The following is a 57671-nucleotide window of genomic DNA, read 5'->3' on the forward strand; positions in this document are numbered from 1 at the left end:
AAGCTGATCATAGGATGATAATGTATTTTTTGATCTAATTTCTGTAACTGTTTCGTTTTTAGGAATTTCTAATTCCTCATTTCGGTTACAGAGAACCTGAATCTTTTCATTAGATATCTCATTTGGTGAAATATGATCTAGGGAATCAATAGCCTTTTTGACTTTGTCCCAGCCTTTTTCACCGATGATTTCTATTAACTGTATGAAGTCTTTTGATTTTGAGGTATAATATTAATGGTATATTCTTTTTTAGTTCCGGTTATGCTTGCTTTAGGGCTAAGCTTCCTGCAAGTGCACCGGGCTTTTTTTTGAGTGTTTTTTGGTAGTGTTGAATTTGTATACTCCACTGTTTGTAACCGTGTTTTTCTCATGCTCTGCTATTAACCGGCTATTATAGTAGCACTTAATGTGTTTAGGATAAATTTTGGCAAAAATAAATTCCTCCACATACCGATCAGGTACAGAATAGTGACAATTATCAATACAGACAGTAGAGTATTTGTCTACTCTAAGTTCAGCAGTCCGTGCTGAATCATACGGAGGGAGGTGAGGGAGTAAAAACGCTCTTTCTTCCTCTAGTATTTCTAGAGCACTTTTATTATTGTTTGCCGCCTGGGGCTTAGAGTTTAGATGTTCACAAACTTGGGCCAAGTATTCTTGAGCTTTTAGAATAAAGTCAAATTCATCTTGAAAGCTAAAAGCTTTTCTTCTGACATACTCCACACTTCTCTCTACATGGCCCTTCTCCCATCCAGATTTAGCGTTACAGAATCTAAAGTCAAAGCCATAGTATAGGGATAATTTTAATAGTGATTCAGTCGGTTCTTTTTCTGAAGGGCCAACAAATTTTTTAACTGCTACTCTAGTGTTATCGTATACTAACTGATGGTAACTCCCTATAAGGTGTTCAAAGAAAACTGCATGAGCTTGTAGAAAGCTTTCTGTTTTTTGATTGTAAAACAGTACGGCATACCTGTAATTACCAAGGGCACCTGTGAACACTGCTAGCTGTAATGTTATAGGCTTGCCATCGATGGTTAGTTTTACATCTCCCCAGTCAAATTCAACTTGGCCGGGGGAATAACTTTGCTTTATGTAAGACTTTCTATATTTTTTTTCTAATGATCGTACAGCATTACATACTGTGGTGTAGCCAATGCTAAATCCATCATCTAATAGCGCTTCGTAAATATCTATCTTTTTCTTTTGCTGTTTTTTGCGGCCACTATTACGTTTTTTCTCATTTTCTTGAAGATGGTACTTAATTTGATCTAATACTTCATCGGTTAATTTTACTTTACTGCGGTTGCTAGTATCATATCTTGGTTTTTCCTCTATACTTTGAACTAATTCCTCACTTTGGTCTTTCCCATTTGAAAGTTCAGCTCTATTTGCCTGTATTCTTTAATGTATTTCCTGACTGTTTTTCTATCAATACCAGTCTCTCGATGAATTGCACTTTGTGATTTTCCATCATGGTAATGTTTTAAAATTATTGCTTGTTTATCTTTCAATGTTATCATTCTCCCCCGAACCCCCGAACCCCCGAACCCCTTTAGATTAAATACATACAAGGGGATTCTATTCTAAAGTGGGGGATTTTTCAACTGAAATGGTGGGGTACTTTTAAGTTAACATGTATAGAAAATAAGGATGCATTTCAAAAGAGCCTGAGAAGTGCGAGATACAAACCTCAGCCAGTCAGACAAGTGGAAATACCCAAACCTGATGGTGGGGTAAGGCTTCTTGGGGTCCCAACAGTCATGGACCACATGGTTCAACAGGCACTAGTGCAAGTACTGCAGCCAATATTTGAACCGAAATTTTCTAATAATAGCTTTGGGTTTAGACCAAACCGCAATGCCCAGCAAGCGATCAAAAGAGCAAAAGAATACTACGAACAAGGCTACAAATATGCAGTTGACATAGACCTAACAAAATATTTTGATACCGTGAACCATGACTTGTTAATAGGTATGGTAAGGGAATAGGTAAAGGATGAAACCATCATACGACTCATACGCTCATTCTTAAAGAGTGGGGTTATGACAAATGGGCTTTTAAAACCTACTACCAAAGGCACTCCGCAAGGTGGAAACCTGTCCCCATTACTTAGTAACATTTATCTCACTAGTTTTGATCGCCTACTTGAGGGTAGAGGACATAAATTTGTGAGGTAGGCCGATGATTGTGTTATCTACGTTAAGAGTAAAAGAGCCGTTGAAAGAGTAATGAACAGCTGTATAAAGTACCTTGAAGAGAAATTAAAACTTAAGGTAAACCGAGAAAGAGCAACACTGGGAGCCCACTTAAGCTTAAGTTTCTTGGCTTCTCCCTCTACAAAGTTAGAGGCAAGGCTGGAAGACGACCACACCAAAAGTCCATAAAACGGTTCAAGGACAGGGTACGGCAGATAACAAGTCGTAAGCGTGGCAGGTCGATTCAACAGATACTTAAAGAACTTAAAAAATTCATTACAGGCTGGTTGGGTTATTTTGCTATTGCAGATATGAAGAAAAGAATTACTGCTCTTAACGAATGGATTAGGTGTAGAATTCGAATGTACTTGTGGAAGCAGTGGAAGAAAATAAGTGCGAGGTTCAAGAACTTCAGACGACTTGGAATAACTAAAGGTAAAGCCTGGGAATGGGCAAACACTCGGAAAGGCTATTGGAGGATAGCCAATAGCTGGATATTATCAAGGTCATTAACAAATGAATACCTCGCATCAATTGGATATGATGACATATCCAAAAGATACGAGGTACTGCACTTAAATCATTGAACCGCCAAGTACCGGACGGTACGCTTGAGTGGTGTGAGAGGTCGGTAGATAAATTAATTATCTACCTGCTACTCGATTATGTAGATAAAAAATTTTTAAAGCTAAATTGCAATATTAAATTGAACATGTTTCTAACTGTAATATATGTCACTTGATTAGAGCGCTACAGTGTTCAAAGAATGGCTCATCTGGAGATAAATAACCAAGTATCCGTCTGGGCAAAGTGTTGCACCAGGCTTGAACTTTAGCTATCGAATCTAATGAGTAATCCAATAGGCTCTTGCCCTTGGGAATGAATCGTCTAATAAGTCCATTATGACGTTCATTAGTGCCTCTTTCTTCAGAAGAGTAAGGATGGGCGAAATAAACCTTGATTTCGTTATTTGCTTCTAATGTAGCTAGTTCAGCAAACTCTAAGCCATTGTCAGCTGTAAAACTTTTAAATACCTTTGAAAAGTTATCACCCATTTCAATAGCTATGTTTTTAGACACTCTTGCACAGCTTCTGTTGTTTTTGCTGGAATCTTACGTATGATTTCTTTACGAGTTACTCTTTCAGTAATGGTAAGTAAAACTGGTTCATTTTTTGTTTTCTTACCAATCAAAGTATCAATTTCCCAGTGACCAAGACTTGGCGGTTATCTACCTCTTTAGGGCGTTCACTAATACTAGTACCTAAATTCTTTTTGTGTTTCCTTACCCGTTTAGATTTGGTAGAACGTCTAGTCTTTAGGGGCAGATCAATATTTTTGCTGTTTAGTAGACCTGCATCAACGTAATTGTACAGCGTTTTAGTTGATACCATGGTTTCTTTTGCAAATTCTTTATTCTTTTTGGCAGAGCCACAGATGGCATCAAGAGAAAAGTTAGAATTCCAAAATAAGTCAGCAGCATAGGCTATAAACTCTTCACATTGTAAAAACTTAAACTTGGGTCCACAGTTCTTTCTATTTTAGTTATATACTCTTCGGCCTACATCAGGGTAATAGATCTCACAGACTTTATTCTGCTTGATCTGAGTAACAGTGCCTCTTTTCAATTCATTTCGAATGGTGTTAGGTGATCTGTTCAAGAATTTTGCTATATAGTTGGGATTGTACCCTTGTCTATTTAGTAGCTCAATTTGTCCCCGCTCAAAGTCATTTAAGTGTTTATTCTTGCGGGATGTTGGTGTATTATTAAGGTAATCCATAGTGTGCATCCTTCCTGTAATTGGTTATTTTGTGGTGATTTAATCATATTACAGTTGGGTCCACTATGGAGTTTTTATTTAGTTCAAATTGATTTTACAATTAAGCAAAAATTTTTAAACTTAAGTATTGCCGTAATTCTGCTTATTTACCATTTAAAACTATAAAAGGATTGAGACGTACACCACAGGAACTCAATCCTTTTTATAGTTATAGTAGTTTAGACTTTATGATTAATTATCTATCTTAAACCCTCTTACTAATACAATTGGAGTACCTGCATCTGCAGAACCTGTAATTAAGTCAGCCATCGATCCTAATATGCTCGTTACACTTCTTGGGGTAGTACCTAAATCTTCATTTGTACTTTCATTAGTATTAAGCAGTATGTCTTTGATTTCTTCTTTTTTATGACCTTGTCTGTGTAGTGTGTCGACTTGTAATTTTAATTTAGAGCCCTCACGTAATGAGGCTCCACGTAAGCCAGTGCTAGCTCCAATAGCGGGGTGAGGATCAGCTAATTCATATATGCCTGTATCAGGATCTTTATAAGCACCGTCTCCAAAAATTAAAACCTCTACATTCTTACTAGTGAGATCTTTAATTTTCTCTTTAATTTCATCAGCTGTTTCATGAGGGTTATCAGGTAATAGTTTTAGTATACCTGAATCCATATCTGATACATTAGAACCTACTAATCCCCATGGAGAATCTCCTATGTCTTTTATAGTAATAACAGGCACTTTTGCCCCAAAGGAACTAAAAAGTTCCTTTAATTTATTTCTTTCGTGTACAGCGCCTATACATATACCATTTATATAACCCATTTCGTAAACTTTTAGTGGATTATTAGTGAAAATTACGTTGCCTTGCGCCCCTGTAGACCGAATTATATCTAAATATAGTTCTCGGTAGTCTTGATTAGTAATAGGATGTGGGAATGTTCGATCTCCTAATTCTTCGGTGTAAATAGCCTCTGGATCATAATAACAGTTAATTTGATCTCCGTAATTTATTGTTTGTACTTCATAGTTTTGGTTGGAAAGATATTCACTAGCATTTACAATAGTAATAGTGTTATGTTCAAGACTGACAGCTATGGCAAGAGCAATTTGTGCACCAGGGACATCATTTTGTACTCCTATTGCCTTACGAGAAGTTTTTTCAAGTCCTTCAAAAGTAACTTCAGCAACAGCTAAGGTTCCGTCTGGAGTTCGTAAAGTTAAATCAGCGATACCGTTACCAGTTATTTTTCTTATACTTTCAATAGTGTATCCTAATTCTTGAAGTTTGAGAGCTGCAATAATTTCTCGAATCAATACATTTAACTGAGGTGTACTACCTCTAGTCTCTCTTAAGCTTTGAAGTGTTTTTTTCAAACGAAGACGAGTTTGTGCGAAATTTTCATCCATAACTTGATTTCCAACTTCATCAAAAGGAATAGGGAACTGAACAACAACTTTGCCACCTTCAGTAGCTAAAGATAAAGCTTTTAAGATCAATGCGAATCTATTTCTACTAGCTATTGGACTGATAACCCCAATAGTACTTTTAGGTGACAGACTCAAATTTCCTTTAATTTCATCAGCTAATTCTTTGCAGGAAACATATTGATTCTGAGACCTAGCTACAACGGCTTCAGTTACACAAACTATATCGTTATCAATAGCTATGTTTTTTACCGTATTAGCAGTTATTTCAGAAATGTCATCATTAGGTAAAATCAAATCTGTTGTCAATCCTACAGCAGCAACACCAGAATTTTCAGGTAGAGAGAAATTGCTCATTTGATCACGCTCCTTAAACTAAGTAAATTTACATACTTTAATTATAACATTTTTAGTAAAACCTTGCCTATTAGCAGGAAAATTTTAATTAAGAGCTAATTAAATATAATAAATAAAAAATTACATGGAGGTTTCATTATGGTGGAACAGAATATTTTAGTTTTAGATGATGATAAAGATTTATGCAATATGGTTAAGATGACCCTAGAACATGAAGGTTTTGTTGTTGATACAGCTTATGATGGAAATACGGGATTATCCTTAGTAGAAAAAAAATCATATCTAACAATTATACTTGATATTATGTTGCCGGAAATGGATGGTTGGGAAGTATGTTATAAAATAAGAAACTTAACAAATAATAATAAAGTTCCTATTGTTATGTTAACAGCAAAAGTAGATGAAGATGACAAAATTATGGGATTGAAGTTAGGAGCTGATGATTATATCACCAAACCATTTAGTCCGCGTGAACTAGTCGCTAGAGTACGTGCACTAATTAGGCGCGAACAAGATTTTAAAAAAGCTGATGAAACGCTAGAAAAAGGAGAACTAATAGTTGACTCACAAAGCTATAAAGTATATGTTAAAAACCAAGAACTTGACTTACCTCCAAAAGAATTTGAACTTATTTATTTACTTGTTAAAAACGCAGGAAGAGTTTTTACACGGGAAGATATCTTAGAGAAAATCTGGGGTTTTTCTTTCGCTGGTGGTACAAGGACTGTTGATGAGCATATTAAAAGATTAAGAAGAAAACTCGAAAATCATAGTGATTATAACTATATACAAACTGTTTGGGGTGTAGGATATAAATTAGAGGTAAAAAAAGATGTTGAATAAGTTAAAACCTCAAACTTTATTCTCAAAACTAATATTAAGCTATCTAGTTGTCATATTAGTCACATTATTAGTTTTGAGTGGGATTATGTCATATTTAGTTGAAGAGTATTTTTATGGTGCACGTGAGTGGGAAGTCAATACGCAAGCACGAAAGATCGCAGATATGTTAGAAGAACCTTTAATTGAAAATAATGTAAAAGAAGTTATTGAGAAAGCGCAAACCCTGTCAAGGTCTATGGAAGCGGAAATAGGGGTCTTTGATGAACAGGGAGAAAATATTGTTGTTGTAGATTATTTATCAGATGAAAATGATGAGGCGACAGTTGAATTTGAAGATCAAGAAATTGAACATGTTTTAATGGGAAACTCTTTAACCAAGAAAGTTGTAGGTCCTCAAACAGAGAGATTATTAATAGCGATTCCAATATATAAAGATTTAAATGAGTATGAAGATGATGATTTAGACTTAGAGAATTATATTAATAATCCTGACGAAGAATTTAATGATAATGACGAAAAAAAAGTTGTTGTTGGATTAGTAAGTGTGAGTGTTCAATTAGCGGGTATAGAAGACACAATCGCAAATATAAGTAGAATTACAATAACATCTGGTGGTATAGCGGTTTTAATAGCCATTATTTTTGCACTTACGTTGTCAAAAAATATTACTAGACCTTTAAGTTCAATTAATAAGTCGGCCCAAGCGTTAGCAAAAGGGGATTTTACTAAAAATGGCGATGATGAGATATCGCAAACGGATGATGAGCTAGGGAAAATATCACAAACTTTTAACTTAGCTGCACAAGAAATAGAAAACAATATAAAAGAGCAAAAAAGGTTGGCTATATCTAGAAAAAATCTAGTTGACAATGCTTCTCATGAATTTCGAGGGCCTTTAAGTTCAATACGAGGATATAGCGAGTTAATGTTAGATGGTATTGTTTCTAAGGATGATTACGATTATTACATACAACTTATATGGAAAAATGCAGTCGAATTAAATAAAATGGTAGATAAGTTGTTAGACTTGTCTACTATGGAAAGTGGAAAATTAAACTTAGAAAAAGAACTCTTGTACTCTCGAGAGGTTATTGAAAGTTCAATAGAAACTGTTACACCTATGGCAGAAAAAAAGAAACAACAAATAAAAACTGATAAAATTGAAAATGATCATTCATTCTTTGGGGATAGACATAGAGTCAAACAAATCATTGTTAATTTATTAAATAATGCAATACAGTACACGCCTGAAAAAGGGCAAATTATAGTGAGAAGCTTTAAACAAGATACATGGTGTGCAATCCAGGTTGAAGATAATGGTCAGGGTATCCCTGAAGATGAAAAGCCTAATATATTTCAGAGATTTTACAAAGTTGATAAATCACGTGAAAGAAGTAGTGAAAATAAAAGCTCCGGTTTGGGACTTGCTATTGTAAATGAATTAGTAAAACTACATAATGCTAAAATTGAAGTAAAAAGTGAGCAAGGTCAAGGAAGTGTTTTTACAGTTTATTTTCCGCTATACAAATAAATAGGTGCCCTAAACCAGAATTTTAACTCTTCTGGTTCTAGGGCCATCAAATTCACAAAAGAAGACACCTTGCCATGTTCCTAAGTCTAATTTATTGTTCTTCACTGGTAAAGTTATACTACATCCTACTAAAGAACTTAATAAATGAGCTGGACTGTTACCTTCCATATGACTAAAAGCAATGCTTGGTACTAGCTTTTTAAATGCAGTTTCTAAGTCATTTACTACATCACTATCACAGTTTTCATTAACTGTGATTGCAGCAGTTGTATGTGGCACGAATATTGTAATAGTTTCACTATCCATTTTACTAGAATCAATGAAATTTTCTATTTCTTGTGATATATCTATTAACTCGATATGTTTAGATGTAGTTAATGTTATATCCAAAGCGGATACCTCCCTAGTTAACAAAATATTTCTACAGGTGCAGTAAAAAGATCAGAAATTTTTTGTAGCTTATTTGAAGCTACAGGAAAAGCTCCTGGTAGTGTTGTGGTTCGACTGATAGTATTTAACTGTACTTTATCTACTAGTATATAGTTGTTAACAAATTTTGAAAGTTGTGTTAGTTCTTCATATGAATCATTTACACCGGACACTAATAAAATTTCTAGCCAGATCTGACCAAGGAATTTATGACTGAACTTCTCTAAACCATTTTTAATATTATGTATCTTTATTTCAGGATGAGGCCTATTGACTTGATGTAGAGTTTTTTGTGTAATAGCGTCTAAGGAAGGTATGACTAAGTCTGCATATATTAAGTCTTCTTGAACTTCTTCAAGATGTATTAAAGTTGAGTTGGTGATGACAGCGATGGGAATATTTAGAGCTTTTATTTTTTTAATCATGGTACCTAGTTTGTTATGTAATGTAGGCTCTCCAGAACCTGAGAAAGTGATATAATCTAAGCTGGTTGGTAAAGATTCGACTTTATTATAAATTTGATCTATGATATTGTCAGTTATTGTGTATTCTTTTCGAGAAAGAGTTAAATTTTGAGTTGGGAGTCCTTCTTCACAATAAATGCAGTCTAAGCTACAATCTCTATCAGGAGTAATATTTATACCAAGAGAAGTCCCTAATCTACGAGAATTGATAGGGCCATAAACATAATTCATTATTATCCCTCCCTTAGGAATATATTACAACAAATTTGGGTTTGATGCAAAATATTAAGAAGAGGTGATTAATATGACTAGCGGATTAGAAACTAAGAGAATGATAACTGATGGAAAAAAATTTAAAAAAGTAGTTGATCTGAAAGCAGACCAAATACAATTACCTACTGGAATTATGACAGGAAAAGAAATTAATGATATGACACCTGGTTCTTCTTTTTATGTTAATAAAAAAAAGTATTTTTTATTTGAATGTACACTAGCAGATTTTTTAGATAAAAAGCTAGAAAGAAAGACACAAATAATGTATCCAAAAGAAATAGGTTATTTGATCTATAATTTAGATATTTCCCCAGGAGATGTAGTTGGCGAAGCAGGGACTGGATCTGGAGCTATGACTTTATCTCTTTCTAGAACTGTAGGGACTGATGGGAAAGTTTATACATATGAAGAGAGAGATGACTTTATTAAAAATATTACTAAAAACATTTCAAAAGGAACTAAATTTGATAACATTAATTTAAAAAATCGGTCTATAGATAATGGAATAGACGAAAGAGACCTAGATGCTTTTATAATAGATTTACCAGAACCATGTAATGTAATTAAACAAGTAAGAGAAGCCCTAAAACCTTCAGGAAATCTTGGTATATTAGTGCCGACGTATAATCAAGTGAGTGATGTAATTCCAGTGCTGAAAGAAAACGAGTTTTTTCTAATTGAGATTGTTGAGTTAATGGCAAGAAGATTAAAGCATAATCCAAACAGACTTCGACCAGAAGATACGATGATAGGACATACAGGATATTTGATTTTAGCTAGAAAGTTAGTTAGTGAGAAATGATATTTAAAACAAAAGCTAATTGCAATATTAAGTTGAACTAGTTTCCAACTGTAATATAAAAAGTGTTACTTAAGTAGAACACTACACTGTTCTAAGAACGCCTCGTCTGGAGATAAGTAGCCAAGGATCCGTCTGGGTAAGGTATTACACCAAGGTTTAGACTTTAATAATTGTTGTGATGAAAAATCAGAGAGACTCTTCCCTTTTGGGATGCAACGTTTAATCAAGCCGATATGTTGTTCGTCAGTTTCTCTTTCTCTAGAAGAGTAAGGATGTGTAAAGTAAACTTTGGTGTTGCTAGTTTTCTTTAATTATGCTAGATCTGCAAACGTTTTCCTCTCAGTAATAGTTAGCAACACAGATTCAGTTTTTGTTTTCTTAAAAATCACGGTGTCAATTTCCCAGTGACCGAATACTTGACGAGTATTTATTTAGATCGTTCTCTAATACTCGTCCTAAGATCTTGTTATGTTTTCTAATTCGTTTAGGTTTATTCCTGTGTCTAGTCTTTAGCGGTAGATCGATGTTTTTAATATTGAGTAAACCTGCATCAACGTAATTTTGAGAGACCCATAAATAGAATCCAAAGAAAATTTGGAATTTCAAAATAAATTTGTAGTATGATTGATGAAGTCTTCACATTATACATTATAAAACTTAAATTGAGGTCCGTAGTTCTTTCGGTTTTTTTCTAGGTCACTGTACCTCTTTTTGGTTCATTATGAATTGTGTTTGATGCTCTATTTAAAATTTTACCGATAGCGTTTAGGCTGTAGCCTTGTTTATGCAGTAACTCGATTTTTCCTAGCTCGAAATCATTTAGATGTTTATTCTTGCGAGAAGTTGGTGCATCATTAAAGTAATCCATAGTGGGCACCCTTCCTATAATTAGTTATTTTGTGGTGATTTAATTATATTACAGTTGGGTCCACTATGGAGTTTTTATTTAGTTCAATTTGATTTTACAATTAAGCAAAGAAAATTTATTAGAAATTGTAGTTGACAGATAACAAATTTTACTGTAAAATTATATTTGTTCAGTTGAGAGGGCGGATAGCTCAGCTGGGAGAGCACCTGCCTTACAAGCAGGGGGTCACAGGTTCGAGCCCTGTTCCGCCCACCAACAATTTCGACATTGAAAAAGTGAAATTATCATATGGGCGGATAGCTCAGCTGGGAGAGCACCTGCCTTACAAGCAGGGGGTCACAGGTTCGAGCCCTGTTCCGCCCACCAACAATTTCAACATTGAAAAAGTGAAATATTATATGGGCGGATAGCTCAGCTGGGAGAGCACCTGCCTTACAAGCAGGGGGTCACAGGTTCGAGCCCTGTTCCGCCCACCATTTAGACATAACGGGCATTCAAGTGGTTGACCAAAAAAGTATTCAAACTAAAATTTACCTTAAAATATGAAGATCACTTTCTTGTGGTTCAATAATACTTGGACAAAGGGAGTGATTTTTTTATGCTATTTTACAGTTAACTGTTATAATTCTAATTCAATATTTACTTGATACCAACGCTCTCGAGATTTGCACAGATTATAAAATTCCAATGTTCACTTATGGTACCACAACACCTAAAATATAGAGATCCAAGGAATATAACAGAGCCTAATTTTAAACATAAAAGCCATAAACCCTGTTATAATCGTATTAAGAACAGCATCAAGTTGTCCACAGTTTCGTAATAATGCCACTCAGTCAAGTGTTTTAAAATTTCAGTTCAAAAATGTTAAAATTATAAATTTATAGAAGTTACTTTTCTCTGAAAAATCAATTATATAAGGGTGGAAAAAAATTGGTTTGTATATTATAATTATATTAGTATAGTTGTTACATTTAACTTACAATAAGGGGGGGTATTTCACCTTTATTTTTTTATGAAGAAGCAGAAGTTGTTTTGTGAAAATTAAAACGAATGGAGGGGTGATCAATTGTATAAAATTGTTCGCAAAGAAGTGCTATCACCTGTTATTAAATTGTTCGAAATCGAAGCATCTCATGTTTCAGAAAATGCAAAGCCTGGTCAGTTCGTGGTTCTGCGTACGGATGAAAAGGGCGAGAGAATACCTTTAACTATTGCAGACTTTAATCGTGAGGATGGGACTGTAACTATTATAATTCAAGAGGTTGGGCGTTCTACTAAAGAATTAGGCAAATTAGAAGAAGGCGATTATGTTGTTGATTTTGTAGGTCCTTTAGGCAAGGCCACAGAGATTGAAAAATTAGGTCGGGTTGTTTGTGTAGGTGGTGGAGTAGGTATTGCACCAGTCTTTCCCATTGCTAGGGCTCTAAAAGAAGCAGGGAATGAGGTAATTTCTGTCATTGGTGCTCGAACTAAAGAATTATTATTCTGGGAAGAGAAAATGGCTGATGTAAGTGATCAATTATATGTTTGTACAGATGATGGCAGTTATGGTCATAAGGGTTTTGTGACTGATGTTATAAAACAAGTTGCAGAGGATGTGGAAGTAGAACATGTATGGGCAATTGGACCTATGCCAATGATGAAAGCAGTGGCTGCCACCACTAAACCATTAGAATTAAAAACAACTGTTAGTTTAAACCCTATTATGCTTGATGGCACAGGTATGTGTGGTGCTTGTAGAGTGAGTGTTGGGGGCGAAACAAAGTTTGCATGTGTTGATGGTCCTGAATTTGATGCACATGAAGTTGATTTTGAACTGGCTGCCCGTCGTTTAGCGTACTATCAAGATGATGAGCACAGGGTAGAAGCTGCCACAAATCACAGCGATGGAGGTGCTTGTAAATGTCACGAAAAGTAAAGACTAAACATGAAATGCCAGTTCAAGATTCGAAAGAAAGAATTACTAATTTTGATGAGGTTGCTTTAGGATACAATGAAGAGAAGGCTTTAGCGGAAGCAAATCGTTGTCTCGAATGCAAAGTTCCTAATTGCATGAAGGGTTGTCCAGTTGAGATAAATATTCCTAAATTCATTGGTGCGATAAAACAAAAGGATTACAAGGAAGCTATCAGAGAGATTAAAACAAAGAATAGTCTTCCAGCTGTATGTGGCCGTGTTTGTCCTCAAGAGGCTCAATGTGAGAAGTATTGTGTTATTGGTAAAAAAGGTGACCCAGTAGGAATTGGGCGTTTAGAGCGCTTTGTTGCTGATTGGGAATTTGCTAATGAAAACAGCTCATCTTCTATGGAAGTAGGGGAACCCACAGGTAAAAAAGTTGCCATAGTTGGATCTGGACCAGCTGGGTTAACTGCGGCTGGAGATTTAGCTAAAATGGGACATTCTGTAACAATCTTTGAAGCACTTCATGTACCCGGTGGTGTGTTAATGTATGGTATCCCTGAATTTAGATTACCAAAGGATATTGTTCAAAAGGAAATTGATAAAATTAAAGAATTGGGTGTAGATATAAAGGTGAACTATGTAGTTGGTAAAGCAGGGTCTGTAAAAGATTTTCTTGAAAATGGATATGATGCTGTATTCGTTGGAACAGGAGCAGGCCTACCGTATTTCATGAATATTCCAGGCGAGAACCTTAATGGGGTATATTCCGCTAATGAGTTTTTAACTAGAACTAATTTAATGAAAGCATATCAATTCCCAGATTATTTAACACCTGTAAAAGTTGGCAAACGTTTTGCAGTTATTGGTGCAGGTAATGTAGCCATGGATGCAGCAAGATGTGCATTGCGATTAGGTGCAGAAGAATCTTATATCGTATATCGTCGTTCAGAAGAAGAAATACCGGCACGGGCTGAAGAGATAGAGCATGCTCGAGAAGAAGGGGTTAAGTTTCTGTTGTTAACAAGCCCGGTTGAATTTCATGGTGATGAAAACTATAATTTAAATAGTATGACATGTATTGAATATGAATTAGGTGAACCGGATGATTCTGGACGTCGTCGACCTATACCAATTGAGGGCTCTGAATACAAGATGGACGTTGAAAACGTAGTACTTGCCCTGGGTCAAGGACCAAATCCATTAGTGCCTAGTACTACTCCTGGGTTAGACTTGACCAAAAAGGGTAATATCTTGACAAATGATGAAACTGGTGTTACATCTATTCAAGGTGTATTCGCTGGAGGAGATATAGTAACTGGAGCAGCTACTGTAATTGAAGCAATGGGGGCAGGAAAAAAAGCTGCTCGCGCAATTGATGAGTATATAAAAAGTACTAACTAGAAACAATTTTATAGTATCTAAGTAGTAGAGCCCCTCACCGGTAGATATGTTAAATTTCTACAAGAGGGTTTCTTAATGCTTCCATTTGTTTTGGATGGTTTTGCAAATCCCGAAGTGTTAGCATTAAGTGAACTGCTATTTAAATAATCTACATCTAACTTTAACAAGGTCTACTAGGAAAAGAACCACACAAGACTTCTTTTACAATATAATGTATATGGGCGGTATTATATATTACTCAATTAAAACAAACTTATTATAATAGATGTATTCTGTTTGGTGAATAGAGGAATAGATACAATAACACTACCTCAACTACATCTTCATAATGACCTCTAGAAGAACAAGAGGTAAGTCTGTAATCAATGTGTTTCTGCATGTTCAACTTGAGCTATAACAACTAGGTTGGGGTATACTCAACAGGAACCTAGAAGACAGAAAAAGTTAAAATGAATGAAAATGGAACTTTAAAAGTTATAGGCGATAATAAAGACTTTAAGTATATTGTTAAACAGTTTAGTATTAGTCATAACAATGTGAAATTACAGTATTATATCATCAAAGTTAAATACTGAAGCAGAAAGTAATGTTAAATCTATGGTTAATAGTAAACTTAAAGATGTATCTGTAAGTACCACTAATCGATAAATTATCATAATATGAAGACAGTTAACAATGAAATTATTTTCAAAATACGGTGGTAACTATAGTGATACTGATGCAGCGGACTTTTCCTAATGTATAATATATTTCTGGAAAATTATTCGGTTATTAAGAGCTAGGATAAATAAAGAGAGGGTTGCACAAGCAGCAATAGTTAACACGATAAAAATAGTGCTATAAAATTGAACATCAGCGAGAATAAATATTACAAGCATTATTTAGTGCTAGGATTATTAATGAACAAATTGGGAGTTTTACAAAGAGGAAACTCTACTTAAGCAAGGGTAATTATTACAATTAAGAAGAAGAAAGCAACAAATACCCCCTATAAGAAGATTCTATAACTATCAAAACTCACAATTAGTTGACTTGTTTTAGAGTAAAAAAGGCTTCAAGTTGATAAATAAGTTTAAAGCGGCTAAAGCTCGATAATCTTGCGAGTGAAGCCGCTTTATCTTTATTGTATTTATAACCATCTCATTTGAAACTCATTTATATAAAATATATTTGTTGTGCTAATCTTTTAGATATAAAATAATCCCCTTTGGTGACATTTTCTTGTTTAATACTAAGAGGAATATTTTAGAGATTTAACTATTTTTTTAAAGGACACTTTCGATTATTGGTTAGAAAAATATTCAGAAAGAGGTGGGACGACCTGTTTTTTTCTACTCACAACATTTTCTAGATATAGACTATCTAGATCTAGCGGTTTTTGAAAGACAGCTTCTAATGAAGCTTTCTCAGGTCCTTCTGCTAGAATTAAGGAATCTTGTTTTTGAATATCTGTGATCATAAATAGCAATAGATGGTAATCGTTTTCGTTTACTAAAGAAGTCATAGCCTTTCTTATATTCGTAATAAAGGCGAGAACGTCGTCCTTATCAACTGCATTCATTTGACCAATCGCTACTTTTTTTTCACCAAAAGAAAATTCTTTGAAGTCTTTAGTAATCATTGAATTCGGGTTTTCTTTGAGGATGCCTGCACCTTCTTGAAACATTCTCTTTCCAAATTCCTGGATATTTAATTCACTGATTTTTTCTAATTCATGTGCAAACTGCTTATCTAAATTAGTACATGTTGGTGATTTTAGCATCACTGTATCTGACAAAATTGCAGCTAGCATTAACCCTGCAATATGTTTAGGTGGACTTATACAATATTCTTTATATAGTTGATATACTATAGTTGCAGTTGAACCAACAGGCTCATTTCTAATTAATATTGGTTCATTAGAAGATAAATCTCCTAACCTATGGTGATCAATTATTTCTTTTATCTTTGCTTCATCGATTCCAGTTACTGCTTGACTTTTTTCATTATGATCAACAAGAATAACTTCTTTACCTTTTAAAGTTAATAGATCTTTACGTGATACCATCCCAATTAATTTATGGTCATGATCGATAACTGGGTAACTTCTAAATCTAGTTGATAGCATCTCTTTTTTTGCTTCTTCAATAAGATCATCGTCGTAAAAATGGATGATATCTTCACTTTTAAGAAAAGATTTAACTGGAGTAGCCATTATAAGAAAGCGAGCAGTTTTAAAACTATCAAAAGGTACTGTAATAATAGCACTATCATTTTGAGATGCTTTTGAAATAATTTCTTCATTAGGTTCTGTATTACAAGTTAAGATAAGACATTTAGCTCCAGCTTTTATACAATCTAATTGAGCCTTCGGTCTATCACCTAATATAACTATATCATTTTTGGAAATATATTTAGATAGAGTTTTTTGACTCATAGCACCTACCAAAACTTTTCCTGATAGATTAGTATCATGATTTTTTACTATGACCCTACCATTCAAAATTTTTGATAAACAGTCTAATTCTAGTTTTGTTGGACCAAGAAAATCTCTTTCTAAATCCGTCATTACTTTTGCTGCTAAGTCTCCCATGGTGACGAGACCTTGAAGTTTAAACTCATTATCAACTACTGGTAGAGATTTTATTTGTTTAGTCTTTCTAATATCGTTGATCTCTTTAATTGTGGTTTCTGGAGAGATTGTGATTGGTCGGTTTGTTAACATATCAATCACACGAGATTTTACATCTTCAACTAATTGAGGTTTCTCTACCTCTAAAAAGGATAATACGTATTCAGTTTCTTTATTAATGTTTCCAATTCTACCAGCCTGGTATTTATCAGTTCCTTCTACCTTATTTTTCAAATAAGTATAGGCAATAGCAGAACAGATTGAATCTGTATCGGGTTTTTTATGACCTAGTATATAAATTGGTTTATTATTCATTCAATTACCTCCTATATGTATTTTGAATTATAGGAACATATCTGTTTAATTTTAACATATAAGTAGCAGAATAAAAGAGTGAACTTTAAAAAATTATATACAGTGAACTAAAAATTTATAATTTCTTGTTGAAGAAGCCAAGATACGGTATAATGATTTTGACTGTATACGAAAAAATTAACGAAGTGGGTGATATATAATGGAAGAATTTCGACAAAAGATAGCAGATTTATTAATTGACAGATTACCAGAATTATCAAAAGGAGACATTCTTGATGATATTGAAATTCCTCCTGATAAGTCGCTAGGAGATTTTGCGTTTCCGTGTTTCAAACTTGCAAAGATTTATAAACAAAACCCAGCTCAAATAGCTACTAATGTAGTTGATGAGATTAATGAAAATGAATTTTTTGAGAAAATTGAAGCTACTGGCCCTTACATAAATTTTAAAAGTAATTTAACTTTATTAAGTTCAAAGACCCTTCAAAAGATACAGAAACAGAAAGAACAATATGGGTATGATGATGAAGGGAACGGTAAGACGGTAGTCATCGACTTCTCATCCCCAAATATTGCTAAACCATTTGGTTTTGGACATTTACGTTCAACAGTAATAGGTAATGCATTGTCAAATATATACGATAGGTTAGGGTATAATGTTGAAAGAATTAACCACTTAGGGGATTGGGGTACTCAATTTGGTAATTTAATTGCAGCGTACACTAAATGGGGAGAGAAAGAAAAACTACGAGAAGATCCCATTGATTATTTATATGAGCTCTATGTTAAGTTTCATGAAGAAACAGAGAATGATTTAGAACTAAAAGATGAAGGTCGCAAATGGTTTAGAAAACTAGAAGAAAGCGATGAGACCGCTGTAAAACTATGGAAGTGGTTTAAAGACTTAAGCTTACAGGAGTTTGAACGTATCTATAAGAAATTAGGAGTATCTTTTGATAGCTATAAAGGAGAAGCTTTTTATGATGACAAATTAGAGGATACAGTTGAAAGAATACAACAATCTGGTATTACATCGTATAGTGAAGGTGCTTTGATAGTTGATCTATCAGCTGAAAATTTACCACCTTGTTTAATTAAGAAAAAAGATGGTGCAACTTTGTATGTTACAAGAGATTTAAGTGCTGCTATGTATAGATTTGAAAAATACAAGTTCCATAAAGCACTTTATGTAGTTGGTGTTGATCAAGAGCTCCATTTTAAACAAATGTTTAAGGTTTTAGATAAGATGGGTTATGAATGGGCAAATAATTTAGAACATATACAATTTGGTTTAATTAAATTTCAAGATGGAAAAATGTCTACCCGTAGAGGAAACTTGGTATTTCTTGAAGATGTGTTGAAAAAAGCTCAATCGCTTGCACTAGATATTATAAAAGAAAAAAATCCTGATCTTGAAAATAAAGAAGAAGTAGCGGAGATGGTTGGTGTAGGTGCTATAATTTTTGGGGATTTAAGTAACGATAGAATTAAAGAGGTAACATTTGATTGGGAAAGAATTCTAGATTTTAATGGAGAAACTGCACCATATCTTCAATATACTCATGCTAGAATTTGTAGTATATTACAAAAAGCAGGAATTGCGCTAGAATACAATGAAAAGCACATAGAGCAAATCCAATCTGAATATGAAAAAAATGTTATCCAATTGTTAGCTTCTTATCCTGATGCATTAAAAAGAGCAAGAAATGTAAATAAGCCTCATATAGTGGCTAGATATTTACTAGAATTAGCTAGAGAGTTTAATAGGTTTTATAACAATTGTCCTATTTTAAATGAAAATGAAGAAGTGAAAAATGCTCGTTTAATTATAATTGATTCAGTTAGACAGGTAATAGTGAACGGCTTAGCTATTATGGGGATTAAAGCACCTAAGCAAATGTAATATATACAAATTTCATTTGGGAGGGCTTATTATGATAACCTTTGAGAACCCGGGGGAGGGTAATACAAAAGAAGCTGTAGAACTTGCAGTGAAACATAGTAAAGATTTAGGTATCACAGATTATGTTGTAGCTTCTAACACTGGGAAAACAATTTATGAGTTATTAGAGCTTGTCGACCCTCAGAAAATTAATATTGTATGTGTTAAACATCATGTAGGATATAAGGAACCTGGCCTAGATGAGATGTCAAAAGAAGTTTCTAGAGACTTAGAAGATCGAGGAGTAAAATTGTTAACCACAACTCATTTATTTGCAAATGTTGAACGCGCTATAACGAATAATTTCGGAGGTTTATACCCAGGTGGAATTGTTTCAGCAACCCTTAGATGTTTTGGCCAAGGAGTAAAAGTATGTTTTGAAATTAGTACAATGGCTCAAGATGCTGGTATGATTCCATATGGGAAAGATGTAATAGCTATTGGTGGAACAGCAAGAGGAGCTGACTCAGCAGTTGTAATTAACCCTGCTCATGCTAAAGATTTCTTTAAAACTAATCTTAAAGAAATTATTTGCAAACCACGTAATTAGAAAATGCATATTCAGTGCGGATTAAGTAAAACCTGCTATTTAGGATGTAATTCCTAAATAGCAGGTTTTTTTATTGGAGGGTTTATTATGAGAAAAGATATAGTAATGAACTTTATATTTAAAGCTATACCTTTAACTGACAAGGAATTAAAATATTGGTCTTTTAGAATTAATAATGCACCGTGTTCTTTTTTGAGCTCTCAAGGATTAGTAAGTATTAGAGCTAAAAAATTTCATTGTCAAGGTGGAAGTGTGTATTCATTACGCCAAAAGAAGTTTAATATAAAATTACTACGTTTTATAGTTGCTTTTCAGACAATAAGTGATTACTTAGATAATTTATGTGATAGATCTGGAGTTTTAGATGAAAAAAGTTTTAGGTGTCTACACCAATCAATGATGGATATATTTGATAACAGCAGAATAAATTCAATCTCAAAAAACTGTGAAAGCTACTATGAACTATACCCCTATAAAAAAGATGGTGGGTATTTAGAAGAGCTTGTAAATACAAGTAAAAAACAATTATCTTCTATATCAGGGGTTCGTTACTTAAATGAAGACCTAATTTTTTATACCAAATTGTACTGCGAACTACAAGTATATAAACATCTAAATATAGATATTAGAGTGAGTAAATTGAAAGAATGGTTTAAGGACTATGAAAAAAAGTACCCAAATCTCTATTGGTGGGAATTTTCTTGTGCATCAGGATCAACACTATTGATATTCTCTTTACTCTCATTAGCGTTTGAATATGAAAATCCACCCTTCAATTATCGTGATAAATTGATAAATAGTTACTTCCCATGGGTATGTGGTTTACATATTTTGTTGGATTATTTAATTGATCAAAAGGAAGATTTAGAAGAAAATGACTTGAATTTTGTTTCTTTTTACTCTAATTATAACCATTTGCGAGAAAGGTTAAAACTTTTCACACGCATGTCTTTGAATAAGGTTAAAGAATTACCTGATTGTGAATTTCACAAAACAATCGTAAAAGGTCTACTATGTTTATATCTATCAGATTCTAAAACTGATGAATTAAATCTGAATTCTTTAAGAAAAGAGTTGTTAGAATTAGCAGGAAAAGATACTATTTACTTATATTATGTTATTCGATCATTACGGAAAACGAAAATTATCTAATAACTGTATTTATTAACTTGCTTTAATATTTTGTTTGATATTTCGAATAAGGAGTCTTGATACTTGTTGTGCGGTAATTGTTTGATGGCTTGTTGGGCATACAAAACTTCATTTTTTGCAGTATTTAAAGTTTTTTTTATACTGTTAGAATAGGTTATTTGCTCAAGGATACTCATATAACATTCTTTGTCTCGGTTATTCCAATAATTTTTAAATTCATAACCTAAATCTTGTTTCTCTTGTAAAGTATAAATGGCAGGTAATGTGATATTACCTTCACTCAAATCTTTTCCTCGTGGTTTTTCATCTTTATCGTTTGCTAGATAATCTAGTAAATCGTCGATTATTTGGTACGCTCTACCTAAATGAATGCCAAATAGATATAATGAATTAATCTGATAGTCAGGAGCATTTGATATTAATCCACCTGATTTACAACAAGCTGCTAATAAACTGGCAGTTTTATATTCGATGATCTTAAAATAAGTATCTAACGATTTTTGAGGATTAAAAGCGTGCTTAAGTTGTATAATTTCACCCTGACACATCTTACTTATAGCTTGTGTGAAGGTGAACAGAATCTCTTTTTTTTCATATGGAGTTAATAATGTAAAAGCATCAGCAAATAAATTGTCTCCGATTAAGATACCAATTTTGTTTCCCCAGTTACTATTAATAGTTGGTAGTCCTCTTCTTATTTCAGAGTTATCTATAATATCGTCATGGACCAAAGAAGCTATATGAATCATTTCTGAAGCTGTTGCAACTTCTAATGCATCATCTATGTTCCCAGATGTGATTTTGGTAGATAGATATAAAAGTGAAGGTCTGAACATTTTACCCTTTCTTTTCAGTAAATGATCAAATATATTTTGTACTTCTGTGTGCTCACTTTTTAGATTTTTTATTAGATTTTGTGCTACTTGATTTACAAATCCATCCAAATCAATTTCTTGGTTGATTACTGTCATATACTCACCCCTTGTGAATTGAGTTCTTTTTTATAGTATTAACAGTAATTATATATTTTATCTTAAAAAAATAACCTTGGTTTGTAACCAAGGTTGGCTAAATAAATGATATTGTAGTAGTAGACAAAACAAGGACGATTAGACCTGAGGTGAAAACACCTGCACTTATTATCCAGAGAGAGTCTTTAATTGGTATTTGAAAGATATAAGAAGCTAATGAGGCAGTCCAAGCACCTGTTGTTGGAAAAGGTATTGCTACAAAGAAAAACAAAGCATATTTACCATATTTTAAGTATTTGTCTCTTTTTGATATAACACGATCAATAGCTTTATGGTAAATTAACTTAATACCAGGAATTTTCCTAAAATAAGGGTCAAGTAGATTAAGAGTAACAATTAATGGGAATATTACTGCTATATTTCCTATAGCGCTTATTACAAAAGCTTCAACTGGGGAAAAATTTAAAGATAATCCTAGTGGAATACCACCTCTAATTTCAACGATAGGTAGCATTGAAAAAATTAATACCTTTAATATGTCAATCATCGTATTCCTCCCGACTTTTTTATAATATCCTAATTTTGTTCACAATAAACTACAATTCGTTATAACATTGATTTTTCCTCTAAATTAAGCTGAAAATTATAGATTTTCTTTAGAAGGAAAATAGCTAAGAATAAAGAAATATAATATAATTGATTAATTTGGTTCTAAAGATAACTTAGTATGCTTATGGTAATATTAGGAGGTATAATCATGACAAGCAATAAACTTTCTATAGCGTTTGGTGTTACAGGTGCGTATCATCAGTTAGAAACTGCATTACAAAAATGTAGAGAGATTGAAAAACAAGGGCATGAGGTTACTCCTGTACTATCACCTTCTGTATCAAATATTTCAACTAAATTCGGATCCGGCAATTATTGGTACACAAATTTTCAAAAAGTTACTAAAAGGCCTCCAATAACGGATATCGTAGGTGCAGAACCTTTTGGTCCTCACGATTTGTCTGATTTAATGGTGATCTTACCATGTACAGGAGCTACACTGGCACGAATAGCTAATGGTTTAAATGAACATAGTGTTTCACTTGCAGCAAAAGCACATCTTAGAACACAAAAACCAATAATTATTGCTGTCTCAACTAATGATGGTCTGAGTTTAAATTCAACCAATATAGCAAAACTGTTAAATATGTCTAATGTATATTTTGTACCATTTGGACAAGATAATCCAGTTAATAAACCTGATTCTTTAATGTCTGATTTTCGGTTACTTTGGGACTCTGTAGAATGTGCTTTAAAAGGAGAACAGTTACAACCAGTGTTAAAAGAGTTTAGTAATTAGGAGGAAAATTGATGACTCTATATCAAAAATTGGCTCAACACTATGACAGTTTATTTCCTGTTTCAGATAAAAAGATATCATGGATACAAAAAGCTTTAGAATTAAGAAAGAGTGACAAAGTATTGGATCTTGGTTGTGGAACAGGAAGTTATGTAGTCTCTTTTGCTGAAAGAGGGCATGAGGCATATGGTATTGATAGTGACTATGGCATGATTGACAAGGCTATAAAAACTATTGAAAAAAGAAATCTAAACAAAGCTCATGTAGCAGTTGGAGACATTTTAGAGCAATATCCCTTTGAATCTACTTATAATGGGATTATGTGTATAGGAAATACCTTACCTCATTTACAAAGCGTTGATGAAGTCGCAAACAGTCTTGAGTTAGCCAAAAATCATCTATCAGATGATGGAGTATTAATAATTCAAACTGTCAATTATGATTTAAATGGAATAGAAAACAAAACATTCCCGACTCTTACAGCAAAGGAAGGGCGTGTAAGATTCAACAGGCACTACAGTCCTAAAAGTGAGATTAAAGTTAATTTTCATACTGAGTTAGAAATTGATCAAGCTAATTGTGACAATAATGATACTGAAGTTTATCATAGTACAATTGAATTATTATGTTTAAGAAAACATAATCTAGAAAAAATTCTATTAGATTTGGACTTTAGGAATATAGATTTTTATTGTGGTTTTACAGATAAACTTTGGGATTATGATGGTTCAGGTACAGTTGCAATAGCAAAAAAATGATCAGGAAAAGAAGGATTTTATAAAAATAGAACGAATATAAATAATAGTTACTAATTTAAATTAAGAGGTGAGCTAAAATGTGGAAATGTCAAGTTTGTAATTTTATTATTGAAGCTGAAGAAGCTCCTGAAAAATGTCCTAAATGTGGGGCACCAAAAGAAAAGTTCAGTGAATTAACTGGGGAAGCAAAAGAACTTGTCACAAAGTCAAGAGAAACAAATTCATTGTTAATGGAATTAGCAGATTTAATGGAAGAAATCGAACATATTTCTCAAGAAGGTATAGATATAAATTTAGATCCTGGTTGTCTATCTCTATTTGAAAAGGCTAAAGAGCAGTCAACATTAATAAAGCAATCAGCAAAAGCAGAAATAGAAACACATATTGAAAAAGGGAAATGGGGATAATCAAAAAAAGCGGCCTTTACGAAGGTCGCTTTTTAAATATAATTATAATGAGGTGATCACTCTTGGAAGTTGGTGTTGCCGAAGTTGATCTTAATATAGAAGGAGTAAGGTCTTTAAAGGAAAAAAGAAAAATTTTAAAAAGTATAATAACAAGAATACAAAACAAGTTCAATTTATCTATAGCTGAAATAGATTATCAAGATAAATGGCAAAGATCACTAATTGGTCTTGCAGGAATAAGTAATGATAAAAAGTATATTAATAAAGTTTTAGAAAAAGCTGTCACTCTAATCGAATCTGATGGAAATATGATCATAATTGATTATCACATTTATTTTTTATGAAAAGCTTGCATGTAAAATTAGAGTTTTAGAAAAACTAGGAATAGCAAAACTAATTCCTAGGGGGTAATTAAATATGAAGGATGAAAACAAAGAGAAATTAAAAGAATACTTAAAATGGAAAACTGCCATTAAAATGGGGCTTGGTGGGAAAGTACTAAAGTATGGGTGGTCAAATTTAACAGCTGAAGAATCTGGGAAAATTGGTGGGATAGTATCACGTAAATTGAGAGAAAGAGATTCGAAAAATAATGTAAAAAATAACTAATCATTTCATAGATTATTAGCTCTTATTCTTATTATCTGTTAAACTATAAGGAGACGATCTAGCTAGAATAAAGGAGGACTTTGGGGGATGAGATCTACAGCTATTGTTTTAGCTGGTGGTGAGAGTAAGAGAATGGGAACAGATAAAATTTTTTTAGAACTTAACAAAAAACGAATAATAGATTTTGTTTTAGAAATAACTACAAAAATCTTTAAAGAAACTATCATTGTGTCAAATAATTGTGAAAACTTCAATGGGTATTCAGTTAAAACTATTAAAGATAAAATGAATCATTTAAAAAAAAGTTCTTTAAGAGGAATTTATTCTGGGCTTAGCGAAATAGATAGTGAATACGGTTTTGTTATTGGCGGGGACATGCCTTTTATTAATTCAAACTTAATCGAAGCAATGGTTGGTCAGATTGAGGAAAATGCTTGGGATGTGGTAATCCCTAAGTTCGGTAAGTTTTATGAACCATTATTTGCAATTTACCATAAGAGTTGTCTTTCAAATATAAAACAACAATTACTGTCTGAAAACCATCGCATTGTTAGTTTTTTTTCAACAAAAAAGGTATTAACATTATCAAAAAATTATTGTAAACAATATGATCCAGATTTAATATCTTTTTTTAATGTTAACACACCTTCCCAACTTGAAATAGCTAGAAGATATTTAGACAATTAAATACTGATTCTCCGAGCTGAAGTACCTAAGGGATCTTAATCCTATGGTGTTCAGCCGGTAGGAATACGGGGAAACCCGTTTTCCTCCCGTGCTTGGAAAGGAGAATATAAACATCAACTGCTTTTCAAGTAGTTGATGTTTATTTTAGGAGGGAGTGTATGTATTTGGATAATCATGGTAGAAAAATTGATTACATGAGAATTTCTGTAACTGATCGCTGCAATTTAAGATGTTTTTATTGTATGCCACACCAAGGTATTTCAAAAGTGAGTTATACTAGCATTATGAAGTACGAAGATATTCGAAAAGTCATTGAAGCTGCAGTACAACTTGGCATAACAAAATTTAGATTCACAGGCGGAGAGCCTCTTGTTAGAAAAGATTTTCATAAGTTAATAGAATTAGTAAATCACTTTGATAATATTCAAGATATTTCTCTAACCACAAATGGAATATTATTAAAAAATCAAGCTGCTAAACTTAAGGAAGCTGGAGTGAATAGATTAAATGTCAGTCTTGATACTTTGAATGAAGAAAAATTTAATAACATCACAAGGGGTGGGAATTTAAGTGATGTCCTTTATGGGATTGAAGAAGCTACTAATCAAGGGTTAACCCCTATTAAAATAAATGTAGTTGTAATTAGAGGTACTAATGATGACGAGATTTTAGATTTTGCTCGTATGTCTATTAAACAAGATGTAGAGATACGTTTTATCGAATATATGCCCATAGGGAATAATGATAATTGGAAGAGTAGATTTATAGGTGTTGATAGTATCAAACAAATTTGTGAAAAGCTAGGGAAATTAATACCTGCTGAAACAGTAAAAGGGGAAGGTCCTGCTAGTTATTATAGATTTAAAAATTCAAATGGAAAGCTAGGTTTTATATCACCTGTAAGTGATCATTTTTGTAGTGATTGTAATCGAATTCGACTTACTTCTGATGGGAAGCTTAAAACGTGCTTGTTTTCTGATGAAGAATTGGATTTAAAACCTGCTTTAAAATCGCAAGAGGATCTCATGAAAGTACTTAACAAAGCAATAAAGATGAAACCAGAAAAACATAATATTTCGTCAGATAAGTCTTGGACTTTTGGGAATGAATATAGGTCTAAAAGAAATATGAGTCAAATAGGAGGATAACTAAAGGGGGAAATATAAATGGAATTTATAGGAGAACTAATGGCAGTTTGTGTAAGTGAAACAACTGGCCAAAAAAAACAAAATGTAGGGAAAGGTTTATTAATAGAAAACTATGGACTTAAAAATGATGCACACGCTGGGGGTTGGCACAGGCAAGTAAGTCTTCTATCAGAAGAGAGTATAGAAAAAATGCAAAATCAAGGTTTAGATGTTTCTGCAGGAGATTTTGCTGAAAACTTAACTACTAAAAATATTAAGTTGTACGAACTTCCGATAGGTACACGTATATATATTGGAGAAGATGTTAAATTAGAAGTAACACAAATTGGTAAGCAATGTCATGATAGATGTGCTATTTATCACCAAGCCGGAGACTGTGTTATGCCAAAAGAAGGAATTTTTGCCCGTGTATTAAAAGGAGGTAAAGTCAGCTTAGGAGATAAAATTCAGGTGATTATAGATGAAGATGGGTTCAATAGAAAAAGATAAAAACGAAAGATGCTGTCGGATTAGGATGTATCTGGAGAGTGATTAGCAAACCCACAAAGATACCTGATAAATTTGCCCTAGCTATAGAAGAAAAATTAAAGAATAAAACTTTGAAATAAACGATATTATTTACCAGAGGATAAAGATAAAATACAGCAAGAGATTATCAATTTAGATTAGACAGGACATTGATTTAGTGGTGGTTACTGGTGGAAGTAAGTTGATCCTGTGGCAATATTCTAGAAGCTATTAGAAGTACTAGAGCAAAAATTATCACCTATGGAAACCGACTCTACTTTGTGCTATGCTACTATTAGCTTATCTGAATGATAACCTGTTTTGGTTTGCCAGTATGTGTGTATACAAAGACTACAGCCTTTGACCTATTACTACCCTAGAGTTTTAGCGATAAAACGATCACTTAAGAAGATATAGCAAAACTAGGTCATGGAGGATTATATTATAAATGTGTATCCTGTAACTGTCCAAACTGTAGCTTTGAATAGGAAGTGGTAAGGAGGTTTTTTTTGAGTAAACTTTATCCTATCTTTTTAAATCTAAAGGCAAAAGCTTGTTTAATTGTTGGAGGGGGAAAAGTAGCTACTAGAAAAGTAAAATCACTTTTAGAAAGTGAGGCCAATATTACAGTTATTTCCCCTGAAGTAACGGATCAATTACTGAATTGGTATAATAAAAACTTAATTATTTGGAAATCTAAACAATTTGATCTAGATGATGTAAAGAAATATAATTTGATTTATGCTTGTACAAATGATGATGATTTAAATAAGGAAATTGCCAAGTTTGCAAAAAGGTATGATAAATTTGTGAATATAGCTACAAGTCTCGAAGATTCAAACTTTATAGTTCCTTCAAAACTAGAACGAGGTGACCTTTCCTTAGCTATTTCTACTCAAGGAAAGTGCCCTGTTTTAGCTAAAAAAGTTAGAAAAGATTTAGAGGCTCAATTTGATAACCAATGGGATAAATATCTATACTTTATCACTAATTTCAGGAGTAGACTTAAAAACCAAATAAGCTGTGTAAATAAAAGAAAACGAATATTAAATGAGGTAGTTAGAAAAGTATCTCCAGATGATATGATTGAAGATCTAGATAGGCATGATCTAGAAGTGTGGGTAGACGATATTATTAAAAAGTTAAGTGAAGGAAAGAAGTTATAGTTACTAATAGTTAGGAGGTATATTATATGGAATGGAGTACTTCTCAAAAAATGTATTCAAAAGCAAAAGAACTAATGCCAGGAGGAGTTAATAGCCCTGCTAGAGCTTTTAACTCTGTGAATGAGGACCCATTATTTATTAAAAAAGGTACAGGTAGTAAAGTGTATGACGAAGATGATAATGAGTATATAGATTATGTTGCATCTTATGGTCCATTAATATTAGGCCATAATCACCAAAGAGTAATAAATGCTATTAGAGATCAATTAGACTCAGGGACCGGTTATGGATCACCAACTGAAATAGAGAATCTAATGGCCAAACAAGTTATTGAAGCAGTACCATCAATTGAAAAGGTTAGAATGGTTAACTCAGGTACTGAAGCTACTATGAGTGCATTGAGACTTGCACGTGGGTATACTGGTAAAAATAAGATAATTAAACTTGCAGGTTGCTATCATGGACACTCAGATAGTTTGTTGATTAAAGCAGGTTCTGGAGTTACAACTTTGGGTTTACCTGATAGTCCAGGAATTCCTACAAGTATTGCTGAAAATACTATCATAGCTCCTTATAATGATTTGCAAACAATGGAAAATATATTTAAAGAATTTGGTGATGATATTGCTGGTATTATTCTAGAGCCAGTAGCAGGCAATATGGGGGTTGTGCCTCCCCTAGAAGGATACTTGGCAGGGCTTAAAGAGATAACTGAACAATATGGAGCATTACTAATTTTTGATGAGGTGATGACAGGTTTTCGGGTATCTTATGGTGGTGCCCAAGAATACTATGGTGTTACACCAGACCTAACTTGTTTAGGTAAGGTAATAGGTGGTGGAATGCCTGTGGGTGCATATGGTGGTAAAAAAGAAATTATGGAAAAAATAGCTCCAGATGGACCAATATATCAAGCTGGTACTCTTTCAGGAAATCCAATAGCGATGCGGGCAGGTTATGAAACTTTAAAAGTTCTAAAACAAGCTGAAACATACCAAAAAATAAGTAAACAAAGTGATAAACTTGCTAATGGTCTGAAGGATATAAAAGAAAAGACTAATGCTAGAGTTACAATTAATCAAGTAGAATCTATGGTTGGTCTATACTTTACAAACGAACAAGTTTATAATTTTGAAACTGCTGCAAACGCTGATAATGATATGTTTGCTAAATTCTTTAGAGAAATGTTAAAAGCAGGAATATATTTAGCTCCAAGTCAGTATGAAGCGATGTTTGTTTCTCTAGCTCATTCCGATGAAGATATGGAAAATACACTTGATGCTGTAGAAACTGCTTTTAAGAAGCTGTTTTAAACAGACTCTAGTCCTCATAACAATACTAATTTATTCAAACAGGAAAGTAGCTAAAAGCACTCGTTAGATGTTTAAGTTGTTTTATCATAACACTCAAATTAGAAGAAAACTCATAATCGTTAAAAACGTTGATCTACCGCATTTTGGGCGGAGAAGGATATTTTCAAGGCTTAATTGAGAACTAATTTGGGAGGTCTAGCATGAATTATAGTGATATTAGTTGGAAGAAGCCAAGAGTAATTGCTAAGGCTTTAAGTGAGGCTGAGAATGGTGGAAAAGAAATGACTTCCTTAATGGATCAAATTTTCCCTCATACGGGAGAGGCTCATGTTGTAGGAGTAACTGGTGCACCAGGAGCGGGAAAAAGTTCGCTGACTAATACTTTAATTAGAGAGTTACGTAAACAAGATTTAAAAGTTGGTATAATTGCTGTCGACCCTTCTAGCCCTTTCAGTGGGGGAGCTATATTGGGTGATCGTATAAGAATGCAGGATCATTCTTTAGATTCGGGTGTTTTTATTAGAAGTATGGCTAGTCGAGGTAGTTTAGGAGGGGTTAGTGTTTCAACCCGTGAGGCAATTTCTATACTAGATGCAGCTGGTTTTGATATAATAATATTAGAAACTGTTGGAGTAGGACAAAGCGAGATAGATGTGGTCAAAATAGCAGACTCTGTTCTTGTTGTGTTAACTCCTAATTCAGGTGATAGTATACAAACTATGAAAGCTGGTATAATGGAGATTGGGAATATTTTTGTTATCAACAAATCAGATCTTTCCGGGACAGAAAAATTACTTCGTGAAATTGAAGTTATGTTAGATTTTTATTATCATGAACAAGAAAATCGTCCTTCTGTTGTTTCAACCTCTGTTATGTCAGGTGCTGGCGTAGAAGAACTATCATCAAAAATTGATGATCACAAAAAACAGTTGAAAACCTCAGGTAAATGGGATGAATTAAGGGAACAACGAGCTAGAGAACAAGTGATGGATTTACTACGACATGAAATTGGAAAAAGAGTTGAAAAATTAATTTCACATGATAATAAGAACAATACTATTAATAGTGTTTTAGAGTATAAAATCAGTCCGCATAGAGCAGCTGAAAAACTTATAGATGAAATCATAATATAATAGGAGGATAAAAATGTCACAATCAGAAGGCCAAATAGGCGAAGTAATTCAAGAAAAAGATGGATATGTTACTGTTAAAGTTCAAAGACACTCTGCTTGTAAAAAATGTGGTGCGTGTGACTTTGGGTTAAGTAAAAATAAGGCTTCAACCTTTGAACTTAAGAATTCAATTAATGCTAAGATCGGTGATAAAGTTATGATTGATCTTGAAGGTAAAGATATCGTACAAGCTTCAATATTAATTTATATGGTTCCTTTACTTGCATTAGTTACAGGAATAATTTTTGGAAGTAACTTTTTTTCTGATCTAGATATAAATGAGGATATTTTAGGATTTATTTCAGGAATAATACTCATGTCATTTGCTTTTGTAGGTATTAGAATATATGATAAAAAATTACAAAACTACGATTCAACTAAGTTCACACCACAACTTAAGAAGATTATTACTGATGTTGTCTCTGATGATGAGAATGATAAACAATTATTATAATACCTATTAAGGATATCATTGCTCCAATAATAGTTTCACGAGTTGGAATTTCATTTAAAAATATTATGCCAAGTAAGATTCCACCTGTTACTTCTTGAGTAGATATAATACAGGGATAAAAACTTCGTACCTTTCTAAGGGCTGCATTGTATATGGTATGTCCTAAGGGAGTAGTAAATAATGTTAAACCGGTAATGGCTATGATTTCTTGAGACCCAAACTTTAATTGAAAATCATTTATTGCAATAGGCAACAAAAATAGAGCTGATAAAAAATATAGCCAAAAAGTATAAGTTAGTAATGAAACATTACTTCTTTCTTTACGGCCTATAATTGAATATATAGCAAGGCACATGGCGGAAATAAGTGCCAAAAACTGGTGCAGTATATACAATGACTAGAGTATGAGCAATAGTAGTGAATTTGAGGTGTTGTGATAAAACTTGTAATCATTCCTTCTATGTCCCAAAACCTCAAAGTATTCCTGACCCTTCGCAGCTTGATATTAACGGTAAAGTAGACTTCTCTAACATGAGACATTCTCTTCATACTATTATTCGAGCTCTTTACCTTTACTTTATCAACAATAGCTCTACTAGAAAGGTCTCTCAGTTCCTTCTTTGATATGAAGGATTAAAATGTCTCATGTTAATATTGCTAACTGACTAAAAAGTTTGCACCTCTTTTTCTTTACATCTCTAAATACCTTAAACCGGTTGATCTTGACTCTTCTGATGAGTGCATGTTGATGAAACTGTAATTAAAGTTAAAGGCAAATGATTCTATGCCTGGACTGTCATTGATGCTGAAACTAGATTTGTTCTTGCTTTCACTTATCGCCTTACAGAGATAGCCAAGCTGCTTTTAAAGTGTTGAACTATGCTAAGAAACAGTTTGGACAACCTCGTAGTATCGTTACAGATAGATATTGGGCGTACAATACTCCAATTAAAGTTTTGTTCCCACACTCCAATCACATCAGAGTCGAGTCTTTTCAAGATGATATCTCTAACAATTTGATTGAATCTTTTTTCAAATTCTTAAAAGTTGGGTTAAGCAACGCAGAGGTTTTGTTTCTTACCAGTCCGCTAACAAGCTTATCACTGTTTTTATTTTTGCTTTCAACTTTGTTAGGACAAGCAATGTTTTGAATCAGTCTACTCCTGCTCAAGTTGCGGGTATTAATTACTCTAATCGTACTAGGACTTTTTGGCTTTTACATAGTAATGCCGCATGACAGCCAATTCTTTTTAAATCTTGCGATTAAGTGAGCTTATTTTTCATAACAACTTAACAGACTCCTTTAAATATTTTATATAATAATATTCTACTAAAATTTAAGTCAAACCTTTATAAATAAACTTTTGATTAGATATTTGTGAGGAGGTGACTAATGTCAAATAAAAAAGATCTAAAATTGCGAGTGAAGACAGTTGTAGGACATATGAAGGGAATAGAAAAGATGATAGATGAAGATAAATACTGTATAGATATCATTAATCAGATCACTGCTATTCAATCTTCATTAAGAAAGATAAGTGATCAGTTATTAGAAGACCATTTACATTCATGTGTTAAAAGTGCTATAAAACGCGGTGATGATGAAGAAGTATTAGGAGAATTAATGGAAGTTTTAAAGCATCGTACTCAAAAATAATATATTTTTTTAATGGACTGCCTAAAAAAGGTAGTCCTTTTTTTATTTTCAGTGTTAAATAAGCACAAAAATTAATATAAATGCATAAAAAGTATTTGAGAACAAGATTGAGTGGTGATAAGATGTGAACTTTTCTAAAATGACTGGATTAGGAAATGATTTCATCATAATTGATGAAAAGGAAATCAGTAAGGAGGTAGATAGGAGTCATTTAGCTAAAAAGTTATGTGATAGAAGGTTTGGAATAGGTGCAGATGGACTTATGGTACTGTCTTATAAACAGTCACCGATATTTTTAGAAATGTATAACAGTGATGGGTCACAAGCGAGTACTTGTGGTAATGCTTTGAGATGTATCGGTAAATACTTGTATGAAACCAACTGGACTAGTACTGAAAATATTGAAATAGACACTACTTCAGGTATAAAAAATCTTCAATTAGAAACAAGAGATAATAAAGTGTATTCAGTTACAGTTAATATGGGTGTTCCTATTATACATTCGAGAAATCTAGAACTAGAAAACTTCAATTGTGTTGTTATTGATATAGGAAACCTTCACTCTGTTATTTTTACACCTTATTTAACTGATGAACTTGTATTGGAATGGGGTCCTGAGATTGAAAAGCATAGTTCCTTTGAAAATGGAGTAAATGTAAACTTTGTTCATATACAAACAAGAAAGTCAATCAGAGTAAAAACCTGGGAACGGGGAGCGGGTAAAACACTAGCATGTGGCTCAGGTGCATCAGCTAGTATGGTAGCAGCTTTTTTAAAAGGTGAAGTTGAAAATAAGGTGATGGTGAATTTAGATGGAGGTACGTTAGAGATAAACTTAGAAGAACAAGAAAAGGTTGTAAAGATGAAAGGTGGCTGTGATTGGGTTTTTCATGGTAAAGTTATTAATTGATAAAGGGGGATTTTATGAAATTGTCTAAGAGGTTACAAAGTTTACCACCTTATCTCTTTGCAGACCTTGATCAAATGGTTCAACAAGAGATTAAAAAAGGTAAAGAAATAATAAAGCTGGGTATAGGAGATCCTGATCTAGCCACACCTACAGGAATAATTGATAAGGCTAAAAAAGAAATGTATAGATCACAAAACCATGGTTATTCAATTTATGATGGAATTCACGATTTAAAAGAAGCAATTCAAGAGTACTATTATTATAGGTTTGGTGTTGAACTAGATAAAGATAAAGAAATCTTGGTTTTAATTGGTTCAAAAGAAGGGATTGCTAATTTATCTCAATCTATTATTAATCCTGGTGATGTGAATTTTGTTCCAGACCCAAGTTATCCCGTTTACCGAAACGGAACTATCTTAGCTGGTGGAAAGCCTTATGAGATGCCACTTCTTGAAGAGAATAACTTTTTACCAAAGCTTGAGGATTTACCGTTAAGAGAACTAGAGAAAGGCAAAATTATGTTTCTAAATTATCCAAATAATCCTACCGGTGCGACAGCCAACAAGGATTACTTTAGAAAAGCTATACATTTTTGTAAAAAACATGGTTTATTACTCTGTAATGATGCAGCGTATATAGATATTTCATTTGATGGTTATACACCTCCGAGTGTGTTAGAGGTACCAGGCTCAAAAGATGTTGCTTTAGAATTTAACTCTTTATCTAAGCCTTTTAATATGACCGGATGGCGTGTGGCATTTGCTGTTGGAAACCGTGATGCGATTTCAGCGCTAGCACGCTACAAAACTAACATTGATTCAGGGGTATTTACACCTATTCAATTAGCAGCTTGTGAAGCTCTATATAATAGAAAAAAATATCTCCAACCAACATTAGATGTATACAAATCAAGGAGGGACGTGGTTGTAAATTCTCTAAAAAATATGAACATTGAAGTGCTAGAGCCAAAGGCTACTTTCTATGTTTGGGCTAAAGTGCCGAATAATAAGAGTTCGTTAGAGTTTACTAAACACCTATTAACACAATCTGGTGTGGTGGTTACCCCTGGTGTAGGTTTTGGAGTAAACGGGGAAGGATATTTCCGCATTGCGTTAACGGTACCAGAAGAACGACTTAAAGTGGCTATGAGTAAGATTGAAGATTCTATGGAATAGAATAGTCTTTTGAAAGGGTGAAGTGGATTGTTAAACTATAAGCTTGGAATAGTAGGTGCTACTGGTTTAGTTGGAAATAAAATCTTAGAGATTTTAGAAGAAAAAGAAGTTAAGCCAAAAGAATTACGTTTATTTGCATCTAGTAGATCAGCTGGAAATTATGTAGATTTTATGGGTGATAAATTAAAAATAGAAGATATAAAAAAAGAACCGTTCGATAATTTAGATATTGTTATGTTTGCTACTTCTTCTGATATTAGTAGAGAATTAGTTCCTCAAGCAGTTAAAAAAGGTGCAATAGCAATAGATAATAGTTCATATTTTAGATTACATGAAGATGTACCTCTAGTTGTTCCAGAAGTTAATGTAAAAGAATTAGAGCACCATAATGGTATTGTAGCTAACCCTAACTGTTCTACTATTCAATTAGTTGTTCCTTTAAAGGTTATTGATGAATATTATTCAGTTAAAAGGGTGATTGTAAATACCTATCAAGCTGTTTCAGGTTCTGGAAAAAATGCAATAGATGAGCTTAAGAAAAACTCACTATTGGAATTATCTGGTTTGAGAGATAGTGTTAAGTGTGATGCATATCCTAAAAATATTGCTTTTAACTGTCTTCCCCATGTAGATGATTTTACCGAATCAAGATATACAAAAGAAGAATTGAAGATGATAAATGAAACTAAAAAGATAATTTCACCAAATATTGAAATTTCTCCTACTTGTATTAGAGTGGCTACTTTAAACGGACACGGTGAATCAGTAAATATAGAAACTAACAAAGGGTTTTCTAGGGATGAATTAACTGAACTATTGTCAAAGGCTAAGGGAATTACAGTTGTAGATGATCCTGAGTCTTTAAGTTATCCAACACCAATAGAAAATGATAATAGAGATGAGATTTTAGTAGGACGTATCAGAAAAGACTCAACTATAGAAAATGGTGTTAATCTGTGGATAACAGCTGATAACTTAAGAAAAGGAGCTGCTACAAATGCAGTTCAGATTTTGGAAAATCTATTAAAAAAGTGTTAAAATATTTATAGTTCTGTTTTAATATAGGGCTGTGTAACACAGCCCTTTTTCCTTACTAACCTTGATAAGTAGAATGATTTATTATTAAATAGAAGAAGAAAAGATTTGAGGTGATATTATGAATGAAAATATACCTTTTAATAAAGCTTTCAGCCAAAACCTTTTTTGGGATTACTTATATCATTTTGATAAATTAGACGACCTATTTGAGTACTCTCCATGGGAAAATGATTCATTTCAAAAAAAAGCAGCTGATGTTTGGGAGCGTGAACGAAAGAAAAAAACACATCGAGATAAACTTGTTATTTCTTTGAAAAATTATCATAGTACTTTAACTAAAAATTCACGTGTATTTAACTTCATTGATTTATTAAACAATTCAAAGACCTTAGTAGTTGTTACAGGTCAACAACCAGGTGTTTTAACAGGTCCTTTGTATTCTATCTACAAAGCTATAACTGCAATTAAGTTAGCTAAAAGTTTAAGCAAAAGTCTTGGAGTACATGTTCTTCCAGTATTTTGGATAGCTTCAGAGGATAATGATTTTGACGAAGTTAATAATTATAGTACTTTAGATAAAAAAGGTAATTTAGTAAATTGTAAAATTGAAAATGATCAATATGGATATTCAATTGGAAATAGAAAAATTAAAGAAGAAGCTTTTAATTTGATGAATCAGTTAACACAATTATTTCAAGATAGCCCATATTACGAAAAATGGAAAAGAGTAATCATAAAATCACTAGATAAATCAGAAACTTTAGTTGATTGGACAGCTAATCTTTTATTAGAATTGTTTGCTGATGAAGGTCTGATAATTTTAGATCCTATGGATCCTAAAATAAGAGAACTAAGTAAACCTATTTATAAAAAAGCAATTAATTATGGTAAAGAATATTCTAGGTTTGTAGAGCATCAATCTAAACAGGTAAAAGAAATGGGTTATGATAGGCAAGTTGATTTAAGAAAAAATCATGCAGGATTATTTTATTATCAAAATAATGTCCGTTTACCGTTAATAAATGAAAATCAAATTTTTAAGTTAGTAAATCACGATAAAACGTTTGAGAAAGAGGAATTAATAGATACAATTGAAAATAGTCCATGGAAATTTAGTCCTAATGTTACACTTCGTCCATTGGTTCAAGACTATCTACTTCCTAGTGTTTCATATGTTGCTGGACCTGGTGAAATAGGGTACTTTTCACAACTAAAAGAGCTATATAGAGCCTTTGAGATCAAAATGCCAGTTATTTATCCTAGAGAAAGTTTTCTTTTAATAGATGACCAAACCAGAAGTATACTAGAGAAATATGAAATTAGACTAGATAACCTTTTATATGATTGGTCGTCTACTAGAAAAGAAGTTTTTAAAACTGTAGCACCAATTAATACTTCAGAAAAGTTAGTAGAGTTTGCTGAAAGGTTTAAAAAAGAACATGAAGAATTTATAAAAGAACTTAGTCAGATTGACGAAGATATTGAAAAACTTAAGACTAAAAATTTTCAACTTATCTATCAACAACTAAACTACTTAAAACAAAAAGCTGAACAATATAATAGAAAAAATCATAACAAAATAGATGAAGAGTTATCTTTACTGAAAAATAGTATTTACCCTAAAAATAATTTACAAGAGAGGCAGTTTAATATAGGTGAATTTTTATTCACATATGATTGGAATGTACTTGAATTATTAAAACAGTGTAAACTTAATCCGAAAAAAATTAAAGTGATTAACTTAGAATAGTAGGAGTGAGATATATGGATACTTTAGATCTACTTGTATTTGGACCACACCCTGATGATGCTGAACTAGGACTTGGTGGTACTATAGCGTTACATACACAAAAAGGTTATAAAGTGGGGATTTGTGATTTAACAATGGGTGAAATGGGGACTAATGGAACAACAGAAGAAAGACAAATAGAGTCTCGTGAAGCAGCTAAAACTTTAGGGGTTACTGTAAGAGAAAATTTAGCTATTCCAGATGGATTTGTATCAAAAAGCGAAGAGAACTTGAAAAAAACGATTGAAGTTATCAGGAAATATCGACCGAATAAGATATGTACAGTTAATTTTAATGATGATCATCCAGATCATGCTAATGGAACTTTATTGATAAAAGAAGCTACTTTTTTATCTGGTCTATACAAATATCCAGCAGAAGGACAACGGTTCAGACCAGAAAATTTATTTTATTATTTTGCAGCTCGTCCTAAAAACCCGGATATTGTAGTTGATATCACTTTAGTTTATGATATTAAGTTGAGGGCAATTATGAAGCATGAATCACAGTTAGGGTTAAATAAAGAAAAAGAGAGTATAAAGACTAACTTAACTAATCCAAACTTCTTAGAAAAAATAAAAGCACGTGATAAATATATGGGTTCTTTTATAAAAGCTGATTATGGTGAAGGGTTAATATGTGATCGAATACCTCGTGTAAATGATCTAATTAAGTTTGGAGGTTGATGTCATTGAAAATAGGAATAGTATGTTGTCCTACTCATGGTGGTAGCGGAGTAGTAGCTACAGAATTAGGTAAACAGCTTGCTAAAAGGGGACATGAAGTTCATTTTTTTTCTTATCAAGTACCATTTAGACTAGATAAATTTTACCCTCAACTATATTTTCATGAAGTTGAAGTACCAACTTATCCTCTATTTAAATACCCTCCTTATTCTCTTGCTTTAGCTAGTAAGATAGCTGAAGTTGTAGAAAAAGAAAAAATTGATATAATACATGTTCATTATGCTGTTCCACACTCAGTTTGTGGCAATATGGCAAGAGATATGGTTAGTAGTAGAACGGGAAATCAACCTAAAGTAGTCTCTACTTTACACGGCACAGATATTACGTTAGTAGGTAATCACCCATCTTTTTTTCCAATAACTAAATTTGGAATGGAAAATAGTGATGCCCTAACTTGTGTATCGAAAGATCTAGAAAAAGAAACTAGAGATATTTTTGGTGTTAGAAAACAGATATCAACGATATACAATTTTATAGATTATGAAGAGTATAGACCTATTGAAAATAATAAAGATATGAAAATAAAATTCGCTCCTAATGATGAAAAGTTGTTAATTCATATCTCTAATTTCAGACCTGTAAAGAGAGTAGAAGATGTAATTCGAATTTTCTATAATGTTCAAAAAGAGGTTCCTTCAAGATTAATAATGGTTGGAGATGGGTCTGATAGAATAAAGGCGGAACAATTGGCGAAAGATCTGGGTATTACTAATCAAATCGATTTTCTAGGAAAGCAAGATCAAATCAAGTCGCTTTTATCAATCGCTGATTTGTTACTTTTGCCATCAGAAAAAGAATCATTTGGATTAGTAGCCTTAGAGGCAATGGCTTATAAGATACCTGTGATAGCATCACAAGTAGGTGGGATACCAGAAGTTGTCTTGAACAATGAAACAGGATTTGTGTCTCCTTTAGGTGATATAAATAAAATGGCAAAGGATGCAATTTACTTATTAAAAAATCCTGAAGAATTAAGTAAATTTGGATTAGCGGCAAGAAAGCGAGTGATTGATAAGTTTAGTGTAGAAAAAGTTATTCCACAATATGAAGAATTATATATAAGAACTTTAAAAGGGGGCAATTAAGCTTTGAAAGTTTCTATAAGAAGTAAATGGGCGTTAGCTAGCACAGTTTATTTTGCTGTCAACTATTCTGATAACGTAATACCTTTAAAAACAGCTTCAAAAGCATTAGGTATTTCAGAAAAATACCTCGAACAATTAGTTATTCCATTAAAAAAGTCAGGATTATTAGAAAGCATTAGAGGCGTTCAGGGTGGCTATCGATTAAAAAAACACCCAAAAGAGATAACAGTTTATGAAGTTTTAGGTTCTATAGAACCGATTGAGTTTTCAGATGAAGTCACTAGTGAGGACAAAGGAGAAGATAAAATTCTTTTTAATGTAACAGACGAATTTTGGTCACAACTAAACTCTTATGTTATAAAAAAGCTCTCTGAAAAGACATTAGAGGATTTTCGTGATGAGTATAGTAATAAATCTGATGAAGGATTTATGTACTATATATAGGAGAGGAAGAGAGCTTTGCAAGCTAAAATGACCTTTGAAACTTCGCGTGGTTGTTGGATTTTTATTCATGATATATTCCAAGTAGTTAAAGTTCTTATGCCAACAAGTAAAGAAACTATTTTATTACCTGAAGAACCTATTGATAGATTATACGATGAATTAACTACTTATTTTCAAGGAAAACCAGTAAAATTCACAGTACCTATTGCTATTCCAAAATCACCAAACTTTACTCACAAAGTTCTTAAAATTGTCAGTGAAATAAAATGGGGTGAAGTTAAAAGTTATGGAGATATAGCAAAAATAGCAGGTTTACCATAAGCTTTTAGAGCAGTAGGTCAGATCAATGAGTAAAAAACCATGTGCTTTACTAATTCCTTGTCATAGAGTGGTTGTAAATAATGGTAAATTAGGTGGTTTTTCGGGAAGTATAAGTTTAAAGCAGACATTATTAAATCTAGAAGGAGTAAATTTAAAGGAGGAGTAATATGGATCCAGTTGCATTTAGTATAGGACCGATATCTGTATATTGGTATGGAATATTTATTAGTTTAGGGATTTTAATTGGGCTTTATTTAGCAGTTAGAGAATCGAAAAAGCAGGGGTTAGATCCAGACCACCTAATTAACTTTTTATTGTTTGCCTTACCAGCTGCATTAATAGGTCTTAGATTGTACTATGTAGCTTTTAGATGGGATTATTTTTCTCAAAACCTTGACTTAATATTTGCTTTTCGTCAAGGTGGACTCGCTATTCATGGAGGAATATTTGCAGCAATAATTGTGGGTGTAATTTATTCAAAATATCAGGGTATAAATTTCTGGGCTTTAGCTGATATTACTGCACCTAGTTTAATACTAGGTCAAGCTATAGGACGTTGGGGGAATTATATTAACCAAGAAGCCTATGGATATCCCACAGATCTTCCTTGGGCTATAGAAATAAATGGTTCTTTTCATCATCCTACTTTTTTCTATGAGTCTTTTTGGAATTTGCTTGTCTTTGCATTTTTGATGTACTTTCGCGGATACAAAAAAGAAGGACAGGGTGAGATATTTAGTTTATACTTAGTTTTATATTCTATCGGCAGGTTCTGGATAGAAGGGTTAAGGTTGGATAGTCTAATGTTAAGTGAATTAAGAGTAGCCCAGATTGTTAGTGTGATATTAGTTGTAATTGGACTATACTACTTCACAAAACATCGAAAAGAAAAAAATAAGACTGTAGATATTAAGAGGTGACATAGATGAGTTTACGATATTTATCGGGAGGAGAATCTCATGGTTTAGCTTTAACAGCAATTATCGAAGGATTTTGGGCAAATGTCGAGATTAATTTAGAAAAAATAAATCTCGATTTAAAGAGACGACAAAGTGGATACGGTCGCGGGGGACGAATGCGAATTGAAAATGATGAATTGAAAATAATTTCTGGATTGAGACAAGGTTTAACATTGGGGAGTCCGATTACCATACAAATTAACAACAAAGATTTTCAAAATTGGGAAAAAATAATGGATCCAATTTTTGATCATAATCTTAAAGAAAACAGAATAATTTCTAGACCCCGTCCGGGTCATGTAGATTTAGTCGGTGGACTTAAATATCAGCATAAAGATTTGAGAAATGTGCTTGAGCGCTCTAGTGCTAGAGGAACTGCTATAAGAGTAGCAGTAGGCTCTATTTGTAAACAGGTTTTAGAAGAGATAGGGATAAAGATCATAAGTTATGTTACACAAATTGGGAAAAAAAGTATAACGGATAATATAAAAGAAGACTTTGAGGATATTTTTAATAACGCAGAACAGTCTGAAGTTAGGTGTCCGGATTTACAAACTAGTAATGAGATCAAAGGAGAAATAGATAAAGCAGGATCTAAAGGTGAGACTTTAGGAGGTGTATTTGAGGTAGTTGTGTTAAATTCTCCTCCTGGTTTGGGGAGTTATGTGCATTTTGATAGAAAATTAGATGCAATACTATCTGGTGCTTTAATGAGTTTACAAGGAATAAAAGGAGTCGAAATAGGATTGGGTTTTGAAGCTGCAAACAGTTATGGATCACAAGTACATGATGAAATTTTTTATTCTGAAACAAGTGGTTTTTATCGTGAAAGAAATAATGCAGGAGGAATAGAGGGTGGAGTTTCAAATGGAGAACCTATAGTCTTAAGATGCGCTATGAAGCCAATACCAACATTATCACACCCCTTAAGAAGTGTAGATTTTATTTCTAAAGAACCCTTTGACGCTCAAATTGAACGTTCTGATGTTTGTGCCGTACCAGCTGCAAGTGTTGTAGGTGAAAGTATTATCGCTTTTGAAATAGCTAAAGTTTTGAAAGAAAAGTTTGGTGGAGACTCTTTAGATGAGTTAAAAGAGAATGTTAATTCTTATCTTAATTATCTAGAGGAGGTCTAACATTATTGAATCAAAACTTTAAAATAAATGCAAAAATAAAAGATAGAAGTTACCCTATCTATATAGGAAATGATAATTTAGATATATTATCTAAACTGATAGATAAAAGCCCTATAATAATAGTTGTAGATGAGAAAGTATTTAAGCTTCATAAAAATAAATTAACAAACCTAAAAAAGCTTATTAAAAATAAAGTTGAGATTATTGAATTAACAGCAGATGAACAAACTAAATCCTTAAAGAAAGCAGAAGAACTTTATCATGTTGCAGCAAAGAATAACATGACAAGGTCGTCATGGTTTTTAGCTATTGGTGGAGGAGTTATAGGTGATTTAACAGGAATGGTAGCCTCAACATATATGCGTGGGACAAACTTGATCCATATCCCAACCACTTTATTAGCACAGGTAGATAGTAGCATCGGTGGTAAAGTTGCAGTAAACTATGAAGGTTATAAAAATCTAATAGGGAGCTTTTATCAACCTAATGCTGTCATAGCTGATATTGATTTTTTAGAAACTTTACCAAAAAGAGAATTAGTTTCAGGTTTGGCAGAAGTTATTAAATATGGTATTCTATGTGATCGAGAGTTATTTTATTTTATAAAAGATCAACTCTTATTAGAAAATCAATGGAATTTTAAAAAATTAGTTAAAAAATCCTGTGAAATTAAAACTAATATAGTTGCTAAAGATGAATTTGATAAAGGAACTAGGATGTTACTTAATTTAGGACATACCTTTGCTCATGCTTTAGAAGGAGTGACAGAATATAGATACTTCAAGCATGGTGAAGCTGTTATGTGGGGACTTGTTCTGTCAGCTAATTTATCGTATAACTTAGGTATTTTAGCTGAGAAAGAATTGATAGAAATAAAAAACTTACTCAATTCAATTGATCTACCAAAAATACCGCAATATGTTAAAGATAAGAATTTGTTATTCTCTCACTTACTTCATGATAAGAAAAAAAACGGGAACAAATTAACTGTTATTTTGCCAGAAAAAATAGGTGAATGTAGAATTTATCAGTGTTCCTTAGATGAAGTTCTAAAAGTACTACTAGAATAATACGGAGGTGAGATTATTATGGCAGATCTTAAAAGTTTAGTTACAACACTTTCAAGAATTGATGGAAAAGGTTATAAAGCCTACAAAGATATTCAGGGGAACTTTTCATATCCTGAGGGTGGTAAATTATTTATAGATTATGTACAAGGAGACCCATTTGCAAGTCCATCGAGGCTTAGATTTAGAGTACCTATAAATCAAGCTGGTTTTGATCAAAAGTTCTTTTTAAATAAAAGTAGAAAGATAGCCTTTGAGGATTATTTGACAAGAGCATTTAATAAAGCAACACGTAATGTAAAAAGTAATAGAGGGACTGGAAAAAGTGGGATGATAGCCATTGATTCAGGAGGACAAGAAGTTCTTGAGAGATCTTCTATGGTTGTTACTAAAGACTATGTTGAAGCAAGATTTGTTGTAGGTCTTCCTGCACAAGGTAGAAAGATATTAGGAAAGCAAGCTATACAAATGTTTGAAAAGGAAATACCCAAGATTGTATCTGATTCTTTATATTTAAATTCATTAAGTGTTAATGAATTAGAAGAACATATTGCTGTAAATGAAGATCAAGATGCATTACGAGAATATCTTTCAAAAAATAATTATATCGCATTTATTGGTAACGGAGCTATTTTACCAAGAATCAGTGGTATTGATGATCGTCCTCTAAAAGATGATAAAGTTATTCCTTTTGAATCACCAGAAAGTCTGCAAGGAGAAGTTGAGTTACCTAATAGAGGAAAAGTTAAAGGAATGCTACTTAAAGAAGGAGTCAACCTTATAGTAGGTGGTGGTTATCACGGTAAGTCTACTCTATTGAACGCTATAGAACGCGGTGTTTATAACCATATACCAGACGATGGTAGAGAGTTAGTTGTCTCACGTGAAGAATCTGTTAAAATTAGAGCTGAAGATGGGCGTAGAGTAGAGAAGGTTGATATAAGTCCATTTATTAATAACTTACCCCATGGAGCAGATACACGTAGATTTTCAACAGAAGATGCTAGTGGAAGTACCTCACAAGCGGCTAATATTATGGAAGCTTTAGAAGTTGGTTCTAGAGTATTGCTATTAGATGAAGATACCTCTGCAACAAACTTTATGATTAGAGATGTTAGAATGCAAGAACTAGTTGCTAAAAATAAGGAACCTATTACACCTTTAATTGATAAGATAAGGGCATTGCATGCGGAATTGAATGTTAGTACTGTTATTGTTGTTGGAGGTTCTGGAGACTACTTTGATGTGGCAGACAACGTGATTATGATGGATCATTATCGCCCATATGAAGTTACTGATGAAGCTCACAAAATTGCTTCAAACCATGAAACATACCGTAAAAAAGAAGGCGGTACCAGTTTTGGTAAATTGACATCACGATATCCAACTAAAAAATGCCTTGATCCAATTAAAGGTAAGAAAAGAAAAGTAGCAGCAAAAAGTCTCAATCAAATACAATATGGTAAACAAAATATCTTATTAAATGAAGTCGAACAATTACTAGATGAAAGTCAGACTCGTGCTATAGGTGATGCAATATTTTATGTATATAAATTTTATCTAGATAGTAATATGACATTACAACAAATAGTAGATCAAGTAATCAGTGATATAGATAAAAAAGGGCTAGATGTATTGTCAGGTTTTGATGGACATCCAGGTGACTATGCAGGGTTTCGTCCTTTTGAATTAGCGGCTGCTATTAATCGAATCAGAAGTTTGGTCATTAAGTAAATTGAGAAGGGAAGGGGATTCTGCAAGTGAAAGTAGAAATTACAACAGATAAAATTCCTAAATATGCATCTGGTGAAAGTGGCGATAGCTTTGAAATAGTAGAAAGGCCCCAGGGGGGAGTAAGTGCAATTTTAGCAGATGGCCAAGGTAGCGGGAAGTCAGCTAAACTAACTAGTAATATGGTAGCTTCAAAAGCTTCTACTTTGATAGCTGACGGAACACGAGATGGAGCAGTTGCAAGAGCAACTCATGATTTCCTTTTTGCTCAAAAAAGAGGAAGAGTTTCTGCTACACTAACTTTATTGTCTTGTGATTTACGTACTAATACTTTAGTTATTTCTAGGAACACTAATTGTCCTACAATTGTTAAACGAGCTGAAAAAACTCAGATATTAAAAGAATCTGTAAAACCTATTGGTTTTCACAATTTTGTAAAACCTACTATCGATGAGATACCAATTCAACCTGGAACTATAGTAATAGCTTTTACTGATGGGATATATCATTCTGGGCGAAAATTTAATAATCAAATTACTCTTGAGGAAATCGCAAATGTAGCATCAACGCATCAATATATTACTGATATCAGTCGAGAAATCTTAAATTTAGGGTTATCTAAAGATAAAAATAGACCGCAGGACGATATGTCGGTACTTGTGCTTGGGATTTTTTCTGATGAAAGTAAACATAAACCTAGAAGTGTTCGTGTAAGTTATTCTTACTAAATAATTTATAGGAGGAATATATAAACTTGAATTTTAAATCAGAGTTAATAGGGGTTTGTGGAAATTGTGCCTCTGGAAAAACTACTTTAGTTGATGGACTTTTAGCTATGGGTTATCAGGCAGTAAACATTCCTCAGGAGCATTCTGTATCTAAAACTCTTTGGAAAAGAAAAAATCCTGATTTTTTAGTTGTCCTTATTTGTACTTTAAAAACAGCTAAAAAAAGAAGAAATATTTCTTGGGGTGAAGAACGATTACGGGTGCAACGTAAAAGATTAAGTGATGCCATTCAAAATTGTAACTTATATCTTCCTACTGATGATTTAACGATACCTGATGTCCTTTTAAAAACTGTTGCATCTATAACAAAATCTTATGAGCAAAAAAGTATGAATTGACACTTATATAAATAAATAGGTATAATGCCTGTACAATGCTCTAAACAAGGAGAGTTAGTGATATGATAAGATGGAAAAAAATAACGATGTTAATGATGGTTTTATTAATTGTTTCAGTTGCAAGTTTTGCAGTTTACTCATATGCCACTAATAATATTAATTTAGGCTTAGATTTGGCTGGAGGAGTATATGTTCTATTAGAAGCAGATGATGTTGAAGGAGACGACACTGATGATGCTATAGATCGCGCTTTAACAATCATTAGATCTAGAGTTGATGAGTTAGGAGTGTCTGAACCAGTTGTTCAGCGAGAAGGCCAAGACAGAATACGTGTGGAATTAGCGGGTGAAGATATTGACCGTGATAGAGCAATGGAAGTGATCGGAAGAACAGCAAGACTGGAATTCTATGGCCCTGAAATTTATTATGATTTAGATCTTGACGAAGATGAAACCATAGAAAATTTAGATGAATTAGGTTATAGTCCTTTAGTAACGGGGGATCATCTTGAGGATGCAGGAGTAGGCTATGGTCCTCAAGGACAACCCTATGTAAGTATCGATTTTACATCTGAAGGGGCACGCTTGTTTCAACAAGCAACAGAACAAAATGTAGGGGAGCCTATTGTAATAGTATTAGATGGAGAAGTAGTATCAGCTCCCAATGTTCGTAATGTTATTCGTAAGGGAGAAGCAATGATTGATGGTATGGCATCTGTTGAAGAGGCGAACGATGTAGCACTAATGCTTAGATCAGGAGCTTTACCAGTTTCGTTAATCGAACTAGAAACAAGAACAATAGGACCAAGTTTAGGAGAAGATCTACGAGAACAGAGTTTAACAGCTGGGATTATTGGTTTTTCATTAGTATTAGTCTTTATGATAATTATGTATCGTTTACCAGGCCTTATGTCAAATATTGCGCTAATAGTATATATTACATTAGTCTTTGGATTTTTAGTTCACTTAGGTGCTACATTTACTTTACCAGGTATTGCCGGACTGATCTTATCAGTCGGGATGGCGGTAGATGCGAATATAATTATATTTGAAAGAATTAAAGAAGAAATAAATAATGGTAAAACGCTAAGGGTTTCAGTAGAATCGGGTTTTAAGCGTGGTATAAAAACCATCCTTGACTCAAATGTGACAACTTTAATTGCTGCTGCAGTATTGTTTTATTTTGGAACAGGACCAATCCAAGGTTTTGCAGTAACTTTATCTACAGGAATTATAGCAAGTATGATAACTGCAGTTTTATTTACTCGTTTAGTGTTGAAACTTTTAGTAGCTACTGGATTAGTTAAAAACGTAAAATATTTTGGCGTGCAAAGGAGTTAGTCATATGGAGATTATAACCAAGAGAAAAATGTGGTTTTTGGTATCTTTAGTCATTGTTATAATTGGTTTTGGTTCTTTGATATTAAATGGTTTGAATTTGGGGATTGACTTTACTGGGGGCACTATTCTTCATGTTTCTTTAGGTGAAGAATATGAGGTAGAAGAAGTACGTGATGTTTTAGAGGATTTTGGTTTAGAGGACAGTGTGATTCAGCAAGCAACTGATTCTCAAGGAGAAACTTCTGAGGTCATTATAAGAACTACTTCGCTACAAGAACAAGAACGAAATGAAATTATAGAAGGTTTACGTGGAAACTGGCCACAAATTGAAGATGAGGATGTGTTGAGATCAGCTAACGTAGGGGCTACTATTGGCGATGAATTGAGATCACAAGCTATTTGGTCTTTATTAATAGCATCAATTGGAATGATAGCTTATATTAGTTATCGATTTGAATTTAGTTTTGCTATATCTGCTATTGTTGCTATTTTACATGATGCTTTTATAGTATTAACGATATTCTCCTTATTCCAAATTGAAATTAATAGTCCCTTTATTGCGGCTGTATTAACAATTATAGGTTATTCAATCAATGATACAATAGTTATTTTTGATAGAATTAGAGAAACCTTACAATTAGAAAAGAAATTACCTTTAAATGATGTGATAACTACAAGTATTAGTAAAACTTTAACACGGTCTTTAAATACATCAGGAACCACTACATTAGTTCTACTAAGTTTATTAATTTTTGGTGGAGTGACGTTACGTCCGTTTATTTTGGCTTTATTAATTGGTGTTATTAGTGGAACTTATTCATCTGTTTTTATAGCTTCAAATGTATGGTCAACTTTATCAGAAAAGATGGGGTCCCAGTACGGAAATAGGAAAAAAAGTACTAGCTAGATAAAGAGAGTTTCTGATTAGTGAGGGATTTTAATATGGTAGCAAATAAATTAACTTCTTGGAATATGAGAGTTGAATATACTGATCTGATACAAGATTTGGCTCTAGAATGTAGTGTGTCACCTGTATTAGCTCAATTACTAGTGAATAGGGGACTAACAAAAAAAGAGGAAATCAACTCTTTTTTATCCCCTTCACTAGATGAACTTGAATCACCCTGGTTGTTAGATGATATACAGATAGGTGTTGATTTAATTCAGCAAGCTTTAGACGATAAAAAATCTATTTTGATTTTTGGTGACTATGATGCTGACGGGGTTACATCAACAGCTCTTTTATACGATTATCTAACAAAATTTAATGATCGAATTAATTATTTTATTCCAGATCGGTTTGCAGATGGATATGGATTAAGTGAATCAGGAATCACAAAAGCACTGAAATTATACCCAGATACTTCTTTAATTATAACAGTTGACTGTGGTATTAGTTCTTGTAAAGAAGTTTCATGGTTAAAAGAAAAAGGCATAAATGTAGTTATAACCGACCACCATGAGCAATTAAATGAACTACCAAGTGCAGATGCTATCTTAAACCCTAAAAGAGTTAACTCTTGTTATCCATTTTCTTCATTAGCTGGAGTAGGTGTTGCTTTTAAGCTGGTTTTGGCTCTAGCAGATAGTTCTAAAGCAATGACTATTAAACAGTTATGCGAAAATTATTTAGATTTAGTAGCAGTTGGTACTATAGCAGATCTAGTACCGTTAAAACATGAAAATAGAATTTTAGTTAGTCATGGGTTAAGTAAAATTGGTTCTAATAGAGTTGGATTTAAATCTATGCTTGAAAAATTAAATTTACTAGAACAAAAACTGACCACAGGCCAGGTTGGTTTTTTATTAGGACCTAGAATTAATGCTGCTGGTAGACTAGCCTCTGCAAGTGATGCAGTTAGATTATTGGTTACAGATGATTATGATGAAGCACAAACTTTAGCTGAGAAACTCGATACAGAAAATAGAGAGCGACGAACTGTTGAACAGGAAATAACTAAAGAAGCTAATGAAATAATAGTAGATAATAATAAGACATCGAAATCAAAAGTTTTAGTTCTTTACGGAAAAGACTGGCATGAAGGAGTAATTGGTATAGTAGCCTCACGATTACTTGAAAAATATCATCGTCCAGTTATTGTTTTAACTTTGGATAATAACGGAGTAGCTAAAGGATCTTGTAGAAGTATTGAGGGATTTCATATTGCAGAAGCGTTGCAAGAATGTAGTGATATTATTGAAAAGTACGGTGGACACGAACTTGCAGCGGGCTTATCGATAAAAGTAGAAAATATTGAGGAATTTGAACAAAGGATAAACCAACTTGCAGATAAATGGTTGACAGAAAATGACTTAATTCCTACTGTTGATATAGAAATGATGGTACCTGAGGAAATTTTATCTCGGGAATTAGCAGAAGAAATACAACAATTAGAACCTTTCGGTATAGGAAATCCTCAACCGATATTAGGATGTAACTCTATAATAGTTGCTTCTACTAAAATTGTTGGTAAAAATAATGAACACCTTCAGGTTAAATTTAAGGGAAGTGGAAGTTTATTAGATGGGATTTGGTTTCGTGGTAATGAAAAGTTAACCCACAATCTAGAAGAGAACACACCTTCTAAGGCAGCTTTTATTCCTAAAATATCTACTTGGAACTCTAAATGGGGAAAACTTAGTTTACAGATATGTGATTTACAATGTGACGAAACTTCTAATAAATTGATAGACTTTCGAAATAAAAGTGATAAATATTCAAGTCTTAATTTATTAATTAAAAGAAATTATATACCAGTTATTTTGACTAACACTCGTCAACAAAAAGAATTTTTATCTTCTAAATTTGTCGATTGTTATGTTGTTAGAGCAACAGATGTCCCTTTTGAGTTAAGTGAAGAAAATGTTCTTTTGATTTTGTATGATTTACCCTATGATCCATCTATCGTTAGAAAATGGATTGAAACTATTAAACCAAAATCTGTGTGTCTTTTGTATAACCATTTTGATGTTGATTATAACAGTAAGCTATGGAGAGTTACGATACCATATGGACAAGAGTTACAAAAAGTGTATGAAAAAATGCAAAATGAGTTCAAATTTCAGACTGTAACAAAGGGAAATTTTAAGAAATGGTTATATGAACAAAATTCTGGAGTTACAAAACGATGGGTTGAATCAGTTATTGAAATTTTTAAAGAATTGGGTTTGATATACTTAGAGGATAATAAGGTGAAAATAAAAGAAACTGAAAATAGGGTTGATTTCTCAAATTCCAACAAGTTTTTAAGTGAACAACAGCTTATAAAAAATATACGCAAGTGGGAACAATGCTTTTTAAGTGGAAGTAATTCTGCAATATATATGCTACTATATGAAAACAAAGCACTTTTAGAAGTATGTGCTCATTCAATTGAAAAAAATTAAATTAAAGTTTAGGTAGGGAGATGGATAAATTGTTGAATCCAGACCAACTGTTTTTTACTCTTAAAGAAAAAATAAAATCTTATCAATTTGATGATTCTAACTTTGATCTTCTGGATAGAGCGTATGAATATGCTAAGAAACAACATGGGGAACAAAAACGTAGTTCTGGAGAAGACTATATTATACATCCAATAGAAGTAGCTCTTGTTTTAGCAGAACTTGAATTAGATATAGATAGCATAAGTGCAGGTATACTCCATGATGTAATAGAAGATACCTCTGTAACGAAAGAGGATCTAGAAGAGAAATTTGGAGATGAAATCGCTTTATTAGTTGATGGGGTTACTAAGCTTAGTAAGTTCAATTTTAAGAGTAAAGAAGAACACCAAGCTGAAAATCTTCGTAAAATGTTTTTTGCTATGGCGAGTGATATTAGAGTTATATTAATAAAATTAGCAGATAGAACTCACAATATGAGAACATTACAGTATTTACCTGAGAGAAAACAGAAAGCCACTGCTAAAGAAACTATGGAAATATATGCACCATTAGCAAATCGCCTTGGAATATATAAAATTAAGTGGGAATTAGAAGACCTCGCTTTCAGATACTTAGAACCAGAACAGTATTATTTTTTAGCTGAAAAAATAGTTCAGAAGAGAAAAGAACGAGAAGAATATATAAAGAAAATTCAGGTAGATCTACAAAAAAAATTAGATGAAATGGGGATCGAAGGTGAAATTCAAGGTCGACCAAAACATCTATATAGTATTTATTCTAAAATGCAAAAAACTAGTAAAGACCTTAATGAGATCTACGATTTGATAGCTTTAAGAGTTATAGTTAATAATGTAAAAGAATGTTATGCTGTTTTAGGTACTGTTCATACATTGTGGAAGCCTGTCCCAGGAAGATTTAAAGATTATATTGCCGTTCCTAAGCCTAATATGTATCAATCACTTCATACTACTGTTTTATGTCCTCAAGGTAATTTGGTTGAAATTCAAATTAGGACTTGGGATATGCATAGGACTGCTGAATATGGTATTGCAGCACACTGGAGATATAAAGAGGGTAACAATAAAGATGGAAAGTTCGCACAAAAAGTCTCTTGGTTTAGACAATTACTAGAGTGGCAACAAGATACTAGTGATGCAAAAGAGTTTATGGAACATCTAAAGGTAGATTTATTTTCTGATGAAGTTTTTGTCTTCACTCCTAAAGGTGATGTAATAGATCTACCATCAGGTTCTACACCACTAGACTTTGCTTATAGGATTCACACCGATATTGGTAACACTTGCATAGGAGCAAAAATTAGTGGTCGGATGGTGTCACTAGATTATCAGTTAGATACGGGGGATGTAGTAGAAATTTTAACTTCTAAACAAGCTACTCCAAGTAGAGACTGGCTCAATATAGTAAAAACATCTCAAGCTAAAAATAAAGTTAGGCAATGGTTTAAGAGACAGAAAAGAGAAGAAAATATTCAACGTGGAAGAGAAATGATTGAAAAAGAAGTTAAAAAACTTAAAATTTTTCCATTAAAAATTTTAAAGGAAAGCTCCTATCAGCAAAAAGTGATTGAAAGATTTAATATGAAAAGTTATGAAGATTTACTTGCTGCAGTAGGTTATGGTGGTATTACAGTTAATCAGGTACTTGGCAAATTTCAAGAATTTTTCAAGGAAAATCTAAAACGTTCCGAAATTAATACTACTATATCAGAGGACGAAAATCTTTCTAGATATATTGATGAAGAAAAACCTCGGAAAAAGACTAAAGATAGTGTAAAAGTTGAAGGATTAGAGAATATATCAACTCGCTTTGCAAAATGTTGTCATCCATTGCCAGGGGAAAATATCATTGGTTTTATAACACGCTCAAGAGGGATTACTATTCATCGATCTGATTGTCAAAATGCTAAACATAGGTTAAAAAATAAAGAAAGTACAGTTCCGGTCTATTGGGATGACGCAACAAACAATAATTTTCAAGTTAGTATTTTTGTGTATGCATTAGATCGACAAGGAATGGTTCAAGAAATAATGAAAATTTTAGGAGAGTCTAAAATATCAGTGGCAGCTATAAACGCTCGTACTGATAATAACCATGTATCTGTTATCAACTTAACTGTTCTAATTCGAAATCATTCTCATTTGCAGTTTGTCATCGACCGATTGCACCAAGTTAAGGATGTGTTTAAAGTTCAAAGACAAAATCCATGATTTCAATGAAAAAAGGGGGATATTATGCGAGCAGTAATACAGCGAGTTAGTGAATCCTATGTAAATGTTGACAATCATAATGTTGGTGAAATTAATAGTGGACTTAATGTTTTGCTAGGAGTTGAAGAAGAAGATAACGAAAAAGATGTTGATTACATGGTTGACAAGATTGTGAACCTTAGAATTTTCGAGGATGATCAAGATAAGTTAAATTTATCTGTAAAAGATGTTAATGGTGAAATTTTAGTTGTTAGCCAATTTACTTTACTTGGTGACTGTAGAAAAGGTCGTAGACCTAACTTTATGAAGGCGGCACCACCAGCAAAAGCTGATGAATTATATAAATTATTTACAAAAAAAATTGAAGAAAATCATGGTTTGAAAGTGCAAACAGGGAGTTTTCAACAACATATGAAGGTAGGACTAGTCAATGATGGTCCTGTAACAATGCTTATTGACAGCAAAAAAACATTCTAAATCAGTAAAGGAGGTTAATATTTTGCGTATTGAGCGAATAGTAGTGGGAGCGTTACAAGCAAATTGTTATATTGTTTTTGATGAAGAAAGTAAAGAGGGTATAATTATAGATCCTGGTGATGATAAAGATGAAATTCTGACTAAGGTTAAAGAATTAAATGTAACACCAAAATTGATCATTAATACTCATGGACATGCCGATCATATAGGTGGAAATGATATTAAAGAAAAACTAAGTGCTAAATTAGCTATACATGAAGATGATGCGGATAAATTACTTAATCCTGACCTCAACTTATCAAGTTTTACAGGAGTAGAATATATATCTCCAGACGCTGATACAAAACTAGTTGATGGGCAAACCTTACAAGTCAAAGGTATGGAAGTAAATATTATTGCTACTCCAGGACATACACCAGGAGGAATTTGTCTCTTAATTGAAGATAAATTATTTTCCGGGGATACGTTATTTCAAAGAGGTATTGGACGTTGTGATCTTCCCGGTGGTGATATGAAACAGCTCACTAAATCTGTAAAAGAAAAACTATTTACCCTAGATGAAGATGTAGAGGTTTTCCCTGGACACGGTAATCGTACAACTATTGGTGAAGAAAAATCAGACAATCCTTTTTTTGTATAATTATAGAGTTAAGCTTGCGTAGTAAAATTTTTTGACAAAATGATTGTAATATAGTAAAATTTAAAAAAGTATATTAACTAACGAATAAAAGCGAAGACAAGGACAGTAAGTTAGGTAACTTCTTACAGAGAGGAGTCTCTTCGGCTGGAAAGGCTCTAGAAGTTCTGACTGAAAAACACCTTTGAGCTGACTAGTCGAACTTATTAGTAGACTAGGTCCCCTGTCAGGGTTATTGACATAGAGTGAGTCACTTTTCATAGTGACTAACAGGGGTGGTACCGCGGATAACTTCCGTCCCCGACTTTTTGTCGGAGATGGAAGTTTTTTTATTGTACATAGTAATTGATTTTGAAGGGAGGTAACAGTAAATGCTAACAAAAGCACCAAGAGGAACAAAAGATATTTTACCTGAAGAGAACTTAAAATGGAATTTCTTAGAAAAAACTGCACAAAAAGTTGCAGAAAGATTTGGTTTTCAACAAATTAGATTTCCGATTTTTGAGCACACTGAACTTTTTCAAAGAAGTGTAGGGGAAACCTCTGATATAGTCAGTAAAGAAATGTACACTTTTACCGATCGAGGAAGTAGAAGTATAACTTTAAGACCAGAAGGCACTGCACCAACTGTGAGGATGTATGTTGAATATAAGTTATTTAATCAACCACAACCTACGAAGTTTTATTATACCGGACCCATGTTTCGATATGATCGCCCACAAGCAGGAAGGTACAGACAGTTTCATCAATTTGGGGTAGAACTTTTTGGAAGTGAGGCACCGGAAGCTGACGTTGAAGTTATGAAGTTAGCACTTGATTATTTTACAGCCCTTGGTCTCGATGGGTTAGAACTAGAAATAAATAGTGTGGGATGTAAAAAATGTCGAGAAGAATACATTAACACATTAGTGAAATACTTTGAATCAAAAATTGAGATGTTATGCGAAGACTGTAATAATAGATTTAGAACTAATCCAATGAGAGTACTTGATTGTAAACAAAAAGGTTGTCAAGATGCAGTAGATGAGGATGTACCATTTATCACAGATAATTTATGTAGTGAATGTGATAATCACTTTGAGAATGTAAAAAAGTTATTATCTGGATTAGATATTGACTATCGAATTAATAGACATCTTGTTAGAGGATTAGATTATTATACTAAGACAGCTTTTGAAGTTGTTTCTTCTTCAATTGGGGCACAAAATGCTTTAGGAGGAGGGGGAAGATATGATTATTTAGTAGAAGAATGTGGTGGACCAGCGACCCCAGGTGTAGGTTTTGCAGTAGGTCTTGAAAGGATTTTATTAGCACTTGATAAACAGAATGTTGATCTTCCTAAAGCAGATACTTATGATATTTTTATAGTTACTGCTTCAAAAGAAACTACTCATTATAAATCCTTTAATTTATTACATAAATTACGGGATGAAGGGTTCAGCGCTATCATGGATTATGATGGACGTAGTTTAAGAGCACAAATGAAACGTGCTAATAAACTAGGGGTTCGATACTCATTGATTTTAGGTGATGAAGAATTACAAGAAGGAATTTGTCAATTAAAGGACATGGAAAGTGGTACTCAACAGTCAATTCCTTTAGATGACCTTATCGAACGACTTACAGAAATTATAAATTAATTAAGACTGGAGGGTTATATATGAGAAGAACGCATCAATGCGGTCAGATAACTAGTGATTATATTGGAAGAAAAGTAACTTTAAAAGGATGGGCTGACAATAGGAGAGATCATGGTAAGCTAATATTTATTGACTTAAGAGACAAGAGTGGATTAGTTCAAGTAGTATGTGATTTTGAAAGTAATCCTGAAGCTCTAAAAGTTGCTGATTCAGTTCGTTCTGAATTTGTTTTAGAGATCACAGGAGTTGTCAAAAAACGTTCAGAAGAAAACATTAATAGTGATTTACCTACAGGTGAAATTGAAATTGATTGTGAAGACATTAAAGTTCTTAATACTTCAAAAACACCACCATTTTTCATTAACAAGGATGTCGATGTAGACGAAAATATTCGATTAAAGCATAGATATTTGGATCTTCGAAGACAACCAATGCAAGATAATTTAAGATTGAGACATAAGGTCACTAAACTAATTAGAGACTTTTTAGATGAAAATGATTTTATTGAAGTTGAAACTCCGATGTTGACTAAAAGTACTCCTGAAGGAGCAAGGGACTTTCTTGTTCCAAGTAGATTACACCCAAGATCTTTTTATGCTTTACCACAATCACCACAATTATTTAAGCAATTATTGATGGCTTCAGGTGTTGAAAAATACTTTCAGATAGCTAGATGCTTTAGAGACGAAGACTTAAGAGCAGATAGGCAGCCTGAATTTAGTCAGGTAGATATCGAAGTTTCTTTTCTCGAACAAGATGAATTTATGGAACTAATGGAGCAGATGGTTTCAAAATTATTTAAAGATATTTTAGGAATTGACTTAAAAAATCCTTTTACGAAAATTACTTATCAGGATGCTATTGATAGATTTGGTACTGATAGTCCTGATATGAGATTTGGAATGGAATTAACCGATATTTCTTCAATTGTAAAAGAATCTGAATTCAAAGTGTTTAGAGAAGCTGTTCAAAAAAATGGACAAGTAAAAGGGATTACAGTTCCAAAAGGGAAAAACTTTAGTAGAAAAGAATTAGACGAATTAACTGATTTTGTTAAAAATTTTGGTGCTAAAGGGTTAGCTTGGATGATTATAGAAGAAAATGAAGTTAAAAGTCCGATAGCTAAATTTTTCTCAGATGAAGAAATGAATCAAATAATTAATGTAATGGAAGCTAAGACTGGTGATGCTTTGTTATTTGTAGCAGACGAAAAAGATGTAGTAGCAGACTCTCTGTCAAGTTTAAGGCTACACTTAGCTAGACAATTAGACTTAATTCCTGAAAATGAATTTAATTTAGCTTGGGTAACAGATTTCCCTCTAGTTGAATTTGATAAAGATGATGGTAGATATAAAGCTTTACACCATCCTTTTACTGCACCTTATGCAGA

General features: G+C 32.9%; 54 protein-coding genes, 3 tRNA genes, 3 pseudogenes, 1 riboswitch and 1 other annotated feature (1 of these 62 running past the window's edge). Of the genes and pseudogenes, 50 read left to right on the top strand and 10 right to left on the bottom strand.

Annotated elements, in window-relative coordinates:
• A pseudogene (istA, locus tag CDO51_RS15675) lies at nucleotides 1-1523 on the bottom strand (IS21 family transposase); the annotation flags it as partial.
• Between the two features lie 186 nt (nucleotides 1524-1709).
• Here istA and CDO51_RS15180 point away from each other — a divergent pair.
• Together CDO51_RS15180 and CDO51_RS14250 are read left to right on the top strand one after the other, a co-directional pair.
• Entirely contained in the window at nucleotides 1710-1991 is a 282-nt protein-coding gene (locus CDO51_RS15180; RefSeq protein ID WP_205842151.1) for a reverse transcriptase domain-containing protein, read from the top strand.
• A gap of 449 nt (nucleotides 1992-2440) precedes the next feature.
• The gene (locus CDO51_RS14250; protein WP_240503524.1) at nucleotides 2441-2785 is read left to right on the top strand and encodes a group II intron maturase-specific domain-containing protein; all 345 of its coding nucleotides are present in this window, start codon (nucleotides 2441-2443) and stop codon (nucleotides 2783-2785) included.
• A gap of 147 nt (nucleotides 2786-2932) precedes the next feature.
• Here the strand turns inward: CDO51_RS14250 and CDO51_RS07570 are convergent.
• Nucleotides 2933-3977, bottom strand: a pseudogene (locus CDO51_RS07570) (IS30 family transposase).
• Nucleotides 3978-4208: 231 nt separating this feature from the next.
• The gene (locus tag CDO51_RS07575; RefSeq protein WP_089023690.1) at nucleotides 4209-5762 is read right to left on the bottom strand and encodes a coenzyme F420-0:L-glutamate ligase; all 1554 of its coding nucleotides are present in this window, start codon (nucleotides 5760-5762) and stop codon (nucleotides 4209-4211) included.
• Between the two features lie 138 nt (nucleotides 5763-5900).
• Between CDO51_RS07575 and CDO51_RS07580 the strand changes: the two genes are divergently transcribed.
• The gene (locus CDO51_RS07580) at nucleotides 5901-6605 is read left to right on the top strand and encodes a response regulator transcription factor (RefSeq protein ID WP_089023691.1); all 705 of its coding nucleotides are present in this window, start codon (nucleotides 5901-5903) and stop codon (nucleotides 6603-6605) included.
• On the top strand, nucleotides 6595-8136 hold the full coding sequence (locus tag CDO51_RS07585) for a sensor histidine kinase (RefSeq protein ID WP_089023692.1): 1542 nt from the start codon (nucleotides 6595-6597) through the stop codon (nucleotides 8134-8136). The genes CDO51_RS07580 and CDO51_RS07585 overlap by 11 nt, the downstream gene beginning before the upstream one ends.
• A gap of 9 nt (nucleotides 8137-8145) precedes the next feature.
• Here the strand turns inward: CDO51_RS07585 and CDO51_RS07590 are convergent, their stop codons facing one another.
• Both CDO51_RS07590 and CDO51_RS07595 read right to left on the bottom strand, forming a co-directional pair.
• Complete coding sequence (locus CDO51_RS07590; protein WP_089023693.1) at nucleotides 8146-8526, bottom strand: secondary thiamine-phosphate synthase enzyme YjbQ; 381 nt, start codon at nucleotides 8524-8526, stop codon at nucleotides 8146-8148.
• A 17-nt stretch (nucleotides 8527-8543) separates the two neighbouring features.
• A complete protein-coding gene (locus tag CDO51_RS07595) occupies nucleotides 8544-9260 on the bottom strand; it encodes a radical SAM protein (RefSeq protein WP_089023694.1) in 717 nt (238 codons plus the stop codon).
• Between the two features lie 73 nt (nucleotides 9261-9333).
• On the opposite strand from CDO51_RS07595, the gene CDO51_RS07600 reads away from it, so the two are divergent.
• Nucleotides 9334-10104: a tRNA (adenine-N1)-methyltransferase gene (locus CDO51_RS07600; protein WP_089023695.1), complete on the top strand. Its 771-nt coding sequence runs from the start codon at nucleotides 9334-9336 to the stop codon at nucleotides 10102-10104.
• A gap of 691 nt (nucleotides 10105-10795) precedes the next feature.
• Here the strand turns inward: CDO51_RS07600 and CDO51_RS15370 are convergent.
• Entirely contained in the window at nucleotides 10796-10972 is a 177-nt protein-coding gene (locus tag CDO51_RS15370) for a helix-turn-helix domain-containing protein (protein ID WP_420811487.1), read from the bottom strand.
• Between the two features lie 179 nt (nucleotides 10973-11151).
• On the opposite strand from CDO51_RS15370, the gene CDO51_RS07610 reads away from it, so the two are divergent.
• The 5 genes from CDO51_RS07610 (at nucleotide 11152) to gltA (ending at nucleotide 14278) form a co-directional block, all read left to right on the top strand.
• Nucleotides 11152-11227: transfer RNA gene (locus CDO51_RS07610), tRNA-Val, on the top strand.
• Between the two features lie 35 nt (nucleotides 11228-11262).
• A tRNA-Val gene (locus CDO51_RS07615) sits at nucleotides 11263-11338 on the top strand.
• A 34-nt stretch (nucleotides 11339-11372) separates the two neighbouring features.
• Nucleotides 11373-11448: transfer RNA gene (locus CDO51_RS07620), tRNA-Val, on the top strand.
• A 593-nt stretch (nucleotides 11449-12041) separates the two neighbouring features.
• Complete coding sequence (locus tag CDO51_RS07625) at nucleotides 12042-12893, top strand: sulfide/dihydroorotate dehydrogenase-like FAD/NAD-binding protein (RefSeq protein ID WP_089023696.1); 852 nt, start codon at nucleotides 12042-12044, stop codon at nucleotides 12891-12893.
• Nucleotides 12878-14278: an NADPH-dependent glutamate synthase gene (gene gltA / locus CDO51_RS07630; protein ID WP_089023697.1), complete on the top strand. Its 1401-nt coding sequence runs from the start codon at nucleotides 12878-12880 to the stop codon at nucleotides 14276-14278. The genes CDO51_RS07625 and gltA overlap by 16 nt, the downstream gene beginning before the upstream one ends.
• A gap of 1282 nt (nucleotides 14279-15560) precedes the next feature.
• Here the strand turns inward: gltA and CDO51_RS07635 are convergent.
• Complete coding sequence (locus CDO51_RS07635) at nucleotides 15561-17204, bottom strand: putative manganese-dependent inorganic diphosphatase (RefSeq protein WP_089023698.1); 1644 nt, start codon at nucleotides 17202-17204, stop codon at nucleotides 15561-15563.
• 199 nt (nucleotides 17205-17403) lie between these two features.
• Between CDO51_RS07635 and argS the strand changes: the two genes are divergently transcribed.
• The 3 genes from argS (at nucleotide 17404) to CDO51_RS07650 (ending at nucleotide 20848) form a co-directional block, all read left to right on the top strand.
• Nucleotides 17404-19107, top strand: coding sequence for an arginine--tRNA ligase (argS, locus tag CDO51_RS07640; RefSeq protein ID WP_089023699.1), 1704 nt, complete (start codon nucleotides 17404-17406; stop codon nucleotides 19105-19107).
• A 31-nt stretch (nucleotides 19108-19138) separates the two neighbouring features.
• On the top strand, nucleotides 19139-19696 hold the full coding sequence (locus CDO51_RS07645) for a pyruvate kinase alpha/beta domain-containing protein (RefSeq protein WP_089023700.1): 558 nt from the start codon (nucleotides 19139-19141) through the stop codon (nucleotides 19694-19696).
• A gap of 87 nt (nucleotides 19697-19783) precedes the next feature.
• Nucleotides 19784-20848, top strand: coding sequence for a tetraprenyl-beta-curcumene synthase family protein (locus tag CDO51_RS07650; RefSeq protein ID WP_089023701.1), 1065 nt, complete (start codon nucleotides 19784-19786; stop codon nucleotides 20846-20848).
• Here the strand turns inward: CDO51_RS07650 and CDO51_RS07655 are convergent.
• Together CDO51_RS07655 and CDO51_RS07660 are read right to left on the bottom strand one after the other, a co-directional pair.
• Nucleotides 20845-21819, bottom strand: coding sequence for a polyprenyl synthetase family protein (locus CDO51_RS07655; RefSeq protein WP_089023702.1), 975 nt, complete (start codon nucleotides 21817-21819; stop codon nucleotides 20845-20847). The two genes, CDO51_RS07650 and CDO51_RS07655, sit on opposite strands and share 4 nt — an antisense overlap.
• A gap of 97 nt (nucleotides 21820-21916) precedes the next feature.
• Nucleotides 21917-22366: a COG2426 family protein gene (locus tag CDO51_RS07660; RefSeq protein ID WP_089023703.1), complete on the bottom strand. Its 450-nt coding sequence runs from the start codon at nucleotides 22364-22366 to the stop codon at nucleotides 21917-21919.
• Between the two features lie 210 nt (nucleotides 22367-22576).
• On the opposite strand from CDO51_RS07660, the gene CDO51_RS07665 reads away from it, so the two are divergent.
• The 12 genes from CDO51_RS07665 to CDO51_RS07720 all read left to right on the top strand — a co-directional run bounded on the left by CDO51_RS07665 (nucleotide 22577) and on the right by CDO51_RS07720 (nucleotide 31388).
• A complete protein-coding gene (locus tag CDO51_RS07665) occupies nucleotides 22577-23167 on the top strand; it encodes a dipicolinate synthase subunit B (RefSeq protein WP_158212380.1) in 591 nt (196 codons plus the stop codon).
• 11 nt (nucleotides 23168-23178) lie between these two features.
• Nucleotides 23179-23925, top strand: coding sequence for a class I SAM-dependent methyltransferase (locus tag CDO51_RS07670; protein WP_089023705.1), 747 nt, complete (start codon nucleotides 23179-23181; stop codon nucleotides 23923-23925).
• 77 nt (nucleotides 23926-24002) lie between these two features.
• Complete coding sequence (locus CDO51_RS07675) at nucleotides 24003-24332, top strand: rubredoxin-like domain-containing protein (protein ID WP_089023706.1); 330 nt, start codon at nucleotides 24003-24005, stop codon at nucleotides 24330-24332.
• A gap of 62 nt (nucleotides 24333-24394) precedes the next feature.
• Nucleotides 24395-24676, top strand: coding sequence for a DUF503 domain-containing protein (locus CDO51_RS07680; RefSeq protein WP_089023707.1), 282 nt, complete (start codon nucleotides 24395-24397; stop codon nucleotides 24674-24676).
• 73 nt (nucleotides 24677-24749) lie between these two features.
• Nucleotides 24750-24941 (top strand): alpha/beta-type small acid-soluble spore protein, encoded by a 192-nt coding sequence (locus CDO51_RS07685; protein ID WP_089023708.1) that lies wholly within the window; start codon nucleotides 24750-24752, stop codon nucleotides 24939-24941.
• An 87-nt stretch (nucleotides 24942-25028) separates the two neighbouring features.
• Nucleotides 25029-25628, top strand: a complete 600-nt coding sequence (gene mobA, locus CDO51_RS07690) for a molybdenum cofactor guanylyltransferase (RefSeq protein WP_089023709.1) — start codon at nucleotides 25029-25031, stop codon at nucleotides 25626-25628.
• Nucleotides 25626-25747, top strand: a riboswitch (molybdenum cofactor riboswitch). It overlaps the preceding gene by 3 nt.
• A gap of 39 nt (nucleotides 25748-25786) precedes the next feature.
• The gene (gene moaA / locus CDO51_RS07695) at nucleotides 25787-26776 is read left to right on the top strand and encodes a GTP 3',8-cyclase MoaA (protein WP_089023710.1); all 990 of its coding nucleotides are present in this window, start codon (nucleotides 25787-25789) and stop codon (nucleotides 26774-26776) included.
• A gap of 27 nt (nucleotides 26777-26803) precedes the next feature.
• Entirely contained in the window at nucleotides 26804-27265 is a 462-nt protein-coding gene (locus CDO51_RS07700) for an MOSC domain-containing protein (RefSeq protein ID WP_089023741.1), read from the top strand.
• Between the two features lie 527 nt (nucleotides 27266-27792).
• The gene (locus tag CDO51_RS07705) at nucleotides 27793-28449 is read left to right on the top strand and encodes a precorrin-2 dehydrogenase/sirohydrochlorin ferrochelatase family protein (RefSeq protein WP_158212381.1); all 657 of its coding nucleotides are present in this window, start codon (nucleotides 27793-27795) and stop codon (nucleotides 28447-28449) included.
• Between the two features lie 26 nt (nucleotides 28450-28475).
• Entirely contained in the window at nucleotides 28476-29762 is a 1287-nt protein-coding gene (gene hemL, locus CDO51_RS07710) for a glutamate-1-semialdehyde 2,1-aminomutase (RefSeq protein WP_089023712.1), read from the top strand.
• Between the two features lie 200 nt (nucleotides 29763-29962).
• Nucleotides 29963-30895 carry a methylmalonyl Co-A mutase-associated GTPase MeaB gene (gene meaB / locus CDO51_RS07715; RefSeq protein WP_089023713.1) on the top strand — a complete coding sequence of 311 codons (933 nt, stop codon included), beginning with the start codon at nucleotides 29963-29965 and terminating at the stop codon, nucleotides 30893-30895.
• Between the two features lie 13 nt (nucleotides 30896-30908).
• Complete coding sequence (locus tag CDO51_RS07720) at nucleotides 30909-31388, top strand: SoxR reducing system RseC family protein (protein ID WP_089023714.1); 480 nt, start codon at nucleotides 30909-30911, stop codon at nucleotides 31386-31388.
• Here the strand turns inward: CDO51_RS07720 and CDO51_RS07725 are convergent.
• A complete protein-coding gene (locus CDO51_RS07725; RefSeq protein ID WP_205842153.1) occupies nucleotides 31342-31761 on the bottom strand; it encodes a DMT family transporter in 420 nt (139 codons plus the stop codon). The two genes, CDO51_RS07720 and CDO51_RS07725, sit on opposite strands and share 47 nt — an antisense overlap.
• Before the next feature lie 47 nt (nucleotides 31762-31808).
• Here CDO51_RS07725 and CDO51_RS07730 point away from each other — a divergent pair.
• The 25 genes and pseudogenes from CDO51_RS07730 to aspS all read left to right on the top strand — a co-directional run.
• Nucleotides 31809-32625 (top strand): annotated as a pseudogene (locus CDO51_RS07730) (IS6 family transposase); the annotation flags it as partial.
• 156 nt (nucleotides 32626-32781) lie between these two features.
• Nucleotides 32782-33045, top strand: coding sequence for a metal-sensitive transcriptional regulator (locus CDO51_RS07735; protein WP_089023716.1), 264 nt, complete (start codon nucleotides 32782-32784; stop codon nucleotides 33043-33045).
• Between the two features lie 124 nt (nucleotides 33046-33169).
• Complete coding sequence (gene dapF, locus CDO51_RS07740; protein WP_089023717.1) at nucleotides 33170-33955, top strand: diaminopimelate epimerase; 786 nt, start codon at nucleotides 33170-33172, stop codon at nucleotides 33953-33955.
• A 14-nt stretch (nucleotides 33956-33969) separates the two neighbouring features.
• A complete protein-coding gene (locus CDO51_RS07745) occupies nucleotides 33970-35130 on the top strand; it encodes an LL-diaminopimelate aminotransferase (RefSeq protein ID WP_089023718.1) in 1161 nt (386 codons plus the stop codon).
• Between the two features lie 27 nt (nucleotides 35131-35157).
• Nucleotides 35158-36168, top strand: a complete 1011-nt coding sequence (locus CDO51_RS07750; protein ID WP_089023719.1) for an aspartate-semialdehyde dehydrogenase — start codon at nucleotides 35158-35160, stop codon at nucleotides 36166-36168.
• Nucleotides 36169-36286: 118 nt separating this feature from the next.
• Nucleotides 36287-37918, top strand: coding sequence for a bacillithiol biosynthesis cysteine-adding enzyme BshC (bshC, locus tag CDO51_RS07755; protein WP_089023720.1), 1632 nt, complete (start codon nucleotides 36287-36289; stop codon nucleotides 37916-37918).
• 14 nt (nucleotides 37919-37932) lie between these two features.
• The gene (gene bshB1 / locus CDO51_RS07760; RefSeq protein WP_089023721.1) at nucleotides 37933-38643 is read left to right on the top strand and encodes a bacillithiol biosynthesis deacetylase BshB1; all 711 of its coding nucleotides are present in this window, start codon (nucleotides 37933-37935) and stop codon (nucleotides 38641-38643) included.
• Nucleotides 38643-39788 carry an N-acetyl-alpha-D-glucosaminyl L-malate synthase BshA gene (gene bshA / locus CDO51_RS07765; RefSeq protein WP_276207008.1) on the top strand — a complete coding sequence of 382 codons (1146 nt, stop codon included), beginning with the start codon at nucleotides 38643-38645 and terminating at the stop codon, nucleotides 39786-39788. Before bshB1 ends, bshA begins: the two co-directional genes overlap by 1 nt.
• A gap of 3 nt (nucleotides 39789-39791) precedes the next feature.
• Nucleotides 39792-40232, top strand: coding sequence for an RrF2 family transcriptional regulator (locus CDO51_RS07770; RefSeq protein WP_089023723.1), 441 nt, complete (start codon nucleotides 39792-39794; stop codon nucleotides 40230-40232).
• Nucleotides 40233-40247: 15 nt separating this feature from the next.
• Nucleotides 40248-40553 (top strand): MGMT family protein, encoded by a 306-nt coding sequence (locus CDO51_RS14990; RefSeq protein WP_089023724.1) that lies wholly within the window; start codon nucleotides 40248-40250, stop codon nucleotides 40551-40553.
• A gap of 25 nt (nucleotides 40554-40578) precedes the next feature.
• Nucleotides 40579-40719, top strand: a complete 141-nt coding sequence (locus CDO51_RS14995) for an MGMT family protein (RefSeq protein WP_089023725.1) — start codon at nucleotides 40579-40581, stop codon at nucleotides 40717-40719.
• A gap of 1 nt (nucleotide 40720) precedes the next feature.
• Nucleotides 40721-41473 carry a prolipoprotein diacylglyceryl transferase gene (gene lgt, locus CDO51_RS07785; RefSeq protein ID WP_089023726.1) on the top strand — a complete coding sequence of 251 codons (753 nt, stop codon included), beginning with the start codon at nucleotides 40721-40723 and terminating at the stop codon, nucleotides 41471-41473.
• Nucleotides 41474-41478: 5 nt separating this feature from the next.
• Nucleotides 41479-42648, top strand: coding sequence for a chorismate synthase (gene aroC / locus CDO51_RS07790; RefSeq protein ID WP_089023727.1), 1170 nt, complete (start codon nucleotides 41479-41481; stop codon nucleotides 42646-42648).
• A gap of 5 nt (nucleotides 42649-42653) precedes the next feature.
• Nucleotides 42654-43718, top strand: a complete 1065-nt coding sequence (gene aroB / locus CDO51_RS07795) for a 3-dehydroquinate synthase (RefSeq protein ID WP_089023728.1) — start codon at nucleotides 42654-42656, stop codon at nucleotides 43716-43718.
• Nucleotides 43719-43736: 18 nt separating this feature from the next.
• Nucleotides 43737-45449 carry an ABC-ATPase domain-containing protein gene (locus CDO51_RS07800; RefSeq protein WP_089023729.1) on the top strand — a complete coding sequence of 571 codons (1713 nt, stop codon included), beginning with the start codon at nucleotides 43737-43739 and terminating at the stop codon, nucleotides 45447-45449.
• A gap of 26 nt (nucleotides 45450-45475) precedes the next feature.
• A complete protein-coding gene (locus CDO51_RS07805; protein ID WP_089023730.1) occupies nucleotides 45476-46174 on the top strand; it encodes a PP2C family protein-serine/threonine phosphatase in 699 nt (232 codons plus the stop codon).
• 26 nt (nucleotides 46175-46200) lie between these two features.
• Entirely contained in the window at nucleotides 46201-46572 is a 372-nt protein-coding gene (locus CDO51_RS07810; protein WP_089023731.1) for a hypothetical protein, read from the top strand.
• A gap of 62 nt (nucleotides 46573-46634) precedes the next feature.
• Nucleotides 46635-47912 (top strand): protein translocase subunit SecD, encoded by a 1278-nt coding sequence (secD, locus tag CDO51_RS07815; protein ID WP_089023732.1) that lies wholly within the window; start codon nucleotides 46635-46637, stop codon nucleotides 47910-47912.
• A gap of 4 nt (nucleotides 47913-47916) precedes the next feature.
• Complete coding sequence (gene secF, locus CDO51_RS07820; protein WP_169710431.1) at nucleotides 47917-48819, top strand: protein translocase subunit SecF; 903 nt, start codon at nucleotides 47917-47919, stop codon at nucleotides 48817-48819.
• Between the two features lie 35 nt (nucleotides 48820-48854).
• Complete coding sequence (recJ, locus tag CDO51_RS07825; RefSeq protein WP_089023734.1) at nucleotides 48855-51299, top strand: single-stranded-DNA-specific exonuclease RecJ; 2445 nt, start codon at nucleotides 48855-48857, stop codon at nucleotides 51297-51299.
• A gap of 20 nt (nucleotides 51300-51319) precedes the next feature.
• Nucleotides 51320-53527: a RelA/SpoT family protein gene (locus CDO51_RS07830; protein ID WP_169710432.1), complete on the top strand. Its 2208-nt coding sequence runs from the start codon at nucleotides 51320-51322 to the stop codon at nucleotides 53525-53527.
• Between the two features lie 24 nt (nucleotides 53528-53551).
• A complete protein-coding gene (gene dtd, locus CDO51_RS07835) occupies nucleotides 53552-54004 on the top strand; it encodes a D-aminoacyl-tRNA deacylase (RefSeq protein WP_089023736.1) in 453 nt (150 codons plus the stop codon).
• Between the two features lie 22 nt (nucleotides 54005-54026).
• A complete protein-coding gene (locus CDO51_RS07840) occupies nucleotides 54027-54644 on the top strand; it encodes an MBL fold metallo-hydrolase (protein WP_089023737.1) in 618 nt (205 codons plus the stop codon).
• 84 nt (nucleotides 54645-54728) lie between these two features.
• Nucleotides 54729-54946 (top strand) — a binding site (T-box leader).
• A 66-nt stretch (nucleotides 54947-55012) separates the two neighbouring features.
• On the top strand, nucleotides 55013-56281 hold the full coding sequence (gene hisS / locus CDO51_RS07845; RefSeq protein ID WP_089023738.1) for a histidine--tRNA ligase: 1269 nt from the start codon (nucleotides 55013-55015) through the stop codon (nucleotides 56279-56281).
• Between the two features lie 20 nt (nucleotides 56282-56301).
• Nucleotides 56302-57671: the 5' portion of an aspartate--tRNA ligase gene (aspS, locus tag CDO51_RS07850; RefSeq protein WP_089023739.1), read on the top strand. 400 nt of this gene lie beyond the right edge of the window; only the first 1370 of its 1770 coding nucleotides appear in the window; the start codon lies at nucleotides 56302-56304; the stop codon falls past the right edge of the window.

It is taken from the genome of Natranaerobius trueperi (assembly GCF_002216005.1).
In the GTDB taxonomy this organism is placed as follows: domain Bacteria; phylum Bacillota; class Natranaerobiia; order Natranaerobiales; family Natranaerobiaceae; genus Natranaerobius_A; species Natranaerobius_A trueperi.

What these genes read in the sequence shown, in the direction of transcription:
- gltA (WP_089023697.1), top strand. Translation starts at nt 12,878, where the DNA reads ATGTCACGAAAAGTAAAGACTAAACATGAAATGCCAGTTCAAGATTCG.
- CDO51_RS07645 (WP_089023700.1), top strand. Translation starts at nt 19,139, where the DNA reads ATGATAACCTTTGAGAACCCGGGGGAGGGTAATACAAAAGAAGCTGTA.
- bshC (WP_089023720.1), top strand. Translation starts at nt 36,287, where the DNA reads ATGAATGAAAATATACCTTTTAATAAAGCTTTCAGCCAAAACCTTTTT.
- CDO51_RS07635 (WP_089023698.1), bottom strand. Translation starts at nt 17,204, where the DNA reads ATGAATAATAAACCAATTTATATACTAGGTCATAAAAAACCCGATACA.
- moaA (WP_089023710.1), top strand. Translation starts at nt 25,787, where the DNA reads ATGTATTTGGATAATCATGGTAGAAAAATTGATTACATGAGAATTTCT.
- secF (WP_169710431.1), top strand. Translation starts at nt 47,917, where the DNA reads ATGGAGATTATAACCAAGAGAAAAATGTGGTTTTTGGTATCTTTAGTC.
- hemL (WP_089023712.1), top strand. Translation starts at nt 28,476, where the DNA reads ATGGAATGGAGTACTTCTCAAAAAATGTATTCAAAAGCAAAAGAACTA.
- aroC (WP_089023727.1), top strand. Translation starts at nt 41,479, where the DNA reads ATGAGTTTACGATATTTATCGGGAGGAGAATCTCATGGTTTAGCTTTA.
- CDO51_RS07655 (WP_089023702.1), bottom strand. Translation starts at nt 21,819, where the DNA reads ATGACAGTAATCAACCAAGAAATTGATTTGGATGGATTTGTAAATCAA.
- CDO51_RS15370 (WP_420811487.1), bottom strand. Translation starts at nt 10,972, where the DNA reads ATGGATTACTTTAATGATGCACCAACTTCTCGCAAGAATAAACATCTA.
- CDO51_RS07650 (WP_089023701.1), top strand. Translation starts at nt 19,784, where the DNA reads ATGAGAAAAGATATAGTAATGAACTTTATATTTAAAGCTATACCTTTA.
- CDO51_RS07745 (WP_089023718.1), top strand. Translation starts at nt 33,970, where the DNA reads ATGAAATTGTCTAAGAGGTTACAAAGTTTACCACCTTATCTCTTTGCA.
- CDO51_RS14995 (WP_089023725.1), top strand. Translation starts at nt 40,579, where the DNA reads ATGAGTAAAAAACCATGTGCTTTACTAATTCCTTGTCATAGAGTGGTT.
- lgt (WP_089023726.1), top strand. Translation starts at nt 40,721, where the DNA reads ATGGATCCAGTTGCATTTAGTATAGGACCGATATCTGTATATTGGTAT.
- CDO51_RS07720 (WP_089023714.1), top strand. Translation starts at nt 30,909, where the DNA reads ATGTCACAATCAGAAGGCCAAATAGGCGAAGTAATTCAAGAAAAAGAT.
- CDO51_RS07580 (WP_089023691.1), top strand. Translation starts at nt 5,901, where the DNA reads ATGGTGGAACAGAATATTTTAGTTTTAGATGATGATAAAGATTTATGC.
- CDO51_RS07735 (WP_089023716.1), top strand. Translation starts at nt 32,782, where the DNA reads ATGTCAAATAAAAAAGATCTAAAATTGCGAGTGAAGACAGTTGTAGGA.
- CDO51_RS07575 (WP_089023690.1), bottom strand. Translation starts at nt 5,762, where the DNA reads ATGAGCAATTTCTCTCTACCTGAAAATTCTGGTGTTGCTGCTGTAGGA.
- CDO51_RS07830 (WP_169710432.1), top strand. Translation starts at nt 51,320, where the DNA reads ATGGATAAATTGTTGAATCCAGACCAACTGTTTTTTACTCTTAAAGAA.
- CDO51_RS07585 (WP_089023692.1), top strand. Translation starts at nt 6,595, where the DNA reads ATGTTGAATAAGTTAAAACCTCAAACTTTATTCTCAAAACTAATATTA.
- meaB (WP_089023713.1), top strand. Translation starts at nt 29,963, where the DNA reads ATGAATTATAGTGATATTAGTTGGAAGAAGCCAAGAGTAATTGCTAAG.
- bshA (WP_276207008.1), top strand. Translation starts at nt 38,643, where the DNA reads ATGTCATTGAAAATAGGAATAGTATGTTGTCCTACTCATGGTGGTAGC.
- secD (WP_089023732.1), top strand. Translation starts at nt 46,635, where the DNA reads ATGATAAGATGGAAAAAAATAACGATGTTAATGATGGTTTTATTAATT.
- bshB1 (WP_089023721.1), top strand. Translation starts at nt 37,933, where the DNA reads ATGGATACTTTAGATCTACTTGTATTTGGACCACACCCTGATGATGCT.
- dtd (WP_089023736.1), top strand. Translation starts at nt 53,552, where the DNA reads ATGCGAGCAGTAATACAGCGAGTTAGTGAATCCTATGTAAATGTTGAC.
- recJ (WP_089023734.1), top strand. Translation starts at nt 48,855, where the DNA reads ATGGTAGCAAATAAATTAACTTCTTGGAATATGAGAGTTGAATATACT.
- mobA (WP_089023709.1), top strand. Translation starts at nt 25,029, where the DNA reads ATGAGATCTACAGCTATTGTTTTAGCTGGTGGTGAGAGTAAGAGAATG.
- CDO51_RS07670 (WP_089023705.1), top strand. Translation starts at nt 23,179, where the DNA reads ATGACTCTATATCAAAAATTGGCTCAACACTATGACAGTTTATTTCCT.
- hisS (WP_089023738.1), top strand. Translation starts at nt 55,013, where the DNA reads ATGCTAACAAAAGCACCAAGAGGAACAAAAGATATTTTACCTGAAGAG.
- argS (WP_089023699.1), top strand. Translation starts at nt 17,404, where the DNA reads ATGGAAGAATTTCGACAAAAGATAGCAGATTTATTAATTGACAGATTA.
- CDO51_RS07675 (WP_089023706.1), top strand. Translation starts at nt 24,003, where the DNA reads ATGTGGAAATGTCAAGTTTGTAATTTTATTATTGAAGCTGAAGAAGCT.
- CDO51_RS07660 (WP_089023703.1), bottom strand. Translation starts at nt 22,366, where the DNA reads ATGATTGACATATTAAAGGTATTAATTTTTTCAATGCTACCTATCGTT.
- CDO51_RS07665 (WP_158212380.1), top strand. Translation starts at nt 22,577, where the DNA reads ATGACAAGCAATAAACTTTCTATAGCGTTTGGTGTTACAGGTGCGTAT.
- CDO51_RS07685 (WP_089023708.1), top strand. Translation starts at nt 24,750, where the DNA reads ATGAAGGATGAAAACAAAGAGAAATTAAAAGAATACTTAAAATGGAAA.
- CDO51_RS07600 (WP_089023695.1), top strand. Translation starts at nt 9,334, where the DNA reads ATGACTAGCGGATTAGAAACTAAGAGAATGATAACTGATGGAAAAAAA.
- CDO51_RS07595 (WP_089023694.1), bottom strand. Translation starts at nt 9,260, where the DNA reads ATGAATTATGTTTATGGCCCTATCAATTCTCGTAGATTAGGGACTTCT.
- CDO51_RS07800 (WP_089023729.1), top strand. Translation starts at nt 43,737, where the DNA reads ATGGCAGATCTTAAAAGTTTAGTTACAACACTTTCAAGAATTGATGGA.